This is a genomic window from Methylosinus sp. R-45379, assembly GCF_001644125.1.
Taxonomy (GTDB): Bacteria; Pseudomonadota; Alphaproteobacteria; order Rhizobiales; family Beijerinckiaceae; genus Methylosinus.
This window is the reverse complement of sequence record NZ_LUUM01000112.1, coordinates 55,295-99,208: the sequence shown is the minus strand read 5'-3', so window position 1 is coordinate 99,208 and position 43,914 is coordinate 55,295. Positions and strand designations below refer to the sequence as shown.

32 protein-coding genes, 2 tRNA genes and 1 pseudogene (1 of these 35 running past the window's edge) are annotated in these 43,914 nt (G+C 65.0%); 22 read left to right on the top strand and 13 right to left on the bottom strand.

Annotation, left to right across the window (positions count from 1 at the left end):
- Nucleotides 1-13: 13 nt before the first annotated feature.
- The 4 genes from A1351_RS05590 to A1351_RS05575 form a co-directional block, all read right to left on the bottom strand.
- Entirely contained in the window at nucleotides 14-2,722 is a 2,709-nt protein-coding gene (locus A1351_RS05590; RefSeq protein WP_245291581.1) for a TonB-dependent receptor, read from the bottom strand.
- A 127-nt stretch (nucleotides 2,723-2,849) separates the two neighbouring features.
- Entirely contained in the window at nucleotides 2,850-3,794 is a 945-nt protein-coding gene (locus tag A1351_RS05585; RefSeq protein WP_064032464.1) for a FecR domain-containing protein, read from the bottom strand.
- 85 nt (nucleotides 3,795-3,879) lie between these two features.
- Nucleotides 3,880-4,425: an RNA polymerase sigma factor gene (locus A1351_RS05580; RefSeq protein WP_064032463.1), complete on the bottom strand. Its 546-nt coding sequence runs from the start codon at nucleotides 4,423-4,425 to the stop codon at nucleotides 3,880-3,882.
- 87 nt (nucleotides 4,426-4,512) lie between these two features.
- Entirely contained in the window at nucleotides 4,513-4,884 is a 372-nt protein-coding gene (locus A1351_RS05575; RefSeq protein WP_157096126.1) for a hypothetical protein, read from the bottom strand.
- A 206-nt stretch (nucleotides 4,885-5,090) separates the two neighbouring features.
- Here A1351_RS05575 and A1351_RS05570 point away from each other — a divergent pair, with 206 nt between their 5' ends.
- Complete coding sequence (locus A1351_RS05570) at nucleotides 5,091-6,422, top strand: TldD/PmbA family protein (RefSeq protein ID WP_064032461.1); 1,332 nt, start codon at nucleotides 5,091-5,093, stop codon at nucleotides 6,420-6,422.
- A gap of 122 nt (nucleotides 6,423-6,544) precedes the next feature.
- Here A1351_RS05570 and A1351_RS05565 read toward each other — a convergent pair whose 3' ends face one another.
- Nucleotides 6,545-9,076 (bottom strand): DUF6165 family protein, encoded by a 2,532-nt coding sequence (locus A1351_RS05565; protein ID WP_024880812.1) that lies wholly within the window; start codon nucleotides 9,074-9,076, stop codon nucleotides 6,545-6,547.
- A 247-nt stretch (nucleotides 9,077-9,323) separates the two neighbouring features.
- Here A1351_RS05565 and A1351_RS05560 point away from each other — a divergent pair, with 247 nt between their 5' ends.
- The 9 genes from A1351_RS05560 (at nucleotide 9,324) to A1351_RS05520 (ending at nucleotide 22,047) form a co-directional block, all read left to right on the top strand.
- Nucleotides 9,324-10,931, top strand: a complete 1,608-nt coding sequence (locus A1351_RS05560) for a globin-coupled sensor protein (protein ID WP_024880811.1) — start codon at nucleotides 9,324-9,326, stop codon at nucleotides 10,929-10,931.
- A 323-nt stretch (nucleotides 10,932-11,254) separates the two neighbouring features.
- Nucleotides 11,255-14,032, top strand: coding sequence for a PAS domain S-box protein (locus A1351_RS05555; RefSeq protein ID WP_245275799.1), 2,778 nt, complete (start codon nucleotides 11,255-11,257; stop codon nucleotides 14,030-14,032).
- Nucleotides 14,029-14,694 (top strand): response regulator FixJ, encoded by a 666-nt coding sequence (gene fixJ, locus A1351_RS05550; protein WP_024880809.1) that lies wholly within the window; start codon nucleotides 14,029-14,031, stop codon nucleotides 14,692-14,694. Before A1351_RS05555 ends, fixJ begins: the two co-directional genes overlap by 4 nt.
- A 167-nt stretch (nucleotides 14,695-14,861) precedes the next feature.
- Nucleotides 14,862-15,341, top strand: a complete 480-nt coding sequence (locus A1351_RS05545; RefSeq protein ID WP_024880808.1) for a hypothetical protein — start codon at nucleotides 14,862-14,864, stop codon at nucleotides 15,339-15,341.
- A gap of 94 nt (nucleotides 15,342-15,435) precedes the next feature.
- Complete coding sequence (locus A1351_RS05540; RefSeq protein WP_024880807.1) at nucleotides 15,436-16,032, top strand: YIP1 family protein; 597 nt, start codon at nucleotides 15,436-15,438, stop codon at nucleotides 16,030-16,032.
- Between the two features lie 781 nt (nucleotides 16,033-16,813).
- The gene (locus A1351_RS05535; protein ID WP_064032460.1) at nucleotides 16,814-18,304 is read left to right on the top strand and encodes a gamma-glutamylcyclotransferase family protein; all 1,491 of its coding nucleotides are present in this window, start codon (nucleotides 16,814-16,816) and stop codon (nucleotides 18,302-18,304) included.
- A gap of 146 nt (nucleotides 18,305-18,450) precedes the next feature.
- Nucleotides 18,451-18,909, top strand: coding sequence for a YaiI/YqxD family protein (locus A1351_RS05530; protein WP_064032459.1), 459 nt, complete (start codon nucleotides 18,451-18,453; stop codon nucleotides 18,907-18,909).
- Nucleotides 18,910-18,987: 78 nt separating this feature from the next.
- The gene (mutL, locus tag A1351_RS05525) at nucleotides 18,988-20,832 is read left to right on the top strand and encodes a DNA mismatch repair endonuclease MutL (protein ID WP_064032458.1); all 1,845 of its coding nucleotides are present in this window, start codon (nucleotides 18,988-18,990) and stop codon (nucleotides 20,830-20,832) included.
- A 147-nt stretch (nucleotides 20,833-20,979) separates the two neighbouring features.
- Nucleotides 20,980-22,047: a hypothetical protein gene (locus A1351_RS05520; RefSeq protein ID WP_245291580.1), complete on the top strand. Its 1,068-nt coding sequence runs from the start codon at nucleotides 20,980-20,982 to the stop codon at nucleotides 22,045-22,047.
- Between the two features lie 150 nt (nucleotides 22,048-22,197).
- On the opposite strand, the pseudogene A1351_RS05515 reads toward A1351_RS05520, so the two are convergent.
- Nucleotides 22,198-22,572: pseudogene (locus A1351_RS05515) on the bottom strand (YidB family protein); the annotation flags it as partial.
- Nucleotides 22,573-22,748: 176 nt separating this feature from the next.
- On the opposite strand from A1351_RS05515, the gene A1351_RS05510 reads away from it, so the two are divergent.
- Both A1351_RS05510 and A1351_RS05505 read left to right on the top strand, forming a co-directional pair.
- Nucleotides 22,749-23,240 carry a DUF4265 domain-containing protein gene (locus tag A1351_RS05510; protein ID WP_024880791.1) on the top strand — a complete coding sequence of 164 codons (492 nt, stop codon included), beginning with the start codon at nucleotides 22,749-22,751 and terminating at the stop codon, nucleotides 23,238-23,240.
- Nucleotides 23,241-23,376: 136 nt separating this feature from the next.
- On the top strand, nucleotides 23,377-24,123 hold the full coding sequence (locus A1351_RS05505) for a YebC/PmpR family DNA-binding transcriptional regulator (RefSeq protein ID WP_024880790.1): 747 nt from the start codon (nucleotides 23,377-23,379) through the stop codon (nucleotides 24,121-24,123).
- 71 nt (nucleotides 24,124-24,194) lie between these two features.
- Here the strand turns inward: A1351_RS05505 and A1351_RS05500 are convergent, their stop codons facing one another.
- Nucleotides 24,195-24,533 (bottom strand): integration host factor subunit alpha, encoded by a 339-nt coding sequence (locus A1351_RS05500; protein ID WP_024880789.1) that lies wholly within the window; start codon nucleotides 24,531-24,533, stop codon nucleotides 24,195-24,197.
- 231 nt (nucleotides 24,534-24,764) lie between these two features.
- Entirely contained in the window at nucleotides 24,765-25,589 is an 825-nt protein-coding gene (locus A1351_RS05495; protein ID WP_024880788.1) for a carbon-nitrogen hydrolase family protein, read from the bottom strand.
- Between the two features lie 161 nt (nucleotides 25,590-25,750).
- Between A1351_RS05495 and A1351_RS05490 the strand changes: the two genes are divergently transcribed.
- A tRNA-His gene (locus A1351_RS05490) sits at nucleotides 25,751-25,827 on the top strand.
- Nucleotides 25,828-26,007: 180 nt separating this feature from the next.
- Here the strand turns inward: A1351_RS05490 and A1351_RS05485 are convergent.
- Nucleotides 26,008-27,186: a DUF5666 domain-containing protein gene (locus A1351_RS05485; RefSeq protein WP_064032455.1), complete on the bottom strand. Its 1,179-nt coding sequence runs from the start codon at nucleotides 27,184-27,186 to the stop codon at nucleotides 26,008-26,010.
- The gene (locus A1351_RS05480; protein WP_024880786.1) at nucleotides 27,183-28,046 is read right to left on the bottom strand and encodes a DUF6502 family protein; all 864 of its coding nucleotides are present in this window, start codon (nucleotides 28,044-28,046) and stop codon (nucleotides 27,183-27,185) included. The genes A1351_RS05485 and A1351_RS05480 overlap by 4 nt, the downstream gene beginning before the upstream one ends.
- 227 nt (nucleotides 28,047-28,273) lie before the next feature.
- Between A1351_RS05480 and A1351_RS05475 the strand changes: the two genes are divergently transcribed.
- The 3 genes from A1351_RS05475 to A1351_RS05470 are packed head-to-tail and all read left to right on the top strand — an operon-like array spanning nucleotide 28,274 to nucleotide 30,518.
- Nucleotides 28,274-29,755: a glycosyltransferase family 1 protein gene (locus tag A1351_RS05475; RefSeq protein WP_245267371.1), complete on the top strand. Its 1,482-nt coding sequence runs from the start codon at nucleotides 28,274-28,276 to the stop codon at nucleotides 29,753-29,755.
- 39 nt (nucleotides 29,756-29,794) lie between these two features.
- On the top strand, nucleotides 29,795-29,938 hold the full coding sequence (locus A1351_RS24470; RefSeq protein WP_157096124.1) for a hypothetical protein: 144 nt from the start codon (nucleotides 29,795-29,797) through the stop codon (nucleotides 29,936-29,938).
- Between the two features lie 40 nt (nucleotides 29,939-29,978).
- Entirely contained in the window at nucleotides 29,979-30,518 is a 540-nt protein-coding gene (locus A1351_RS05470) for an NYN domain-containing protein (protein WP_064032454.1), read from the top strand.
- Between the two features lie 27 nt (nucleotides 30,519-30,545).
- Here A1351_RS05470 and A1351_RS05465 read toward each other — a convergent pair whose 3' ends face one another.
- A complete protein-coding gene (locus tag A1351_RS05465; RefSeq protein ID WP_064032453.1) occupies nucleotides 30,546-31,760 on the bottom strand; it encodes an MFS transporter in 1,215 nt (404 codons plus the stop codon).
- A 303-nt stretch (nucleotides 31,761-32,063) separates the two neighbouring features.
- Here A1351_RS05465 and A1351_RS05460 point away from each other — a divergent pair, with 303 nt between their 5' ends.
- The 3 genes from A1351_RS05460 to A1351_RS05450 all read left to right on the top strand — a co-directional run bounded on the left by A1351_RS05460 (nucleotide 32,064) and on the right by A1351_RS05450 (nucleotide 34,941).
- Nucleotides 32,064-32,990: an MBL fold metallo-hydrolase gene (locus A1351_RS05460; protein ID WP_024880782.1), complete on the top strand. Its 927-nt coding sequence runs from the start codon at nucleotides 32,064-32,066 to the stop codon at nucleotides 32,988-32,990.
- Nucleotides 32,991-33,197: 207 nt separating this feature from the next.
- Nucleotides 33,198-34,757 (top strand): leucyl aminopeptidase, encoded by a 1,560-nt coding sequence (locus A1351_RS05455; protein ID WP_024880781.1) that lies wholly within the window; start codon nucleotides 33,198-33,200, stop codon nucleotides 34,755-34,757.
- Between the two features lie 108 nt (nucleotides 34,758-34,865).
- A tRNA-Glu gene (locus tag A1351_RS05450) sits at nucleotides 34,866-34,941 on the top strand.
- A 160-nt stretch (nucleotides 34,942-35,101) separates the two neighbouring features.
- On the opposite strand, the gene A1351_RS05445 is transcribed toward A1351_RS05450, so the two are convergent.
- Nucleotides 35,102-36,469, bottom strand: coding sequence for a HAMP domain-containing sensor histidine kinase (locus tag A1351_RS05445; protein ID WP_024880780.1), 1,368 nt, complete (start codon nucleotides 36,467-36,469; stop codon nucleotides 35,102-35,104).
- The gene (locus A1351_RS05440; RefSeq protein ID WP_024880779.1) at nucleotides 36,466-37,158 is read right to left on the bottom strand and encodes a response regulator transcription factor; all 693 of its coding nucleotides are present in this window, start codon (nucleotides 37,156-37,158) and stop codon (nucleotides 36,466-36,468) included. Before A1351_RS05440 ends, A1351_RS05445 begins: the two co-directional genes overlap by 4 nt.
- Nucleotides 37,159-37,995: 837 nt before the next feature.
- On the opposite strand from A1351_RS05440, the gene A1351_RS05425 reads away from it, so the two are divergent.
- The 3 genes from A1351_RS05425 to A1351_RS05415 form a co-directional block, all read left to right on the top strand.
- Nucleotides 37,996-40,254, top strand: a complete 2,259-nt coding sequence (locus tag A1351_RS05425) for a TonB-dependent siderophore receptor (protein ID WP_051592532.1) — start codon at nucleotides 37,996-37,998, stop codon at nucleotides 40,252-40,254.
- 461 nt (nucleotides 40,255-40,715) lie between these two features.
- The gene (gene lptG / locus A1351_RS05420) at nucleotides 40,716-41,801 is read left to right on the top strand and encodes an LPS export ABC transporter permease LptG (protein WP_024880775.1); all 1,086 of its coding nucleotides are present in this window, start codon (nucleotides 40,716-40,718) and stop codon (nucleotides 41,799-41,801) included.
- A 107-nt stretch (nucleotides 41,802-41,908) separates the two neighbouring features.
- Nucleotides 41,909-43,914, top strand: partial view of an LPS-assembly protein LptD gene (locus A1351_RS05415; protein WP_371441457.1) — the 5' portion only. It continues 523 nt past the right edge of the window; the window shows 2,006 of its 2,529 coding nt (coding positions 1-2,006); the start codon lies at nucleotides 41,909-41,911; its stop codon lies off the right edge, out of view.

Below are 43,914 nucleotides of genomic sequence, written 5' to 3'. Positions count from 1 at the left end.
TTCGGACCGACACTTAGAATTTGAACTTCACCCCTCCGATGAAAGCCCGCGGCGAGCCGGCGATGATCGATGCGCCGGTCGAATTGGCGAGCAATATCGCCGGCGTCTGCACGGCGGTTCCCGTCATCAGCGTGTTGGTCAGCACATTGGCGCCGGCCACATAGGTGCGGTCGAAGAGATTCTTCACATCGAAATAGACCTCTATGTTCTTCACATAGCTGTCCGCGATGGCGCGGCTGTAATGCACATTGAGATTGACGAGTCCATAGCCCGGGATCGACGTCAGATTGGCGTTGTCGATCGTGTAAGAGCTCTTGAACACATATTCGACGAAAGCGCCGAGCCCTTTGAGATCGCCGTCCGCAATGTCATAGCCGACGCGGCTCGTCAGCGTATGCGTCGGCACATTGGGGATGCGATTTCCGGCGCGATTATAAGAGACGGTCGATGAGAGATTGTCCCAGAAATTGGTGAAATACTGGTCATTATAGGCATAGGCCGCGATGAATCGCCAGCCATCGAAAGGCCGCCAATCGACGCTCGCCTCGACGCCGCGATGGATCGAGGAGGGCGCGTTGAGCTGATAGCTGACGAGACCATTCGATTGAGTGAGTATCTCGTTGCGGAACCATTCGTGATAGAGCGTGACGCTCGCCGTCAGATTTTTCGCCGGAGTCCAATCGACGCCGAGATCGACGCCCATATTGGTCTGCGCCTTCAGCGAGGTGTTGTTGCCTGCGCCCGTCGGCGTATTGGTGAGATACATGAAATTCGGCGTTCCATAGCCGGTCGCATAGCGCGCGCGGATTTGCCATTCGGGGCTGTAGCGATAGGTGAGCGAAGCCTCCGGCGCCGTATTCCAATACTCATTGTCGACGCCGACCTGCGTCGGGCGCGTCATGGTTCCATTGCTCGCGTAATTATAGACGCTATAGACGCCGGAGATTCTGTTCCAATTGGAGCTGAAGCCGATCGCCGCTGTGAGCTGAGGCGTCAGCGCGATCTCCTCGCGCGCGCGAAGGCCGATATTGGAATGATTGGATTCGATATTGCCGACCGCGCCGCCGGTCGCGCCATAATTCCACACATTGGGAACCTGCGAATACAGCGGATTGACGCTTTTGAGACCGTCGTAGAAGAAGCCGAGAAAATGCGTCGCCGGCAGGCCGAAGATCGCGCCATGATTGGTGATGTCGGTCGAGGCGCTGAGGCCATAGGACGGGCCGCGGATCGCGACTGGTCCGCCGAGGCCGCCGAGCGCCGCCGGGCCGACCTTCGGCGGCGGCCAGGTGCTGTTGATGTAATCGAGATAATCATAGGTGAATTGCGTGCGCCATGTGGTGGCGTTGTCGAAATCATGCTCATAGCGTAAGCCGACGATGTCGCGTATCACATGCCAATGCGTGCCGAGCTGCCAGACGCTCTGATTGGAGAGCCCCGAGGCGGCGCTGGTGAAGGAGCCGTTCGCCGGCACATTGAGATTGTTGCAGAGGGGCAGATTGGCGGGCGTCGCTATGCGGCAATCGACATTCTTGCCATAGGGATTTTTGTAGAATTGCGTCAGCGAGCTGCGGTTCATGAATTCCGCGAAGGAGCTGCTGGCGAGAAATTTGAACGTCAGCCGATCCGTCGGAACCGGCGTCCATGTCGCTAGCACCTTGCCCTGGTCGAACTCATGCGCGCCGCGCGCGAGATAGCCGTCGCCGCGCGTGTCGGAGCCGAAGATCGCAATGTCGAAATCGCCGAGGTCGCGATCCGTGATCTTTTTTCCGGCGCGCAGATAATTGTTGAAATAGCCGAAGCTGCCGAATTCCGAGCCGGTCTCGACGCCGTCGATCTCCTTGCCGGTCAGGCTGCGGAAATTGATCGCGCCGCCATAGGCGTAATTGCCGAACATCGCCGAGGAGGGGCCGCGATAGACGTCGACGCCCGAGAAGGAATGCGGGTCCAACATGTCGGTGCGGCCATTGCCGTCCGCGGTGACGATCGGAAAGCCGTCCTCATAGAGCATGATATTGCGGACGGAGAAGGGGTAGGTCATGCCGAGCCGATTGCCGGAGCCGCGGATCGACGGCAGCAGCTCGCGCGGCATCGTGCCTTGCGAGATGGAGACGCCGGGACTGTATTGCAGCATGTCCTGCACAGTCTGCATCGGCGTCGTTTCGAGGAATTTGTGATCGACGGTCGTCACCGTCTGCCCAGGCGGATCGCGGTAGATCGGCAGCTCGGCGCGTTCGGCGTCGAAGCCCGGCGCGGTGGAGACGCCGCTCGCGCGCTTTTGCTCCGCGCCTATGTCGATGGGCGGCAGCTCGGCTCCACTGGCGTCGGTCATGGTTCCGCGCGCCGCCTGCGCGAGAATGATGGAGACGGAGCGTCCATTCTCCGACAGGCGATAGGAGAGGCCGGTTCCCGAGAGCAGCCGGTCGAGCCCTTCGCGCACCGAATAGGCGCCGACGACGCCGCGCGTTCGCATCGCCTCTGTGAGGCCGACGTCGAAGACGATATGCAGGCCGCTGCGGTCGGCGAAAGCGTTGAGCGCCGTCTCCATGGCGCCGGCCGGAATGCGATAGTCGCGCAGCGCCCCGTCGCGCTCCTGCGGCGAGATAGAGGCCTGCGCGCTCGTCACCGGAGCCTCGGCCCCGAGCGTCATCGCGCTCAGCGCCAAGGCGATCGCCGTCGAACTCATATTCACGCCCTCGCCTACCGACTTCTTCCTCGCCATGGCCATTTCGTCCCGCCGTCGCAATGCCCGCCATAGAGTTCGGGCTCTCGGGAACAGGACGCAGCAGGCGGAAAAAGCGGAACCTCCCTCGCTCGAAAAAATTCGCGCGCCGATGAAGCGTTCGAATTCAATACAGAAGGATCAGATAGCTGGTGACATGGATGGCGCGCAGGCCGAGCGAGGCCTCTATCTCCGCCAAGGATTGCAGCGCGTCCTCCTGCGCGCCGAAGACGCCGGAGATGCGCCGCGCGCAGATCGCGCGATCGACGCAATAAATATAGCCGCGATGATAGCGGCCGAGCGCGGCGAGCACATCGCCGAGCGGCTGCCGATTGACGATGAGCTTGCCGCGCCGCCAGGCGGTCGCAATGTCGATATCGATCGTCTCGGGCGCGCGCGCCGGCGCGTCGCGCTCGAAGGCGGTCTGCTGGCCCTCTTCGACGATCGTGGTCTTGCCGCCGCTGGCGACGCCGACGCGGTGCTCCGTCACAGTGACGCGCGCGCCGCTTTTTTCCAGCGCGACGTCGAAGGCGGTGCCGAGCGCGGTGACGCGGCCGTCGCCCGCCTCGACGACAAAGGGGCGCGAGGCGTCCGGCGCGACTTCGAACCAGGCCTCACCCGAGAGCAGCCGGAGCCGCCGCTCGCCCGCCGAATAGCGCAAAGCGATGGCGGAGCGCGAGTCGAGCAGCGCATGCGAGCCGTCGTCCAGCGTCACCAGCCGCTTCTCGCCGACGCCGGTGAAGTGGTCGGCCTCGAGCCGCAGGACGAGTTCATCATAAGAGGCGAAGACCGCGACCGCCGCCGCCGCGGCGAAGGCGAGGGCCGCCGCCCGCATCCCGCGCGCGGCGCGCGGCGCCGGCCGCATGCGGCGGGCGGGGCTCAAGCCGGCGAGGTGGCCGTACATATGCAGCACGTCGTCGAAGGCGGCGGCATGCGTCGGCTCGGCGCGCCAGGCCTCGAAGGCGGCCGTCTCCTCGGCCGAGAGCTTCCCCTCGCGCATGCGCACGAACCATTCGATCGCGGCGTCCCCGGCTTCGTCCGGCGCGGGTTCTCTCGCCTGTTCCCCGGTCATCTCTCCATCCGTCCTCGAGGCGCCGCGCGCGACAGTATAGATGACGCGGCCCCGGCGCGAGGCGGAACCTCGAAGCGGGAAAAAATCACTCGGCCTCGCTCCGCAGCGCGGCGCGGCAGGCGCGCAGCGCGAGGCTCACATGCTTGCGCGCCATGCGGTCGGATATGTCCATCCGCCGCGCCACCTCGGCGAGCGGGACGTCATTATAGATATGCAGCTCGAAGGCCTCGCGGCAGCGCGGCGGCAATGTCTCTATGGCCGTCTTCAGCAGCGCCGAGCGCCGCTCATAGTCGAGCCGCTCCTCGATCGGCGTTTCCGGCGCCGGCGGGTCGATCACATAGTCGCCGAATTGGAGACGGCTCTCCTCGGTCTTGCGGCGGCGGGCGAAATCGCGGGCGAGATTGACCGCGATCTGTTTCAGAAAGGCCGGCGGGTCCTCGATGGTCTCGGGCCGATCATGGCGGACCATGCGCAGGAACGTCTCCTGCAGCAGATCCGGCGCATCGACGGCGCCGACCTTGCGCACGAGAAAGCCGAAGAGATCGCGCTTATGGGCGAGGAACAGCTCGCGGAACCGCCAGGGTTTGGCGTCCGCAGGCCGATCGCCGCGCGACGAGATCGATCGAGACAATGGAAACGCCCTGGCTGGCGCGCGAACGCGATTGATCCGAAAAGTCGAGACCGGCCGCTCGCCCGAGGGGCGGCGGCATTCGAATTTTCAGGCCGATGGCGGCGCGCGCGAGGACCAGGAGCTCGCCCAGCCGAGCGGCGGCGCGCGTGGCGACAGCGCCCGCGCGCCTATGCTGGCCACGCCGTCCGGCCGCAGCGACAGCGGCGCGGCGATGGGCGCGAGGGCGGGCGGCTCGGCGCCCCGATCCGAGCACAGGACGCAATGATGCTCGCCGGTGTGATGGGCGAGGGGCGCTCCGTCGCTGTCGCGGGCGGCGGCGCAGAGCGCGCCGGCCGAGAGAGCGGGGGAGAAGCCGATGGCCCCATGCGCGCGCGCTATCGAGCCGAAGAGGGCGACGGCCTGCAATAGGGCGAGAATCACCGTTGCGCAGGCGAGGAGCCGGCGCGCCGGGAGGCGCATGGAGGAGAATGTCCTCATCGGGCGCAAAAATAGGTCCGCTGGAATTCCCGGGTCAATGATCGGGCGCCGCCGTGGCCGAATATCCGAGCCGCTGTTGCGCGGCGGCCACAGTCGCGGCCGCGCCAGACGCTTTCGAACGGCGGACAACCACTTTATCATGCGACTGCCGGCCGCCGCCGGAGCAGTCGAATGAAGAAAGGCCGGCCATGTTCCTGACGCGAGACGACGCCCTCGCCCTCGCCGATCGTCTGCGGTCCCTGTCCGCGGCGGAGTCCTGCGTGATCCATATGGAGGGCGAGGAGGCGCAGAGCCTGCGCTTCGCCGGCGGCGGCGTCACCACCAATGTCGCATCGGCGCGCGTGAAGACGCGCATCGAATCGCATGTCGGCGGGCGGATCGGCTCGGTCTCGGTCGGCGGGCTCGAATGGGAGGAGCTCGCCCGCGCCATGGCGCGCTCGGAGGAGATCGCGCGTCTCCTGCCGACGGACCCAGAATTTCTGCCGCCGCTCGGCGCGCAGGCCTATCCCGAGAGCGCCCGCTATGACGAGGCGACCGGAGCGCTCGATCTTCGCTTTCTCGCCGAGGCGACCGCGCGCGTCGTCGCCGAGGGGACGGCGCGGGGCGTGAATATGTTCGGCTGCGCGGCGGCCGGCCGCCGCTTTTCGGCGCTGGCCTCGAGCGCCAGCCTCTTCGCCTATGATCGCGAGAGCTTCGTCGATCTCTCGACCACGGCGCGCCATAAGAGCGACGGCTGGTCCGGCTGGGCCGGCGCCCGCCATTTTTCGGTCGCGCAGCTCGATCCCGCCGACATCGGCCGCCGCGCCGCGCTGAAGGCCGCGCGCGACGAGGAGCCGCTCGATCTCGAGCCCGGACGCTATACGGTGATACTGGAGCCGACGGCGGTGGGCGAGCTCGCGCAATGGCTGATGTGGATGCTGCGCGCGCGCCCGGCCGACGAGGGCCGCAGCTTCTTCTCGCGCGCCGGCGGAGGAACCAAGCTCGGCGACGCTCTGTTCAGCGCCGATTTCTCGATGCGCTCCGATCCGCGCGACGCGATCGCGCCAGAGGCGCCCTTCGGCGAGGAAGGTCTCGCGCAAGAGGCGCGGCTGTGGGTGGACAAGGGCGTGCTGAAGACGCTCGCGCGCCCGCGCTATTGGGCGCAAAAGACCGGCGCCGAGGCCATTCCCGCGGCGCATAATTTCACCGTCGCCGGCGGGACGACTCCCCTCGAGGAGATGATCCGCGGCGTGCGGCGCGGCATATTGGTGACGCGCTTCTGGTACACGAATATGGTCGAGCCGCGCGGGCTGCTGCTCACCGGGCTGACGCGCGACGGCAATTTCCTCATCGAGAATGGCGAGATTGTCGCGCCCGTGCGCAACATGCGCTTCAACGAGAATCTCCACGGGGCCTTCTCCCGCATAGCGGCGATCGGCGCGAGCGAGCGCGTGAAGACCGAGATGGGCGGCGCGGCGATCTCGGCCCCGCCCATGCTGATCGAAGGTTTCGAGTTCTCGTCGAAATCGAGCGGAATTTGAGCGCGCCGCTGATGACGTTTTCCGTCGGCGGCTAACGCCCCGAGCCCCTCATCCTCACCTTCTCCCCGCATGCGGGGAGAAGGAAGGCGGCGAAGGCCGTGCGAGCCACGGTCAGCGAAAGCTCACGAGGCGCGCGGCGTCTCGTCGTAGGATTTCTCTTCCACGATCAATGAGCCGCAGGCGAGGTTGATGCACTTCTTCAGCGCCGCGCGATGGTCGTTGCGCTGATAGACGCTGCGCGCCAGCGCGATGAACTCATCGCCGAAATCGCCCCGCTTCTCGCAATTGCGAATATCGTCCTCGATATTCCACAGCGCGAGATTGGTCTCCTCCAGCTCGCGCGCCAGCGCGTCCAGCGCGCCGCCGACGAAGCCGCGCTCGTCGCGCAGTCCCTTCAGCAAGGCCAGCTCGCGCGCCACATTGGCGAGCTTTTCGGCGTCGGCGATCTTGCGCGCCTTTATCTCGAGAATCGTGATGCGGTCGATGAGATCGCCCACCGAGCCGGGAATGAGAATGGCGTCCGCCTCGGCCGGCCGCGCATGCGGCGCCGCGAGCGCTTCCAGCTCACGCGCCATGCGCGCGAAGACGTCGCTCCAATCGCCGCGCTTCTCCTGACGGAACAGGCGCGCGCTGTGATACCAGGGACTGTCCTCGCGCTCCAATTGCCAGCGCCATTCCGGCGCATGCTTGATCGCGATCCACACCGGCTTGCCGAGCGCCCCGGCGAGATGGGCGATGGATGTGTCGATCGTCACGACGAGATCGAGATTTTCGATGACCGCCGCCGTATCGACGAAAGCATCCGCGCCGGCGTCGAAATCCGCGCCGAAGGACATGACGCGCATGGGTGCGCCGCGCAATTGATCGGCGCCGAAATTCTTCTGCAGGCTATAGAGCCGCACGCCCGCAATGGCGCCGAGCGGCGCGAAGGCCGCGAGCGGCGCGGCGCGCGCATGGTCGGAGCGCGAATGCGCGCTGCCCTGCCAGGCGATTCCGACCTTCAGCCCTTCGCCGGCGAGACGCTCGCGCCACAAAGCGGCGCGTTCCGGCTCCGCATGAAGATAGGATTCGCCCGGTATCGTCTCCGCGCGCGTGCCGAAGGCGCGCGGCAGGCTGCACAGAGTGACGCAATAATCATAGGCCGCATCCTGCGCCGGAGCGGCGATGATCTCGACATTCTCGCCGAGGCCGCGCATCAGGCGCAGCAGCGCGGGGCGGCAATGATAGGTGACCTTGGCGCCCGCCTTCGCCAGCAAAGGCGCATAGCGGATGAATTGCAGCGCGTCGCCGAGGCCCGCCTCGTCGAGAATGAGGAGCGACTTGCCGGCCAGCGGCTCGCCGCGCCATTCCGGCCAACGATAGGCGACCTCGGTCTTGGGGCGATCGTCCAGCACCCAGCGATGCTCGAACAGCTCTAGGCCTTGCTCGAACTCGCCGCGCAGCAGCAGCAGAGTGCCCTTATTGGCTTTCGTCTCCGCATGGCGCGGATCGATCGCGAGCGCATGGTCGAATTGCGCGCGCGCCTCGTCGAAGCGGCCGAGCTCCTTCAGCACGATGCCGCGGCCGCAATGCACGTCCGGCTCATCATCGGCGAGGCGCAGCGCCTCGTCGAAGGAGGCGAGGGCGTCGTCGAGATCGGAGCGGCGCATCTCGACCATGCCGCGACAGCGCCAGGCGAGCGCGAAGGTCGGATCGGCGGCGATGGCGGCGAGCGCGCAAGACTGCGCCTCCTCGAGCCTGCCGAGCTCGAACAGGCACATGCCGCGATTGGTCAGCAGCTTCGGGTCCTGCGGCGCGCGCGCGAGCGCTTCGTCGAATATTGCGAGCGCGGCGGCGTAGCGCTTGGTTTCGTGCAGCGCATTGGCCTTGGTCAGCAGTGCCGGAACATGGCCGGGCGAAAGGCTCAGCACAGTGTCGCAGAAAGAGGCGGCGTCCTCGTAGAGGCGCAGGGCGACGAGCGCCGCGAGCGCGCCATCGGCGGCGTCGAGACAGGAGGGATCGAGCGCGAAGGCGCGCGCGAAGCAATCGAGCGCTTCCTCATGCCGCGCGAGACGCGCGAGCGAGACGGCCTTGTTGCGCAGCGGCACGGGATCGGCGGGGAGAAGCGCGACGGCGCGATCGTAATCTTCGATCGCGCGCGCATCCTCGCCGATCGCATGCAGCGAGAGGCCGCGATTGGCGAAGCCCTGCGCATGGTCGGGCGCGCGCGCCAGCAATTGCCCATAGGCCTCGACGGCCTCGGCGCTGCGTCCGGCCATTTGCAGAGCGACGCCGTAATTCAGCCATCCCTCGACATTGCCGGGATCGAGCCGCAGCGATCGCGCGTGGTCGGTTACGGCCGCCTCCGGCCGTCCGGATTTTTGCAACGCCACCGCGCGGCCGTAGAGCGCTTGCGCATGATCGGGATCGATGGCGATCGCTTTGCCGAAATGATCGATCGCCGCTTCGTCCTGTCCGAGCGAGACGCGGACGAGGCCGGCGAGATAGCTCGCGAACGCATGTCGGTCGACGAGCGCGCGGGATGCGTCGATTTTACGCAATGCGGTCGCGAGATCGTCCGCTCGCAGGCTCGCCATGAGATCGGCGAGCAATTCGCTCGCATCGGCGGGCTGCGGCGCGGCGGCCACATGTCGTTTCTGCTGTTTCGATTTCAACGAGCTAGCCTCGACGCAGAGGGACGAAGATTTCGACTAGCGAGGCGAGCTTGTCTCGAACTGACGTCCAATATTTTACTGATGTGATAATGTTTCAGCGCCGCAGGACTGTGCGATGCAATGACGAATTGTGACGTGTTAGTAATGCCGAAACTTCCCATATCGCTTAATCCATCATCACGGGAATGCGCGAATTTGATTCGCGGAGGCAGCGCGCCCGATGGTTAACGAATTGCGGGAGCAAAAGATGGCCGAGTCTTCGAAGAGCAGCTCGTCTCTGGACGACAGTTTGGCGTTCATGGAGATGAACGAGGCGGCCCGCGGCGCCTTGCGCCAAGTCAAGCCTGTCATCTCGAAGGCCCTCGGCCCGGCTCTCGACGCTTTTTACGAGAAGGTTCGCGGCGACGTGAAGCTGCGCGGCTTCTTCTCCGACGAGCGCCATATGGCGGCGGCGAAATCCGCGCAGATGCGCCATTGGGCGCAGATCACCGAGGCCGAGTTCGGCGCGGAATATGTGCGCATGGTGACGGCCGTCGGCCAGGCGCACGCCCGCATCGGCTTGGAGCCGAGCTTCTATATTTCCGCCTATGCCCTCATCACCGAGCGTCTGATCCAAGCCATTGTCGAGGACAATCTCTCGGGCTCCATGCTCGCCGGCAAGACGCGCGTCGATCGCACCTCCCGCGGCGTCGCAGCGCTTGTCAAGGCGGTGTTCCTCGACATGAATCTCTCCGTGTCGGTCTATCTCGACGTGCTGCGCGAAGAGCGCCGCACCGCCGAGGCGCAGCGCGCGGAGGCCGAGGCGCATCAGCGCCATGCGATCGACGTGATGGCCCATGCGCTCGAGGAGCTCGCCCGCGGCGATCTGCAGCGGCGCGTCGTCGACAAGCTCGATGGCGGCTTCGACAAGATCAAGGAAGACTTCAACAATGCGGCCGCCAAGCTCGCCACGGCCTTCGCCGATGTGGGCGATTCTGCGAGCGCCATCCGTTCATCGAGCGTCGAGATCGCCAAAGCCTCCGACAATCTCGCGCGCCGCACCGAGGCGCAGGCCGCCAATCTCGAGGAGACGGCCGCCGCGCTCGAGGAGATCACCGCGACGGTGAACAAGACCGCCGACAGCACGCGCCATGCGAGCGAGGTCTTCGAGGTGACGCGCTCCGACGCCGAGAAGGGCGGCGCCATCGTGCGCGACGCCGTGGAGGCGATGCGGCGCATCGAGAATTCGACGCGCGATATCGGCAAGATCATCGGCGTCATCGACGAGATCGCCTTCCAGACCAATCTTCTGGCGCTCAACGCCGGCGTCGAGGCGGCGCGCGCCGGCGAGGCGGGACGCGGCTTCGCCGTCGTCGCCTCGGAAGTGCGCGCGCTGGCGCAGCGCTCGGCGGAGGCGGCCAAGGAGATCAAGGCGCTGATCGCCGCCTCGACCTCGCAGGTCGAGAATGGCGTGGTGCTGGTGACGGAGACCGGCGCGGCGCTGGAGCGCATCGTCTCGCAGGTCGGCGAGGTGAGCCGCGTGGTGACGGACATCGCCGCAGGCTCGCGCGAGCAGGCGACCGGCCTCACCGAGGTCAATCGCGCGGTCGGCCAGCTCGACAGCATGACGCAGCAGAACGCCACAATGGTCGAGGAGACGACGGCGGCGAGCCACAGCCTCAGCCATGAGGCGGAAGAGCTCTCGAGCCTCATCTCCGTTTTCCGCATCGAGCGCGGCGAGAGCGCGCGTCCGGCGGCCGTTCCGCGCGCGAGCGAGCGGCGCGTCGAGGCGGCGCCGGCGAGGCGGCGCGTCGCTTCGGCCGGCGGTCGCGGCGCCTCGGCTCCGTCCGCGGATGAGAGCTGGGAAGAGTTCTGATCGTTCGAATGCGAACGAAATATAGGTCGCTTCTTTCACAATATGCGCCAGATGATTGATCTGGCGCATATTTTTTCGCGCTTCCGGCATAATAGAGCAAAGAGCGCGCTAAGTAGTTTCCACAGGAAGCCTGTCGGCCGCGCCTGCCTTACAAGCCACCGAATCCCTAAGCGAGGCGCGAACTCTCGCCTCTAAAGCGCGTCGCCGACGGCTCGAACGCGACGTCCGCAAAAAGCGCGGTCCGCGGCTGCGGTGTCGCGCGAACACCTTCCCGGTTCGGGCGTCCAACGACGCTCGCGTCTCGGAAGGGGGAGAGGAAGTCGGTGGACGAACTGGGCGATCAGCTTCAGGATATCGAGGATCTGCGGCGGCTTCTTCTCGAGGCCGGGCAGAGCCGCGAGCGTCTCGGAGCGCGAACGGCGCCGGCTGCGTCCCCATCGTCGAGCGAGGGCGCCGAGCATTTCTGCCGTCGTCTGCTTGAGCAGATGCGCGAAGGCTCGATCGAGCTTTCGCCCGAGGGCGTGATCCTGCATTGCAATCGCCAGTTTCGCGAGATGATCGGCCGCCCGGCGGCGCAGCTCATCGGCGACAACATGCTCGATCATATCGCGCCGGATCAGGCCGAGCGCTTCGCCGCTTTCTTCGCGGCGCCGGAGGCGGCGAGCCGCGAGTTCGAGATTCGCCGCGCCGACGGCTCGCTGCTGTCGGCGAGCGTCGAGCTGGGCGCGCCGGCCGAGGATGCGCGGCCGCGCCTCGCCATCGTCACAGATCTCACCCAGACGAAATGGATGGAGCGCTCCTTCGCCGCCAATGAGGCGTTGCGCGAGCGCGAGAAATGGTCGCGGCTCGCCGTGGCCGCTGGCGGCGTCGGCACTTTCGACGTCGATCTCGTCACCGGGACGAGCCGCTTCTCCGTCACCATGCATGAGATTCTGGGATTGGCGCCGGATCAGACGCTCTGCTTCGCCGAGGCGGGGGCCATGCTGCTGGAGGCCGACAAGAGCGATTTCGAGCGCAAGTTTCTCGAGGCCTGCGCGGGCGCCAAGAATGGCGAGTGGAGCCATGAGATGCGCATCAGGCGCATGGACGGCGCCTTGCGCTGGATCGCCCTCGCCGGACAATTCGAGTTCCGCCGCACCGCGCGCGGCGTCGTCGCGACGCGCGCGATCGGCGCCGCCATCGATGTGACCGACCGCCGCGAGATCGAGGATTCTCTGCGGCGCAGCAATGAGCGCCTGCGTCTCGCGCTCGCCGCCGGCGCGATCGGCAGCTGGGAATACGACATCGCAGCGGACGTCACCGAGGCCGATCAGAAATATCGCGAGATCTATGGCTTTCCCGCCGATCAGCCGCTCTCGCCGGAGGTGGTCTTCGCCATCGTGCATGAGGATGATGTCGCGTCGGTGCGCCAATCGATGCGCTCGGCGGTCGATCCGCACGGCGAGGGGCGCTATCAGGCAGAGTTCCGCATCCACAGAAAGAGCGACGGCGCTCTGCGCTGGATCGCATGTCGCGCCCAGGCCTTGGTGGAGAACGGCCGCGCCGTGCGGCTCATCGGCGTCGTCAGCGACATCACCGAGAAAAAGGCGATCGAGTCCGAATTGCGCGAGAAGGCGCGGCTCGCCGATCAGCTCGCCGGCATCGCCGCCTCCGTGCCGGGCCTCATCGCCTCTTATCGGCTCGGCCCCGACGGCAGGGCCTCGATGCCTTATACCTCGCCCAATGTGGAAGACATTTACGGCATGGACGCCGAGACATTGCGGCAGGGCGTCGACGGCAAGTTCGCGCGCGTCCATGCCGACGATCTGCCGCGCGTGCTCGCCAGCATCGCCGAATCGGCGCGCTCGATGAGCGTATGGCGCGAGAGCTATCGCTATAATCATCCGCGCAAGGGCTGGATATGGGTGGATGCGCAATCGAAGCCGACGCGCGAGCCCGATGGCGCGACTCTGTGGCACGGCTATCTGCAGGACGTCACCGAGCGCAAGCGCATAGAGCAGGCGCTGGTGGACAAGGAGGCGCGCCTCTACGCCACGGTGGAGGGGGCGCATGACGCCATCCTCACCGTCGATGAGAAAGGCGCGATCCAATCGCTCAACTGCGCCGCCGTGCGCATGTTCGGCTATGCGAAGGCGGAGGCGATCGGCGCGCATGTCGAGACTCTGGTGCCGGTGCGCCTCTTCGGCGGCCGCAAGGCCGGCGCCGGCGCCTGCTTCATGGAAGAGCGGGAGTCGCTCGGCAATGTCGTGGAGACGCAGGGTCGTCGCAAGGACGGCGGGCTCTTTCCCGTCGATCTCGCGGTCAGCGAAGCCTCCTATCATGGCCGCCGGCTCTATATCGCCTTCATCCGCGACCTCACCGAGCGGAGCAAGATCGAGGCGCGCATGCAGAAGCTGCACGCCGAGCGGCTGGACGCGGTGGGCGAGCTCGCGGCCGGCCTCGCGCATGAGCTCAATCAGCCGCTCTCTGCCACGGCCATCTATCTGAAGGCGGCGCGCCGCCTGCTGCAAATGCCGGTCGAGCAGCGCCCCGCCAATGTGGAGGACGCGCTCGACAACGCCGCGACGCAGATCGTGCGCGCCGGCCAGATCATCGCGCATCTGCGCGAGTTCATCTCGCGCGGCGAGCCGGACAAGACATTGCAGAATTTGCACGACATCCTCGACGAGGCGCAAGAGCTCGTCATCGTCGAAGCCAAGCAGTCGGGCATAAATGTCGTCTTTCGCCTCGACGCCGCCGACGATCGCATTCTCGCCGATCGCGTGCAGATCAAGCAGGTGCTGGTCAATCTCATGCGCAATGCGCGCGACGCGATGAGCGCTTCGCGCACGCGTCGGATGACGATCTCGACCGCGCTCTGCGGCCGATCGATGGTGCGGGTGGATGTGGCCGACACGGGCGCGGGGCTCTCCGCGGAAGCGCGCGCGAGCCTCTTCGAGCCCTTCGCGACGACCAAGCCGAACGGGCTCGGAGTCGGCCTCACCATCGCGCGCTCCATCGTCGAGGCGCATTACGGAAAAATCTGGGCCGGTCCCAATAGCGACGGCGGCGCGACATTCAGCTTCACGCTGCCGCTGGCCGCGATGGAGGAGGAAGAGTGAGCGAGCCGACCGTGCATGTCATCGACGACGACGCCGCCGTCCGCGACGCGCTGCGCTTGCTGTTGCGGACCGAAGGCCATGAGGTGACGACGCATGGATCGGCCGTCGATTTTCTCGCCGGAGTCGATCGCGCCGCCACAGGCTGCATCGTCACCGACGTGCGCATGCCGGAGATGACCGGCATAGAGCTGCTGCTGAAGGTGAAGAACATGGGGCTGTCGCTGCCGGTGGTGGTGATCTCCGCCCATGCCGATGTGCCGCTCGCCGTGCAGGCGATGAAGGAAGGCGCGCTCGATCTTCTGGAAAAGCCCTTCACCGATGAATCGCTCCTCTCCGCCGTGCGCCAGGCGCTCGCCTATGACAGCGGCAAGCGTGCGCGTGATTTGCAGGCGCAGGAGATTCAGCGCCGGCTCACCACGCTGACGAGCCGCGAGAACGAGGTGCTGGCCGCTCTGCTGCGGGGCCAGCCCAATAAGATCATCGCCCATGAGCTCGGCATAAGCGTGCGCACGGTGGAGGTGCATCGCGCCAATGTGATGGCCAAGATGCAGGCCGGCAGCCTGCCGGAGCTGGTGCGCATGTCGCTGGTGCAGGCGCCGCGGGCCGAGCGCGAGGCTGAGGGCCAGAGCGAGGCGAGGGACGAGGCGAGGGGCGATGGATGATGCGGCGAGGCGCAGGCTCTGCTATCCTTCACGTATAGGTAGAAAATTACGAGATTTCACGCAGGCCTCGAAAGACCGGCGACGGCGCCGGACGGCCAAGGCCGCATTTTGGAACGGATCCGACTGTGTTTCGATCGCCGATCCTCGACCCGCGACCAAGGGCCATATTGGTTTGCATCGCCGAGAGGCGCCGTCCGCGCGAGCCGCGGCCGACGCGAAAGCCTGGCGCTCTCGAAACGGCTGGCGCGAGACTGCTGCGACGATGGGAGGCGGCCGGCCTGCCGACCGTCTTCGTCGAGCGCGATCTCGCTCTGGAGCGGGCGGATTCCGTCGGCGCGGCGGCTGGCGAGCCGTCGCTGCTGCGCGCCGAGGCGCCCTCGCTGCTGCGCGACGCCGGCTTCCTGCGGCTGTTCGAGGGCCTCGGCGGCCCGCTGCTGATTCTGCTCGGCGATGCGCTCGGCGATCTCGCTCTGGAGACCGCGATCGACGGATTTCTCGCCGGCCATCCGATCATAGTGGTGAAGGACGCCTCGCCCTCTCCGCTCGACGGAGAGGAGGAGAGCGCCGCGGCGCTGCCGCTCCTCTCCTGCTTCGCGCGGCTGATGGGGGCGGAGGAGCTGGCGCGGGAGTGGACCGGCGTCGACTGATCCCCCGCCATGGCGCAAGCGCGAGCTTGTTTCGGCGCGCGCCTTGGGCCAGTCTCCCGCCGCGGCGCAACAGGGCGAGGCAGGGGAGAAAAGCATGGACATCAAGGAGCGGCTCCGGGACATTCTAGAGCGCGCCAAGCGCATCATATCGTCGCCCAAGACGGAGTGGGCGGCGATCGAGGCGGAGCAGACGACCGCTCTCGATCTCTATCGCAATTACATCCTCTATCTCGCGGCGGTGCCGGCCATCGCCAATTTCCTCGGCGGCTGGCTGTTCGGCTTTTCGCGCGGCTCCAATATCGTGCACTACTCCTTCTTCACCGGCCTCATCCGCGCGGCGCTGCAATATGGGCTCGGCCTGCTGCTGCTCTATGGCGTGGCTCTGGTGATCTCGATGCTGGCGCCCAGCTTCGAGGGCAAGCGCGACGATCTGCGCGCGCTGAAGCTCATCGCCTATTCCTACACGCCCATCTGGCTCGCCGAGATATTCGGCCTCATTCCGGGCCTGCGCTGGCTCGACGTGCTCGGCGTCTTCGCGGTCTATCTCTTCTATGTCGGCGTCTCGCGAATGATGCGCAGCAAGGAGGAATATTCGGACGTCTACACAGCGGCGGCCCTGGTGCTCGGCATAGCGACGTCCTTTCTGCACGGCATGATCGTTCATATGCTGGTGCCGACGCCGACCGTGTGAGGCGGGGCGTCTCGCTCCCTCTGAAGTCATTCCGGTTCCGATCGAACCGGCATGACTCTCATCTCTTTGCTCGGTCGTGTTTTCGTCACGCGAATCTTTTCCCTACTTCTCGAAAACATTCTCATCCGCGACGGATCGAGGATAGGATTATCGTCCGTCCACGCCGAAGCGCCCGGCGCCTCGCGGCGGCGGGGAAGGAGGGGCGGTTCGGGACGCTCCGACCCCTTTCGGCCGCAGCGCGAGGAAATATGCGTGGTTTCGGAGCGTCCCGAAACGCGGCTTCGCCTTCTCGTCGACGTCCCGAGGCGTTTTCGGATCCGCGAATCCTGGGTTTTCACATTCAGGACCCGATCGCTTCCAAATGCCTGGGCTCACGGAACGGCTCTCGCCCTCCCTATGGACGGGAGAGAAACGCCGGTCCGGCGACGCGCCGCCTGTCCAGGGACGGGGGTCGCCGTCCCGGATGGAGCCGGCCCCCGCCCGCGTTCCACGACCCGAGGAACGCGCCCTTTCGTCGACGGGAGCGAGGGGAGGATAGGAATATTTTCAGGATGCGTCAAGGGCCGACATAGAGGCGATTCGGCTCTCGAGCGGAGGTGCGCAATCCTCCCGCAAAGCGGGGTCGGACGAGGGTCAGACGGCGAAGGGAAGAGCTGCGACCCATTAGCGGACATCCCGCGGATACGCATCGGATTTTGAAAGCTCAGCAACATCGGGCTATTGTTGAGGGGTTCCGCTGATCCTTTGCGGCGGTGCGACGAGCCCATCGCGGGGAACGATCGTGTTGAAAGCTACCGAAGAAGAGATTGAAAATGTCCGGGAATACTTTGAATGGCAGGCGCCCGACCTCGAAGTGACCTTCATGCAGAAGGTCTACTCGGAGGCCGTCCTGAACACCCGCCACGACGTATGGGACATTCACACAAACAAGGATCGCTGGTGGGTCATCACGGGTGGCACAAACCTCTACTCTCAGGAGCAGTTCCCGAATATGGACCTTGCTCTGACCTTCCATATTGGCCTGATCCTCCGCATCCCGCGTACGGAAGAACAACAAGAAGACGATCTACGCATCCTTCCGTTCGGTCCCATCTTCGAGAAGATGGAAGAAGCCGGGACTGCCGTGACACAGGCGCATAACCTTGCGGGCTATCAGGCCGTCGGCGTCCGCTGCCGCGAGGTGCTACTCGAACTGATCGGCGTCGCGCAGGACGCAGCAATGTGGACCGACACACCCCCTCAGCGTGCGAACTTCCGCGCGTGGACGGAGATTATCTGTAACAATCTTTTGGCGGGCGACACCAACAAAGAGCGTCGCGGGGCCCTCAAGGGTGCGCTTGAGTCCGCATGGACGTTTTCCAACTGGCTGACGCACTCTAAGTCGGCCACCTGGATTGACGCCGACATGGCGCACGCGTTGACCCAGCATGCCAGCGGGATGGCAGCCTCATTGATTCTCCGCGAATTGCGCGGTGTGCCTGAGGAATGCCCGAAATGCGGATCGCCGCATCTCGAACCCGAACAAGGCGAAAATACCGCAGCGCCCGGCGTACTTTGGGAACGACCGCGCTGCGACGACTGCGGATGGACCGGCAGGCTCGTTCCAATCCTCGACCTTGAGAATGATCAGTCGATCATCACCCGCGAAGGCGAAAATTCTGACGAGCACGGCATCATGACAGTGCCCCTGCGCACGATCCTTAAGCCGGGCGATCCGCCGATCGAGCCGCTGAAGCAAACAGAGACCGGGCCACCGGAGCCAGTCGTCTATTTTGCCTACGGGTCTAATATGTCGACCGCCCGACTGTCTAAGCGCATGCCTAGTTGCAAGCCGCTCGGTACTGCTGCCTTGCCGGGTCATGTGCTTCGCTTCCATAAGCGCAGCATAGACAAGTCCGGGAAGTGCAACGCATTTGCCAGCGGCGACGAAAATTGCGTGATCGGAGTCCTATTTAGCTTCGACCCCGCCGAGCGTGCCAAGCTAGATGAGGCCGAGGGCGTCGGCAGCGGCTACGAGCACGCGATGGTCACGGTCATCAATGACAAAGGTCGCAGGCGGAAGGTCCTTACCTATCTGGCCGCCCTCGACTACATCGACGACAGCCTCAAACCCTATGGCTGGTACAAGGACTTTGTCCTTGCAGGTGGCAGGGAACACGGCCTGCCACCTGAATATATCGCGGAATACATCCAGTCTGTTGAGACGATCGAAGATCCCAACAAGTCAAGGGACGAGAAGCGGCGAGTCACGCTCGGAAGTCCCGGGCGCTGAGGCAACGGTGTCGGTGCGAGATGTCGGGAAGACTGCGGACCCGATGTCCCCTTCTAGCGAAATCTCCCCGTTCGTGAACGGGAAAGAGTGAACGGGAACGTCCTCCGATCGGGCGACGACCGACGCCCGATCGGCTAGAATGCGTCATGGCGATCAAAATCTACATCGACGGCGACGCGTGCCCCGTGAAGGATGAGACGTATAAGGTCGCCTCTCGCTATGGGTTGCAGACTTTCGTCGTCTCCAACAGCTTTATGCAAATTCCGCGATCGCCGATGATCTCGCGGATCATCGTCGAGGCCGGAGCCGACGCGGCCGATAATTGGATCGCCGAGCAGGTCGCCGCCGGAGATGTGGTCGTCACCGCCGATATTCCTTTGGCCGCACGTGTATTGGCGAAGGACGCGCACGCCATCGCGCCCTATGGCCGCGCCTTCACCAAGGATTCGATCGGTCTGGCGCTCGCGCAGCGCTCGCTCATGGAGCATATACGCTCGACGGGCGAGGTCACTGGCGGGCCGCCGCCGTTCTCCTCGGCCGCCCGGTCGCAGTTCCTTCAGGCCTTGGACCAGGCCATCGCCAGAGAGAGAAGACGGCGGCGATAGGCCGGCGTCCCCGCCCCATTTCACCGAATCGCGCCCCTCCTATAGATTGCCGGGCTCCATTCACCGCCGGCTCCCTTCATGCGCGTTCGCCGTCTCGATCCCATTCTCGTCGATCGCATCGCCGCCGGCGAGGTGATCGAGCGGCCGGCTTCCGCCGTCAAGGAGCTGGTCGAGAATGCGCTCGACGCCGGCGCCTCGCGCATCGACGTCGCCATAGAGGCGGGCGGGCGGCGGCTCATTCGCGTGATCGACGATGGATGCGGCATGAGCGCCGAGGATTTGGCGCTCGCCGTCGAGCGTCACGCCACGTCGAAAATCCCCGATGGCGATCTGACCGCCATAGCGACGCTCGGCTTTCGCGGCGAGGCGCTGCCCTCCATCGCCGCCGTCGCGGATCTGACGATCGACGCGCGCGCCGCCGGCGCCGAGGTCGGCGCGCAGATAAGGGTGGAAGCGGGGGAGAAGCGCGGGCTCAAGGCCAGCAATTGGCCCAAGGGCGCACGGGTGGAGGCGCGCGATCTCTTCGCGGCGACGCCGGCGCGGCTCAAATTTTTGAAAACCGAGCGGGCGGAGACGGCGGCCGTCGCCGATGTGGTCAAACGGCTGGCCATGGCCAATCCGGCCGTGCGCTTCTCCTTCGCGGCGGATATGGGCGCTTCCTTCGATTATCCCGCCTGCGGCGCCTCCGAGGAGGGGCGGGCGCGGCGCATCGCCCAGGCGCTGGGGACGGAATTCGCCGATAATGCGATCGCGCTGCATGCGGAGCGCGAGGCGTTCCGCCTCGAGGGGCTCGCCGGCCTGCCGACCTTTCATCGCGCCAATGCGCTGATGCAATATGTCTATGTGAACGGCCGCCCGGTGCGCGACAAGCTGTTCTCTGGCGCGATTCGGGCCGCCTATCTCGATTTTCTCTCGCATGACCGCCATCCGGCGCTGGCGCTGTTTCTCGAATGCGATCCGCGCGTCGTCGATGTGAATGTGCATCCGGCCAAGGCGGAGGTGCGCTTTTCCGATCCCGGCCGCGCGCGCGGCCTGGTGGTGGGCGCGCTGAAGGAGGCGCTGGCCTCGGCGCTCCATCGCAGCGCCGACACGCCGGCCCGCGCCGCGCTGGATGTGCTCGCCGAGCGGGCCAGAACGCCCGGGCGGGAATGGTCGGCCGCTTCCGGCGCGGGCTTCTCTTCCTTCGGCGGGCCGCCGCGCAGCCGGCCGCTCGACTGGAATTTGCGCAGCTCGCCCAGCGCCCCGGCCGGCTTTGCGGAGCCGCCGCAAGCGGCTTTCGATGTGGGGCCGCCTTCGGCCGACGCGCGGCCCGCCGCCGCGCCGCCCGCGGCCGCCGCTGTGGAGAACCCGCTCGGCGCGGCGCGGGCGCAGCTGCACGAGACCTATATCGTCGCGCAGACCAAGGACGGGCTCGTCATCGTCGATCAGCACGCCGCCCATGAGCGGCTCGTCTATGAGAAATTGAAGGCGCAGCGCGAGGCGGAGGGCGTCGCCCGCCAGCTGCTGCTGGTTCCGCGCGTCGTCGAGCTGGATGCGACGCGGCTCGACGCGCTGCTGTCGGCGCAGGAGGAGCTTTCCGCCCTCGGCCTGGCGCTGGAGCCTTTCGGCCCGGGCGCCGCGCTGGTGCGGGAGACGCCGGCGGCGCTCGGCGACATAGATGTCGGAAGGCTCATCGAGGATATCGCCGATCTCCTCGCCGAGGAGGGCGACGCGCGTGGGTTGACGCGGCGGCTCGATGCGCTTTTGGCGCGCGTCGCCTGTCACCATTCGGTGCGCGCCGGCCGCCGGCTTACGGCCGAGGAGATGAATGCGCTGCTGCGCGAGATGGAGAAAACGCCGGGCGCCGGCCAGTGCAATCACGGCCGGCCGACCTATGTGGAGTTGAAGCTCGCCGACATAGAAAAGCTGTTCGGCCGCGGCTGATCGGCGCGGGACGCGGAAAAACCCTTAAGTCCGGGCGCGGCCGAGCGCTTTGATTTCAAGTCGGCGACGTGGCATTGTCGCGGCGCGACATTCGGCGCCCCGAAGGGAAATGACAGCGCCCGAGCCAGAGCGAAGGAACGCCGCGTCTTGATCGAACAAGCGATGTTTTTCGCGCTCGGGTTCCTCGCGGCCGGGCTGTTCACATTGATGTTCCTGCCCGCCTTCTGGCGGCGGGCCATGCGTCTGTCGCTGCGCCGGCTGAATATGCTGACGCCCCTCTCGATCGAGAAAATGGTGGCGGAGCGCGATCTGCTGCGCGGCGAGCTGGCCGTGCGCTATCGCCGGCTCGAGCAGCAGATGGCGACGGTCCGATCGACCAGGGCGCAGGATATGGTCGAGATCGGCCGCAACGCCGCGCGCGTCGCGCAGCTCGACGGCGAGCTGACGCAGGCTCTCGCGCGCGGCGATGAGTTCGAGCGCAAGTTCAACGAGACCAGCGGCTTCCTCGAGGAGCGCACAGCGCTGCTGCAATCGACGGAAACCGCGCTGCACGACATGACCGATCGCGTCGAGACGTTGATCTACAATCTGCGCAATGTGGAGATGGACAAGGAGCAGCTCGCCCGCCTCAGCGAGGAGAGCCGCGCCGAGGTCGTGACCCATGAGTCGAGCATCGCCAGCCTGCATGTGCAGAACGCCGAGCTGCGCCAGCGGCTGGATGCGCTGCAGATGGAATTCGCAACCGCCTCCGCCGTGGCGGAGCGTCTGTCCGCCGTCGACGGCGTGCTGGCGCGCACGACGCGCGAGCTCGACGCCGCCGTGCTGGAGACTGCCGATCTGAAGAAGGATCTCGACGAGACCCGCGCGCGGTTGGCGGCGTCGGAGCACAGCTCCGCGGCCGAGATCGCGCATCTCGAGGCGGCTCTGCGCGTCGCCCGCGCGGAGGAGCGCGACCACGCCGATCGGCTGGAGACGGCGCGTTCCGACAATGCGCTGCTGCAAGGGACGATGGACGCGCTGCGCAAGGAGCATGCGAGCCTGCGCGAGACGATGGCGGCGGCCCCGGCCGCAGCGCCCGCCGAGGCGGCGGCGACGGGCGACCGCGAGGTGCTGGTGCTGCGGCAGGCGATCGTCGATCTCGGCGCCAGAATGGCGGAGATCGCCGCCGCCACGGCCGCCGATCCCGGCGAAGCGGCCCAGTCGAAGCGGGCCTGAAGCGAGCACGAGCGGAGCTTTAGCCCCGCCCGGCGTTCTTCCGAGCCTTCAGAGTGATTCCGGTTCATATTGAACCGGAATCACTTTCGATCTCCTTGTTCTGTCGTGTTTTCTTCACGCGAACCGGTTCCCACTTCGCTCGAAAACACTCTAGTGCTGCTGGGGCGGCAGCTTGCCTTCCGGCGTCGCCTTGTCGACGACCTTGGGCAGATACTCGGCTAGCGCCGCCGAGACCTTGTCCATCGGAATGCCGAATTTATTGCCGAGCTCCTTCACCCGATCGGAGCCCAGCGTCTGCTGCACCTGCTCGGCGGAGATGGGCATGTTCGGGCCGGTGCCGACCCAGGACTTGACCTTCTCGCCGTAGCCGCTCTTCTCGAAGTCTTGGAGCACGTTCTGCAAGCCGCCGCGCTTCTCGATATAGCCATTGATCAGGGAAGCGAGCTCGACGCCGATCGCGCCGCCGATGATTCCGTCCAGCAGACCCATTGTTCGTCCTCCTTGGCAGAAGCTGGGGCGCCATGATCCCGAGGGGCCATAGCGACGCTGCTCACTTAGGGCGCGGCGTGGCCGCGTCGATGCGGCGCGCCGCCGCGAAGGGGCGGGGAAGCGGCGGCGGGCGACGAATTGACGTCGAGCCCCCGGCTCGGCTAGGGTTTCTCCTTATCTTCCGAGACTTGCATTTCAGGGAAGGGGCGAGGGTGGAAAGCAAGCCGAAAGTCTTGTTTCCGCTGGACCCCGAGGACTGGCACGGCCATGCGTCGGAAACGCTCTGGGCCGAGCCGGTGGAAGGAAGCGGCTGGACGCGGTTCCGGCTGCTGAACTCCCCTTATTTCGTGACCGGGGTGTCGTTCCGCGACATTGTGATCGCCGTCCCCAGGGCCGACGGCCATGTCTTCGACTTCAAGGGCTTGGTGCGGAGCGGCGGCCATTCGACCTATATGCTGCTGATCGACGGCGAGGAGGTTCTGGCCGGCTCCGACTGGCGGCTGCTCAAGGCGATGGGCTGCTCCTATGAGAGCATGCATATCGACCTCAACGTCGGGCGCAAGCTGCTGCTGAGCGTCGATATTCCAGACAAGGTCGATATCGCCGAGGCGCATGCGATCATCGCGGAGGGCGAGTCGAAAGGCTTCTGGCTCTATCAGATCGGCTCCTCCACTTTCGAAAGGGAGACGCCGCTGCTCTCGTGAGCGGCGCCTGTGACGGCGAAAGCTCGAGGCCGCGTTTTCACGCTGCTTCGCCTTCCTTTATTTCCGCGCGGCGCCGGCGTATATGACGCGGCGACGCCCTGCGGGGCAGGAAAGCGGAATTTCAAGGGCCGGGACGATGGCGGGACATAGTCAGTTCAAGAACATAATGCATAAGAAGGGCAAGCAGGACGCGATCCGCTCCAAGCTCTTCTCCAAGCTCGCCCGCGAAATCACCGTCGCCGCCAAAATGGGCCTGCCCGACCCCAATATGAACGCCCGCCTGCGCGCCGCCGTGCTCGCGGCCCGCGCCGAGAATATGCCCAAGGACAATATCGAGCGCGCCATCAAAAAGGCCTCGGGCGCCGACGCGGAGAATTACGACGAGGTGCGCTATGAGGGCTATGCGCCGGGCGGCGTCGCCGTCATCATCGAGGCGCTGACCGACAATCGCAATCGCACCGCTGGCGAGATTCGCTCCTATTTCACCAAGGCGGGCGGCGCGCTGGCGGAGACCGGCGCCGTCTCCTTCATGTTCGATCGCGTCGGCCTCATCGAGTTTCCGCGCAAGGCGGCCTCTGAGGACGCGATGATGGAGGCGGCGATCGAGGCCGGGGCCGAGGATGTGGCCGTCGGCGAGGAGACGCATGACATCATCACCTCGGTCGAGGGCCTGCGCGACGTCGCCAAGGCGCTGGAGGCCAAATTCGGCGAGCCGAAAAAGGCCGCGCTGGTTTGGCGGCCGCAGAATTCCGTCGCCGTCGATGATGAGGCGGGCGAGAAAATCCTCAAGCTGATCGGCGCCCTCGAGGACAATGACGACGTGCAGAACGTCTACGCCAATTTCGAGGTGTCGGACGCTCTGGTCGCCAAGCTGTCGGGCTGAGAGGCGAGGGGGCCGACCGGCCCCACTCGCATATTTGCGTTCCTCCCCGATCGATCGAGTGGAAGCGGCGGTCAGTCCGCCTCTTCCAAATGCTCGATCGGCAGCCCGTTCACCTGCGCGATGAGCACGGGCGAGGCCTTGAAGGTCAACACCTTGCGCGAGCAGATCGGCGCCTCCACGCCGGTCTTGGGATTGCGGCCGACACGCTCGCGCTTGGCGCGAACGTTGAAGCTGCCGAAGGATCGCAGCTTGACCGATTCCCCTCGCACGAGGGCTTCGCTGATCTCCTCGAAGGTGGCGTCGAGGATCTGGCGGGCTTCGGCGCGCGACAGCGTTGGACAACAGCTGTACACGGCCTCGCGCAGGGACGCCCGCGTCAAAGTGCGCCCTGGCTCGATTTTCTTCGTCATGCTACGGATGCGGGCGCAAGCCTGCCCGCTTCGCGGCTTTTGGTTCGCGAGGCCATTATTTTTTGCTCCCCCCTCTGCCGGCGCCTTTTTTGCGGCGCGCCGATCCTGTTTTGCGGATTGTCGGCAGTCTAAACAATAATGTAGCCACACTTTGCCGAATCGCGCAAGAGCGCCTGGGATTTCCCCTGAAGGCTCCGCTGGTTAGATCGTAAACGCAGCGCCCCCGCCCGTTCAAACGGGCAGGCTCACCCTATGGCTCGCGACGGGAATCATGGCGCGGACCTTACGGATGCGGTCACGGTCGATTCGCGTCGAGACGAGGCCGACGCCTTCCGAAGCGCGGGCGACGACATGGCCCCAGGGGTCGGCGATCAACGAATTGCCATAGCTCGCGCGGGTCTCGTGTCCCGCCTTATGCGCGCCGGTCTGATTCGGGGCGCAGAAATAGGCCTGGATCTCGATCGCCCGGGCGCGGGCCAGCACCTCCCAATGATCCTTGCCGGTGACGAGGGTGAAGGCGGAAGGGAGGGCGACGATATCGGCGCCCTTGTCGGCGAGCGCCTGGAAAAGATAGGGAAAGCGCAGATCGTAGCAAATGGCGCAGCCGATGGTGAGGCCCTCGCAATCATAGGTGACGACCGCATCGCCGGGCTTGAAGGCGGCGCTCTCGCGATATTGCGCGCCGTCCGGGGCGGTGATGTCGAACATGTGAATCTTGCGGTAGCGGGCCACTTCCTTGCCGCTGCGGTCGAAGGCGACCGTGGTGTTGTGGAGGCGCTCCTCGCCGGGGACCTTCTCGAGAATGGAGCCGGCGTGGATGAAGACGCCATATTCGCGGGCGAGGGCGCTGCAGAGCGAATAGGCGGGGCCGCCGGGCAGCTCCTCGGCGGCGGCGGCCTTGTCGGCGCGATTGCCGCCGATGAAGTCGAAAACCTCCGGCAGACAGATCCAGTCCGGCCGCTCCTCGCGAACGGCCTGGTCGATGAGCGCCCGGGCGGCGGCGAGATTGGCGGCTTTGTCGCTGACCGAATTCATCTGGACCAGGGTGACTTTCATCGCTTCACGTCTCACGGGCTGGAGGGGGCGGCGCCGCCGCCATGGGAGGCGACATTCTAGACCGGCGCGGCGATCGCGAAACGCGGAAATTTTCGCTTCCCTTCCTGCATTTCTGCATTGCATTGGCGCGACGATGCTTCTAGTTTCCGCCCCGCCGACGTGCCGCCATAGCTCAGTTGGTTAGAGCACCAGATTGTGGATCTGGGGGTCCCCCGTTCAAGTCGGGGTGGCGGTACCATTCAAGCTGCTGAAAAATAGAGGCTCTTGGCTTCCGCGGGCGCAGCCGTGACGTGGCTGGCGCGGTCTCGAATCTCGCCGTTCGGCGCTGTCTCTCCGCGCGTGAATTTGTCAGTCGCTCGCAACGCGCTCTAGCTGCGTCGCGACCCTCCGCCGCCGCCTCCGATTTTACACGCGCAAATCACCGCCCCGGCCGTCCGACGCCGGGGCTCGGCGCGCCGCCGCCGCCGCCGAAGCCGCCCGGCCCAGACGGAAAGCCGTGACCGACCGGACCCGTCGGAATTGCAGGAGTCCCGTAGCCGCCCGGCGCGCCCGGAGAGTCTAGGCCGGATGGAAATTGGACGCCGACGCCAGGGGATGCGTCCGCGGGCCGGCGCGTCGGGCTCGGCGGCTCGAGGTTCTCGCGCTGCTCCTTGGCGGCGCCGCGCTTGCCGAGCGTCTCGCTCGTTCTGAGCGAGCGAATCGACCAGCCGCCCGCCGCTGTCGCATCTATGTCGACGACCGCGCGCGCCACGCCCTGGAAGGAAAGATCATGGCCGCCGCCGAGCGTCAGGCCGCTCGCGGTCTTCACTGTCGCGCCGCGCCGCTCGAGATAGGTCTCCACCAGAAAATTGCTCGGCCCGCGCGGGAGCCAGGCGTCGGCGGATGTCGAGGTCACATCCAGAGTTCCATCCGCAGCCGCGCCGCGCACCAATATGCGCTGGCCGAGCATGGCCTCCGCGACGCCGGACAAGGTCTGCGCGCCGATCGCGAGCCGGCGATCCGACGCGCGCGCGACGACGCCCACGAGCTGGGCGGCGCCGGGCTCCACTCTTTCCACGAGGCTCGCGACGATCGTCTGATCCGGCAGGCGAAGACCGCTCACCGCCACTTGCTGGCCGATGGCGAAGGCGCTCGGCTTCTCGATTCTGGCGCCACGTCCGAATTCGATTCTTTGCCCGAGAACGCGCAAGCCATGGTCGAAGACTTGCTCCACCGGCCCGACGACCTCGCGCAGAATCTGAATTTTATTCGTGGTCGATCGTCCGCCGTCGTTGAAGGCCACCAGCGAGACGACATGGCCGATGCGCAGATCGCCGACGCTCGCCGCGCGGCCGTCGATGCGCACCTCGGCGTCCGCAGGATAGGAGACGCGAAGCCCGTTGACGATGATGCTGCCGAAAGCGCGAATGGTTCCGACGACGCCGGTTCCGCCAATGCCATTGTCGCGGTCGGGTATGACGGAGATATAGCCGGTTCCGCCAATGCCATTGTCCTTGGGCTTGTCTCCGGCCGCCTGCACGCGCGTCACGGCGGAAGAGAGAAGCGAGACGAGCAGCGTCGCCAACTGCCGTCGGGTCGGATGGCGGAACGGGCTCACGAGCGCGCGCCCTTCTTTCCGCTCGCCGACTCGCCCGAAGGCCGCTCATCCTCGCGATACACATAGACGCCGAAGGTCCAGCGCCAGCGTCCCTCCTCGCCGCTGCGCTGGAGCGTCTGCGCTTCGCGATTTGCCGCGATCAGCCCTTCCATCGCCAGCTCGCGCGACAGCGCCTCGAGGCGCCGTGCGCCATCCTCCGAGAGGCCTTCATAATGAACGGCGCGCTCCATGAAGGGCGCCGGCTCCTGAATGATATTGGCGGCCGCCGCCGCTATGTGATCGTGGAGATTGCGGCCGAAATAGTAGAGCTGACGCTCGTCGCCCTTGTTGGGCGCGATCGCCGCCTCGCCGAGCACGACGCGTCCATCCGCATCGAGCGATGCGATTTTGCGATCGAGCCATTCGTCGAGCACGGCGCGCGGGCGCACGTCGCGCGTCACTTCCTCGACCAGCGATTCGAAGGTCGGACCGCGCCCTTGCGATCCCGCGCGCCGCAGCGGCGCCGGGGCGCCCTTCCTATCGGTGAAGCGCCGATCGCCGAGCCATAGCGCGACGATCTGCGACGTGCGCGAGACGCTGGCGGGAACGGTCCGCACCGGCGCGCCGGCCTCTCTGAGGCGCCGGACCTCCTTGCGGTGAATGCCGGTGAGCAGGCTGATGCGGCTGTCGGTCTGCTCTTTGTCCGGCAGAGCGAAGTCGTGAACCGCGACATTCACATAGAGCTCGCGCAGCAGATCGCAGAGCGCGGGAAATGTCGCGCCGTAGCGAATGAGCAGCCGCACGAGCGGACGCAGCAGCCGGGCGATCGGCTGTTGCAGACGCGCGGCGTCGGTAAGCCCATTGTCCTCGCTATCGGCCATGATCGAAGGTAACCCGGCGGCGCGTGGGATACAATCCCACGTGCTCTTGACAGGGTGGATTTTTGTTCGCAGAGTGCGTGGGATATTTTCCCACGCTGCGCGAAGGGCCGGCGAAGCGGGCGAATGTCACGCTTGAAACGCGCGTTCCCGACGAACTGCCGACGATGGCTCGGGTCGAGAGGCGCGAGACGACGGCGATCGTCGGAGCATTCGGGAAACTTCGAGCCATGAACATGCATGCAATGCCGGATTTTCTGAAAAACGCAGGCTCTGCGGGGCTCTCCGACGACATCGCGCGCCAGCAGGACGATGCGACGCGGATCGCGCTCTATCTCGCTGCGCAGATCCAGAAGGAGCATCTCGAGCTTCATCGCCAGCGCGTCGCCGGCGCCATCGATCCCGTCACCGCGCATTGCTATCTGAAGATCAAGGAATTCATCTGGACCGCGACGCGCCTCCTCGGCTTGGCGCATCTGCATGACGGCACGCGCAAGCGCATTCCCGCTCCGTCGCATCCGCGCAATCCGCTCGGCGGCGACGATCCGACTTGCGCCATTCTCGACTCCACATCGCCACGGCTCTTCATCGATGTGACGCCGACCTATCGACATGGCGGCAATCAGGGGATTCAGCGCGTCGTTCGCGAGATCGCCAAGCGTTCGATGCGCGGCGAAGGCGCGCTTCCCGTGGTGATCCAGAATGGACGGCTCGCGCCTTATTTCGAGCGCCGCGCGCCGCTGCCGCCGATAGAGTTTCGCAAGGGCGACAAATTCCTGATCTTGGACGCGAGCTGGCTGGTGACGGACGAATATGTTCCGATCATCGAAAAGCTGACGGCCGCCGGCGGACAGCTCGTCACTTTGGTCTATGATCTCATCCCGCTGACGCAGCCGCTCAGCGTCGCCGCGCCGATGACGGATCAATTCAAGACATGGTTCGAATCCATCGTGCTGAAGAGCGATCGCATCCTCTGCATATCGCGAAGCGTGGCCGATGACGTCGTCGCCTATATCTCGCGTGAGGGCGCGCGGACGAAGCCGGATCTGCGCGTCGGCTGGTGGCGGCTCGGCGCGGATTTCGACGAGCAGGCCGAAAAATCCGTCTCCGCCGAGGCGCGTGAGATAACAGCGGACGACACGCCCATCTTCTTGAGCGTCGGCACGCTCGAGCCCAGAAAAGCCTATCCGATCGCGCTCGAGGCCTTCGATATTCTTTGGCGCTCCAATGTCCTCGACGCGCGCTATGTCATCATCGGCCGTCCCGGCTGGCAGAGCGAGGCGCTTCAGCGCGACATAAAAGATCATCCCGAGCTCGGCCGCCGTCTCTTCTGGCTGAACGATGCGAGCGACGCCGATCTTCGACATTGCTATGAGCATGCCCGCGGCTTGATCTTTCCGTCCATGGTCGAAGGATTCGGCCTGCCGCTCGTCGAGGCCGGCCGGCGTGGTATTCCCGTCATCGCCTCGGATATTCCGGTCTTTCATGAAATCGCCGGACCCGATGTCCGCTACTTCGATCTTCTCGATCCGGTCGATCTCGCCCACGAAATTCTGCGCCTCTCGCGCGAGGCGCCGATGCGCGGCGAAGCCTCTTACCTCACATGGGACGACGCCGCGGACGCGCTGCTGGAGCTGGTGACGAGAGACGCCTATCAGGCGCGAATCGTCGGCGCGGCGAGCGCGCCCGGCTTCGCCGCGCATGGCCGATGAGCCGAGCGCTTTTTGAAACATCCTGCAAGAGGAGCTTGCATGAATCTATCGATCATCATGATGATCCAGCCGCTGGTCGAGAAAGCCGACGGCATTCTCCAGCTCTTGGCCAATGGGCTCGTCGTCGTCGATCTCGCCGGCTTTCTGCTGATTCTCGGAGCTCTCGTCTTTGAGCTTTTTTGACGTCGCCGTCCGAGCGGCGCATGCGAATACGAGACAGAAAATGCGATATTTCGATCGAAGCGCAATATTCATCGACGGCGCGAATCTTCATCTGACGGTCAGCTGTCTCGGCATAGAGCTCGACTACGCCCGGCTTCTGCGCGCGCTTCGCGGAAAGGCGTCCTCCGCCCAGGCTTTCTATTATGTGGCGTTGAGCGACACACAATCCAATGGAGCCATAAATCGGCTGACGGACTGGCTCGCCTATAATGGATATATCGTCGTCGCGAAGCCGATCGCGGAAACGGTCGATGGCTTCGGCCGCCGTCGATTCAAAGGCAGCATAGACGTCGATCTCGCCGTCGCCGCTATGGCGATGGCCGAGCATGTCGATGCGATGACATTGGTGTCGGGCAATGGCGCCTACCGATCGCTCATCGGCGCGGTCCAGCGCAAGGGCGTGCGCGTCTCCGTCGCTTCCACGATCAAGACGCATCCGCCGATCATCGCCGAGGAATTGCGACGCCAGGCGGATGATTTCATCGATATCGGCGCCATAGCGGACAAGATTCGACGCGCCTCGATCGAAACCATCGGCTGATCGAGAGGCCGAGGAGAGCGCGAGCGATCACGCTCGATCATTGCGCGGCTTTGCGTCGCCTGCCGGAAGGAAGATCGCGAGCAGTCCGATCAGCGGCAGGAAGGAGCAGATCTGATAGACGAATTCTATGCTCGTCCGATCCGCGAGCGCGCCGAGCGCCGCTGCGCCGAGGCCGCTCATGCCGAATGCGAAGCCGAAGAAGAGGCCCGAGACCGCGCCGATGCGATTGGGCGTCAGCTCCTGCGCATAGACGAGAATCGCCGGAAACGCCGAGGACAGCATGAAGCCGATCACCGCGCTGAGGCCGACCGTCGCCGGCAGGCCGACATAGGGCAGGGCGAGAGTGAAGGGCAGGACGCCGAGAATGGAGCCCCAGATCACGCGCTTGCGGCCGAGCCGATCGCCCATGGCGCCGCCGATGACCGTGCCTCCCGCCGATGTGGCGAGAAAGACGAACAGATAGATTTGCGAGTCCTGCGGCGACGTGTCGAAGCGGCTCATCAGATAGAAGACATAATAATTGCTGAGCCCGGCGAGATAGACGAATTTCGAGAACATCAGCGCGATGAGAACAGCGAGCGTGCGGCGGCGCTGCGCCGGTGAGAGCCCCACGCCGGCGCGCGTCGCCGCGCCGGACCGGTTGCGCGCATGGCCATTGTTGCGAATCCAATGTCCGAGCGGCGTCACCACGCAAATGCCGCCGAGCGCGACGAGCGCGAACCAGGCGAGGCTGCTCTGTCCGCGCGGAAGAATGAAGAAAGCCGCGAGCAATGGTCCGAGCGAGGAGCCGAAATTGCCGCCGACCTGAAACAGCGATTGCGCGAGGCCATGCGCGCCGCCCGAGGCGATGCGGGCGATGCGCGAGGATTCGGGATGGAAGATGGAGGAGCCGACGCCGAGCAGCATCGCCGCTGCGAGCAGCGCCGGATAGCTCGGCGCGAAGGCGAGGCCGAGCAGGCCGCACAGGGTCGAGCCCATGCCGACGACAAGCGAAAAAGGCTGCGGGCGGCGATCGGTGTAGAGGCCGACCAGCGGCTGCAGCAGCGAGGCGGTGATCTGATAGGCGAGGCTGAGCAGGCCGATCTGTCCGAAGTCGAGATCGAACCCGCCTTTCAGCAGCGGATAGATCGCCGGCAGCAGCGATTGCATCATATCGTTCAGAAAATGGGAGAAGCTGATCGCGCCCAGCACGGGAAATGCGGGCGCGCCGGCCTCCGGCCGATCGGCGACGGATCTGCTCAAGGGTGACGCCTTTCTCCCTCTGAGCGCGCGAGGACGCGGCTGAACGGAGGGAATTCCGACTCGGGGCTGCACGCCGTCCGAGGCGGCGATTCATAAAAGGCAAAGCCTTCGTCGTCCACCCGAAGACGCGCGCGTCGTCGCCGAGGGGAGGAAAATCGCCGCGCCGCGCGCGCGTCGTCGCTCGATTATTCTCTCCTGCTTTTGTCGGCGAGAATAAACGGCCTCGCCAAAAAATCGCTTGTCGGCGTGGATCGCATATGTCTATTTCCTAGTATATTAGTCAGCTAATGGAGCCTCCAGACGATGCATAAGATCGCCCGCGCCTCCCTCGTTCTCGCCGCGAGCGTTTTCGCTCTCGCGGCCGTGGCGCAGCAGCGCCCCGACTTCAGCAAGGTCGAAATCAAGACGACGCAGCTCGCGCCGAATTTCCACGTTCTGGAAGGGCAGGGCGGCGCGATCAGCGTTTTGAGCGGTCCCGAGGGCGTGCTGCTCGTCGACTCGCAATTCGCGCCGCTGACCGACAAGATCGTCGAGGCGATCAAGAAGATCTCCGACAAGCCGATCCGCTTCCTCGTCAACACGCATGTGCATGGCGATCATGTGGGCGGCAATGAGAATCTGGCCAAGCTCGGCGCGGTGATCTTCGCGCGCGATCAGCTGCGCGCTCGCCTCCAGAACCCCAATCCGGCGCCGGATGGAACGCCCGGCAAGCCCGCGGTCGCCGAGGCGCTGCCGGTTGTCACCTATGACAATCAGGTCACGATTCATATCGACGGCGAGCATGTGCGGCTCATTCCCATCCGCAACGCGCATACGGATGGCGACACGCTGGTCTTCTTCCCCGAGCACGACATTCTCGCCGTCGGCGATTATTTCCGCAGCACGGGCTATCCGGTCGTCGATCTCAACAATGGCGGCACGCTCGCCGGCATCATAGACGGGCTCGGCGCCACCATCGGCCGCGCCGGTCCCAACACCAAGGTCGTGCCGGGCCATGGCGCGATCGTCGGTCGCGATGCGCTCATCGCCCAGCGCGATCTCATCATCGCCGTTCGCGACAAGGTCGCCGCGCTCATCGATCAGGGCAAGACGCTCGAGGAGACCATCGTGGCAAAGCCGACGGCCGAGTTCGACTCCAAGGTTCCCAATGCGGAGCAGACATCCGAGCGCTTCGTCAAATGGCTCTATGCCGAGGTCAAGGCGGCCAAGACCAAGACGGCGGCGCGCTGAACCGAGACGATTTCCCCTCGACGCGAAGGCGGCCGGCGACGGCCGCCTTCGACTTATTTACGGCCCCGCTCTGGACGAGGGCGTCGCCGGCGGAGACCGCGGTCGAATTCTGACGAGCGTTGACCCTCGGCGCCGTCGGGACGATAGTGCGGCAACGACTCCGCGTAACCGCGGCAAGCGCCTGTTTTCCCTATGAGAGGTTAGAAGATGTCCGCCTATGTGAAAATCGAGACTGTGTCTTTCGGCGAGGTGGAGCGACGCCTTGCGGCGGCTCCGGAGGACGGCGGCAAACCTCTCGTCCTCGTCGCTCTCGCCGGCGCCAAGCTTCGCTTCGGCTCGGAATCCGAGACCATTCTCAAAGAGGCGCTTCCGCAGCTGAGCCGCGCCGCCGCCGCGGCGAAATTCACCGGCAAGCGCGGAACCTCGCTCGATCTCTACGCGCCGCAGGGGCTTCCCTCTGTCGGCCGTCTGCTCGTCATCGGGGTCGGCGCCGCCACTGAGGGCGATTCGGCCGACAAGGCCGAGGTTTTCGACGATTTCCTCGGCCTCGGCGGCCAGCTGGCCGCCAAGCTCGGCCAGGGCCAGAATGCGCTCGTCGTCTTCGATCCGCCGGAGGCCCCGGCCGATCCCGCCGCGGCGGCCGGCCAATTCGCGCTCGGCGCGGAGCTGCGCGCCTATAAGTTCGACCTCTACCGCACCAAGAAGAAGAAAGACGATACGGAGCGCGACGGCGCGAGCGACATAGCGCTCGCCATCGCCGATCCTGACGCCGCGCGCGCCGCGGTCGGGCAATCGCTCGGCCTCGCCGAGGGCGTCGTCATCGCCCGCGATCTCGTCAATGAGCCGGCCAACGTCCTCTTCCCGGAAGAGTTCGCGCGCCGCGCCGCCAAGCTCGCCGCTCTCGGCGTCGAGGTGGAGATTCTGGACGTTCCGGCGCTGCAGGCGCTGGGCTTCCGCGCGCTGCTGGGCGTCGGCCAGGGCTCCGTCCATCCGAGCCGCGTGGTGGTGCTGCGCTGGAACGGCGGCGCCCCCGGCGCGCAGCCCATCGCCTTCGTCGGCAAGGGCGTCTGCTTCGACACCGGCGGCATCTCCATCAAGCCCGCCGCCAGCATGGAGGATATGAAGGGCGACATGGCCGGCGCCGCGGCCGTGACCGGCCTTCTCCACGCGCTCGCCACGCGCAAGGCCAAGGCCAATGTCATCGGCGTGCTCGGCCTCGTCGAGAACATGCCCTCGGGCGAGGCGCAGCGGCCGGGCGACATCGTCACCTCGCTCTCCGGCCAGACGATCGAGATCATCAACACCGATGCGGAAGGCCGCCTCGTGCTCGCCGACGCGCTCTGGCACGTGAAGGACAAATACAAGCCCGCCTTCATCATCGATCTGGCGACGCTGACGGGCGCCATTCTGGTGGCGCTGGGCCAGGAGCACGCCGGCCTCTTCTCCAACAATGACGAGCTCGCCGGCCGCATCCTCGACGCGGGGAAGGCGACCGGCGAGAAGCTCTGGCGGCTGCCGATGGGGCCGGCCTATGACAAGCTCGTCGATTCGAAATTCGCCGATATGAAAAACACGGGCGGCCGCCACGCCGGCTCGATCACGGCGGCGCAATTTCTGGAGCGCTTCGTCGACAAGACCCCTTGGGCGCATCTCGACATCGCCGGCACGGGCATGGGCTCCCCGGCCTCCGACATCAACCAGAGCTGGGCTTCTGGCTGGGGCGTGCGGCTGCTGGACCGCCTGGTGAAGGATTATTACGAGGCCTGACGAGACCGGCCGCCCCGCCGGGCTTCGGCGGGGCGGTGAATGACGAGCAATTTGGTTCGGATAACCTCTTGCTCGACCGACCGGAGCAGTCTATAGACCCCCTCGTCCGCTCCCTTCGTCTAGTGGCCCAGGACGTCGCCCTCTCACGGCGAAAACACCGGTTCGAGTCCGGTAGGGAGCGCCAATAAAATCAAGCGGTTGGAATTTAGTCTCGCGCCCGAGGCCGTGGCGCGTCCGTGGACCGGCGTCCAAATTCGGCGTCTGTGCCGCCACGCCCGCGGCCTGCCGCGATCGCGCTATTCCCCATCATTCGTCAGATGGCGCTGAGCCGATCAGAATTTCTGTCACTGCGATAGCGTCAGCGCGATTTTGAACGTCGCGCCGCCGCCGGGAGTGTCTTCGACCCAGATGCGGCCGCCATGAGCGTCCATAATTTCTTTGGCGATCGCGAGGCCGAGGCCCGTGCCGGACGTCGTTTCGGTTTTTCGCCAGAAGGCTTCGAAGACCATTTCGCGAAGGGCGGGCGCGACGCCTTCTCCATGATCGATGATCGCGACGATTCCGTCATCATCGACTCGAACCACAATCGTTCCGTCTTTCGGCTCGGCGCGAAGCGCATTGTCGATGAGATTTGTCACGACGCAGTCGATCGCACGCTGATTTCCACGCACGAGCATCGACGCCCCGCTGCTCTCGAAATCGATGAATCGATTGCAATCCATCGCGAGCGGCAGAAAGTTGGACACTATTTGCCGAACCGATCGCTCGAGATCGATGCTTTGATCGAGCGTCGTCTGGCCTTCCGTCAGCCGCGCGGCGACCAGCATTTGTTCGACGATCGACCGAAGCTGGCTCGCCTCGCCCAGCAATTCGCTCTTGAGCGTGGACGCTTTCGCATTCTCCAAGCGCGCGCGCATTATGGCGAGCGGCGTGCGCAATTCATGCGCCGCATTGGCGGTGAAGCGCCGCTGTCGCTCCACCCCCGCATCGAGGCGCATCAAAGCCTCGTTCATTCCCTCCACCAAAGGCGCGATTTCGACGGGAACGCCGCTCGTCGGCAATCGCTGGCGCAATGAGTTCATGTCGATTCGCGCGACTTCGCCGACGATCGCTCGCAAGGGCGTCAGGCCGCGCCGCACGACGATCCAAGCGACTCCGACTGTCGTCAGCATGCCGACGATCAGATAGGCGCTGACCCAGGCGAGATCGTTCTTAAGGGAGAAAAATATGTCTTCGGGCCGAAATTTTTGTCCATAGAGCGCAACTTGCATCAGGCCTATGGGCGTCTTGCGAAACATCATATGACCGGAGCTGCCCGGCCATTGGTCGTCGCCCATGGTGAAATGGAGATGATCGGCGCGGATCTCGGCCAAGCTCGCCAATTTGGAGACGAGCTTCGGGGACGAGCCCGCCAAAGGCCGCATCCGCACCGGATCGAACACGGCGAAGAGCAGGCCGGGAACGCGCTGCATTTCGAGTTGCAGGCCGCGCGTCGGCTCGATTTTTCCGAGGCCGTCCTCTCCGCGCGCTAATGAGTTGTCCACGAGAGCGGTTACGCGAACAGACGCCATTTCATCGAATGACGCATTGAATCCGCCGACATTGGCCAGTCCTAGAACGAACATCACGATCCAGGCGAACACGAATGCGGGAATTTGCGCGGCCGTCAGCAGTACGGTAACGCGCAATGCGAGCGACGGGGCGTTGGTCACGCCTCGTCCTCATTCGATTTCGATTCCCGAATGATGTAGCCGAGGGAGCGAGCCGAATGAATTTCGACGCCGGCTTTCAATTGGGTCAGGCGAACGCGCAGGCGCGACACCTGCGACGTCAGCGCGTGGTCCTGCGCCTCGATCTCGTTTCCGTAGAGCTGGGCGTTGAGCGCTTCTCGCGAAACGACGCAATTGGCGCGACGCAGCAAAGTCTCCAATAGGATCAGCTCGCTGCGTGGGAACAGAGCGGGTCGACCGGCGATCGACACTGTGCGCTCGTCCAAATCGAGGGACAGCGTCCCGAGCTCGATCGGCGGGCTCGGCTGATCCCTGCGCCTTCGAAGATGCGCGCGAATGCGGGCGATCATTTCGTCGAGGTTGAACGGCTTGGTGAGATAATCGTCGGCTCCGGCCTCCAGTCCGTCGATTTTATCGTCGATCGCATCGAGCGCGGTCAGCATCAGAATGCGGATCGCCGGCTGCTTCTTTCGCAGCAGGGCGATCAGAGAGATGCCGTCTCCGTCGGGTAGTCGCCTATCCAGCAAGGCGAGCGAATAAGCATGATCCTCGAGCGCGATGGCGGCATCCTCTTTCGTGCCGACTCGATCGACGCCATAGCCGGCGCGCTCGATCCTGGCCGTCACTTCGGACGCCAAGGCCGCATGATCTTCCACCAAAAGAATTCGCATGGGCGCCGCTCCCAGCTGTCATCGATGCGCGGCTCGAGCGACGAGCGTCCGAAATACGCATCCTCCGTTTTCATATCGAAGGAGAGCCGCCGGGAAAAGCGCTCGGCGAGATGCGTTATGGAGCGAGTCTCATACACGTCGGCCTCGAGACTGTGGCGCCGGCGCCACAGCTTCCGCCTTTTTGATGTATTTTTAGGGCCGCGAGGTTCCCGAGACACTTCGCTCTTAATGCTCGAGCTCACGACCCGAGGCGTCGCCCTGGCCAAAGCCGGAGGCAAACATGCTATGGCATTGGCCGAACGGGTCTTTTGAGACATGGGCAGTCATGATGATCGCGCGAGAGGGCCAGCAAGCGGAAAGGCGCCGACGACCGGCGTTTTCTGCGTTCCTCTTCGGCATTTTGGCTCTGTCCTTCGTATTCCTCAGCCTCGCCGCGGGGCCGTCTTCGATCCCGTCTCTCGCGCGGGTCGGCGATGGCGGTTTCGCCATCTCCTTTCGCGGCGCTCCTTGCCTGGCCGACCGGCATAGGAGTGATGCGCCTCCCGCAAAAACTGGCGATCATTCCCAGTGCTGCGTCCTCTGCGGCGCGCGCGATTTCGACGGCGCGACGCTCGCTGGCGCGACGCAGAAGAGCGAGGCGTTCGCGCCTCGGCCGGCGCTCGTCGTCGCTGCGGTTCGGCAGCGTGAGACAAGGGTTCGCCCGCCCACGGGTTGGGCCAGCTCCTGGTCGTCACAGGCGCCGCCGATTTTCTCCTGACCGGCTGAACGAAGACCCTCGGGTCCAACCATCTCGTCACCGTTCATGCGGGCGTCGATCGCCGCGCAAGGAGATATTCTATGCTTCGTTCCATCCTGTTGCGCGGCGCATCCGCCGGCGCGCTCATGGCCTTGTCCTCGATCCATCCCGCTCTGGCGCAGGAGTCGTTGCCGGCGATCGACATTGGCGCTGCGGCGGGGCCAGTGCGGCCCACAGCGCAGTCTGCGCGCGCCGAGGCGGAAAAGACCAGCTACCACCCCAAAAGCGCAACAACGGCGCTCAAGACCAATACGTCCATCATGGAGACGCCGGTCTCGGTGCAAGTCGTGCCGCAGCAGGTGCTGCTGGATCAACAGGCGACGACGCTGGCGCGCGCGGTGGACAATGTCAGCGGCGTTCGCTCATTCGATTCCGGCTATATCGGCGGCAATGATCAATTTCAGATCCGCGGCTTCACGACCCCCTATGTCTATACCGATGGGCTGCGGTTGCAGAGCGGCCTGCCCGGAACGTCGTCACTGATCAATGTCGAGAAGGTCGAGGTTCTCAAGGGGCCGGCCTCCATCCTCTATGGCCGCGCGGACCCCGGCGGCATCGTCAACGTCGTCACCAAGCAGCCCGAGGCGGTTCCGCATTACGTCATCCAGCAGCAAATCGGTTCGTATGATTCCTACCGAACGACGCTGGACGCCACCGGTCCTCTGACGAAAGACGATACGCTGCTCTATCGGCTGACGGCGGAGGCGGATCTAGAGCATTCTTTTCACGAGACGAACTATTCACGAAATTACTTCGTCTCGCCGGTCGTGCGATGGAATATCGACGCCGCGACACAAATAACATTCAATCTGCAATATGGCCGTCAAGCCATTCCCTTCGATGTCGGCACGTTCGGATTCACCAAATACGATCCGCTCTCATTGGTGTTCGGCGTGGGTCCGGCGGCCTTTCTGCCGCGCGAGCGCGCATTCAACGATCCGAACTCCTCGATGAATGTCGAGACCGTGAAATACGGTTATAATTTCTCGCATAAATTCTCGGAGGATTGGACGCTGACCAATCGCTTCGAAGGCATTGTCTATCACTCGGACAATTACTTGGTGGTTCCGGTCGGATTCGCAGCCAATTCGCCGACGCAACTGAGCCGCGTCGCGATCGCCAATAGCGGCGTGCGAGACAGCGTGAATTTAAATCTCGATCTCACGGGAAGATTCGAAACCTATGGCGTCGAGCATTCGGTGCTGGTCGGCGGCGATTACTTCTCCAATCGGGCGTTCAATCCATTTTTCGGCGCATCGAAAATTCGGCAGTCGAACATCGACTATCTGTTTCCGATCCATAGCGTCACGCCGACCACTCTCAGCCAATACAATAGCTTCCTTCCCGGCTCGACCTCGATCAACCGAGAAGACTGGTACGGATTCTATGTTCAAGATCAGCTGAAGCTTCCCTACAATCTGTTCGTGTTGGCCGGAGCTCGCTACGACCGCGCCATCACGCATTCGAACGCCTATGACGGAAACGGCGAGCAGCTCGGCAATAATTCTCAACGCGTCACGCCGCGCTTCGGCCTGCTGTGGCGGCCGATCGAGGAAGTGAGCCTCTATGGCAGCTATCTCGAGAACTTCGGCTCCGCCGGCGGCGTCTCCGGCCCCGCCGGGCCGACACAGCAAATTCTGCCTTCCGAGACTGCGCAGCAATGGGAGGTCGGCGTCAAAACCGAGCTGTTCGACAAGCGCCTCACTGCGACTTTGGCCTATTACAATCTCATCAAGCAGCATGTCGGCGTGTCGGACCCCGATCCGACCAGAGCCGCTCTCGGCTACCGCGTCGCGACGGGCGAGATTCGCAACAGAGGCGTGGAGCTGGATGTCGCAGGCGAGATTCTGCCCGGTTGGAAGGTGATCGGCGGCTATTCCTATATCGACTCGATCGTCGCCAAGGACGAGGGCGTCGTCAGCGATCCGCTCGGCAATACGGTCAGCTTCAAGGGCTTCACCGGCTTCATCCCGGCGGATGTGTCCCGTCACATGGGCAATCTGTTCACGACCTACGAATTGCAGGACGGCGATTGGAAGGGCCTGAAATTCGGCGGCGGCGTCAACGCCCGTAGCAAATCCTACGGCGACAGCCTGAACAGCTATCATGTTCCCGGCTACGCCATCTTCAATCTGCTCGCGTCCTATAGCTGGAACCTCTACGGGACCAAGCTGACCGCGCAGCTCAATGTCGAAAATCTGGCCGACACGCGCTATTACCCCACCGGCAACCGAGGTCAGTTCCAGATTGGCGTCGGAACGCCGCGAACGTTCAAGGGCTCCATCCGCATGGAGTTCTGATGGCCTCTCGCGCCCTCCGGGCGCGGGCGCATCGCTGGATGGGCTCGGCGATGGCGGGATTTCTCGTCATTGTCGAGCTGACCGGCGGCATGCTCGCATGCGGCGAGATATTGGCGTCCGCAAGCGGAATCGACGCGGCAGGAGGGCGCCGAACAGCTCATCGAGCCGGGGAGTACGACGCCCGGCCGAAGCGATGGGGAGGGGCGCGGCGATATTCCTGAGGGTAGCGGCGGCGGGCGGGCGCTTTGCCCAGGAAAAGCCTCGAGCGGGGGGCAGCTTGCCTTGGCCGCCGATCGACCCTGGCGCCGGCCTCGGCTTGCGCCGCGACGGCGGAGCGTCTAGCCAAGCGGCTCGGAACAGGCGCGCCGACGGCGGGGCGCATCGGGGGGAGGGCGGCGACAGGCGATGGCGATCGATTCTGCGCGACATGTGCCGGCGCCGTCGCGCCGCGCGAGGGCCGCATGATCGGCGTCACCATCACGCGCTATCTCGCCGCGCGCTTCACCAAGACGATCATGGCGATCTTCGTCACCATGTTCTGCCTGATGTTCGTCGTCTATTTCGTGGAGCTGCTGCGGCGCGCCGGCGACGTTCCGCAGGCGGGGGCCGGCACGGTGGCGCTGATGACGCTGCTGCGCGTCCCGGCCACGGCGGAGATGATTCTCCCCTTCGCTGTCCTGTTCGGCTCCATGGCGACCTTCGTCGACCTCACCCGCAAGCTCGAGCTGGTGGTGGCCCGCGCCTCCGGCATGTCGGTCTGGCAGTTCCTGCTGCCGCCGGCGCTGGTGGCGGCGACGATCGGGATCGTCTCGGTCACACTCTATAATCCTGTCTCCGCCATGATGAAGATGCGCTCCGACCAGATGGAGCTGGATCTTTTCGGCGTCGAGGGCAGCGTGCGCATCGATCACGGCAAATGGTTCCGCCTCAATGGCGTCGACGGCCAGGCGATCATGCATGCGGTCGATGTGCGGGCAGGGGGGCTCGCGCTCGATGGCGTCAGCGTCAATGTCTATCAGAAGGACGGAGTCTTCCTGGAGCGCGTCGAGGCGCATCGGGCGCGGCTGCAGGCCGGGGTCTTCGTGCTCGAGGACGCCCGCGTCAGCGCGCCGGGGGAGGAATCGCGCGCCGTCGGCTCCTATCTGCTGGCCACCGATCTGACGCCCGAGCAGCTCGCCTCCGCCGCCACGCCGCCGCAGGGGGCGCCCTTCTGGGATCTGCCGCGACTCGGCGACAGCAGCCGCGACGCCGGTCTCGATCCGACCGGCTATGCGCTGCAGTTTCAGACACTTCTCGCGCGACCGCTGCTGCTCGTCGCCATGGTTCTCGTGGCCGCTTCCTTTTCATTAAGATTCTTTCGATTCGGCGGAATCGCGCGGACCATTTCGGGTGGCGTCGCGTCGGGCTTCGTGCTTTATATCGGCACGAAAATCTTTTCCGATCTGGGTGGCGCAGGCGTCATAAGCCCGCTCGTCGCTGCTTGGTCGCCTGCTCTCGTCGGAAGCATGTTGGGTGCGCTCGCTCTCTTGCATTCGGAGGACGGCTGATGGGCCTTCGCCGTCGTCGCCGCACTCGCGAACATAGGCCGAGCGCGGAGCGCATCCGCTCCGCGCAAGCCTCGTCGCGTCGCGTCTCAAACATCATCCCCATTCTTTTGCCGGCCCTGGCCGCGCTCCTCGCCGCCGCGCCCATCGCCGCGCGCGCGCAGCCTTTGGCCGCGCCGCCGCCGCAGAGCGCGCAGCGCATGGTGGTGGAGGCCAAGGAGCTCGCCTATGACGAGCGCCGCAATGTCGTCACCGCGCGCGGCTCCGTGCAGATCTACTACAAGGGCCGGGTGCTGGAGGCGGATCGCGTCATCTATGACCGCAATACGCAGCGCGTCTTCGCCGAGGGCCACGCCAAGCTGACGGAGAAGGACGGAACGGTCGCCTATGCCGAGCGCTTCGACTTCACCGACGACTTCAAGAACGGCTTCATCGAAAGCCTGCAGGTCGAGAGCGCCGAAAGCACCCATTTCACCGCGCCCCACGCCGAGCGCACGGGCGATGTCACGACCTTCGACCAGGGCGCCTACACGGCCTGCGACGCCTGTCAGGACGATCCGACCAAGCCGCGGCTGTGGACGGTGCACGCTAAGCGCATCATCCACGACAATGACGAGAAGGTGATCTATTACGAGGACGCCTCGCTCGAATTGTTCGGGACGCCGATCGCCTATCTCCCCTATTTCTGGTCGGCCGATCCCTCGGTCAAGCGCAAGTCCGGCTTTCTCAACCCGCAGCTGACCTATCGCCAGCAGCTCGGCTTCGGCGTCGGCGTGCCCTATTATTGGGCGATCGCGCCCGATTACGACCTCACCATCACGCCGACCGGCTTCACCCGGCAGGGGGCCTTCCTCTCGGCCGAGTTCCGCCAGCGGCTGGAGAACGGCTCCTATATTATCCGCGCCGAGGGCACGCATGTCAGCGACCCCAGCGCCTTCACCATCGCGCCCTATGGCGCGCGCAACGAACGTTGGCGCGGCTCGATCTATTCGAATGGCGAATTCGCGCTCAATGACAATTGGCGCTTCGGCTGGGACGTCACCGCGCTCAGCGATCGCTATTTCCTGCAGGACTACAAGCAGTACAACAGCTTCCTGCAGAACTACTTCTTCCGCGAGGCGTCCTCCACCGTCTATCTGACGGGGCAGGGGCCGCGCAGCTATTTCGACCTGCGCGGCTATTACTTCCAGGGACTGTCCGCGACCGACGTGCAGGCGCAGCAGCCGGTCGTGCATCCGCTGCTCGACTATAATCGCGCTTTCGACGTCGATCCGGCCAAGACATTCGGCATTGGCGGGCAGATCACGCTGGACGCCAATTTCACCAGCACCTCGGCCAGCATCGCCAATTACGAGTCGATTCAGCCGCGCACGCTCGATTCGGCCTATGGCCTCTACAATGTCTGCCAGCTCTACTCGCCCTCGGCCGACCCCTATAAGAGTGGCTGTCTGCTGCGCGGCGTTGGCGGCAATTACGAGCACGCCACGGCGATGGCCTCCTGGCAGCGCCGAATCATCGATCCGCTCGGCGGCTCCTGGACGCCTTTCGCCTTCACGCGCGTGACGGGCTCCTATCTCAACTACGACACCAGTAATTCCTACGCCGCCTACAACAGCTATTGGCAGCCGATTCCCAATTCGGCGCAGTCGCTGTTCGTCAATGGCTCGGACAGCGTGTTTCGCGGTCAGGCGACGCCGGGCGGCGGCGTCGAATGGCGCTATCCCATTCTCGCGCGCAGCAGTCTCGGCGATCTCGTCGTCGAGCCGATCGCCCAGGTGGTGGCGCGGCCGAATCAGTCGTCGATCCCCTCGCTCGTCAACATGGACGCGCAGAGCCTCGTCTTCGACGATTCCAACCTGTTCGAATGGAGCAAATATTCCGGCTACGACCGTTTCGAGACCGGCACGCGCATCAATTACGGCGGCCAGGCGACCATGACTTTCGCCAATGGCGGCTTCGTCAACGCGCTCGCCGGCCAGTCGCGGCAGCTCGCCGGCAAGAACGGCTATTCCACCGCGGATGCGGCCAATGTGGGCCTCGCCTCCGGCCTCGACACGCGCACATCGGACTGGGTCGGCCGCCTCGCCATCGCGCCCACCTCATTCTTCAGCATCGT

Excerpts from the sequence above, each read along its gene's own strand:
- A1351_RS05495 (WP_024880788.1), bottom strand. The coding sequence starts at position 25,589 with ATGAAAGTCACCCTGGTCCAGATGAATTCGGTCAGCGACAAAGCCGCC.
- A1351_RS05540 (WP_024880807.1), top strand. The coding sequence starts at position 15,436 with ATGGACATCAAGGAGCGGCTCCGGGACATTCTAGAGCGCGCCAAGCGC.
- A1351_RS05505 (WP_024880790.1), top strand. The coding sequence starts at position 23,377 with ATGGCGGGACATAGTCAGTTCAAGAACATAATGCATAAGAAGGGCAAG.
- A1351_RS05560 (WP_024880811.1), top strand. The coding sequence starts at position 9,324 with ATGGCCGAGTCTTCGAAGAGCAGCTCGTCTCTGGACGACAGTTTGGCG.
- A1351_RS05500 (WP_024880789.1), bottom strand. The coding sequence starts at position 24,533 with ATGACGAAGAAAATCGAGCCAGGGCGCACTTTGACGCGGGCGTCCCTG.
- A1351_RS05570 (WP_064032461.1), top strand. The coding sequence starts at position 5,091 with ATGTTCCTGACGCGAGACGACGCCCTCGCCCTCGCCGATCGTCTGCGG.
- A1351_RS05575 (WP_157096126.1), bottom strand. The coding sequence starts at position 4,884 with ATGCGCCTCCCGGCGCGCCGGCTCCTCGCCTGCGCAACGGTGATTCTC.
- A1351_RS05590 (WP_245291581.1), bottom strand. The coding sequence starts at position 2,722 with ATGGCGAGGAAGAAGTCGGTAGGCGAGGGCGTGAATATGAGTTCGACG.
- A1351_RS05440 (WP_024880779.1), bottom strand. The coding sequence starts at position 37,158 with ATGCGAATTCTTTTGGTGGAAGATCATGCGGCCTTGGCGTCCGAAGTG.
- A1351_RS24470 (WP_157096124.1), top strand. The coding sequence starts at position 29,795 with ATGAATCTATCGATCATCATGATGATCCAGCCGCTGGTCGAGAAAGCC.
- A1351_RS05425 (WP_051592532.1), top strand. The coding sequence starts at position 37,996 with ATGCTTCGTTCCATCCTGTTGCGCGGCGCATCCGCCGGCGCGCTCATG.
- A1351_RS05480 (WP_024880786.1), bottom strand. The coding sequence starts at position 28,046 with ATGGCCGATAGCGAGGACAATGGGCTTACCGACGCCGCGCGTCTGCAA.
- A1351_RS05455 (WP_024880781.1), top strand. The coding sequence starts at position 33,198 with ATGTCCGCCTATGTGAAAATCGAGACTGTGTCTTTCGGCGAGGTGGAG.
- A1351_RS05470 (WP_064032454.1), top strand. The coding sequence starts at position 29,979 with ATGCGATATTTCGATCGAAGCGCAATATTCATCGACGGCGCGAATCTT.
- A1351_RS05585 (WP_064032464.1), bottom strand. The coding sequence starts at position 3,794 with ATGACCGGGGAACAGGCGAGAGAACCCGCGCCGGACGAAGCCGGGGAC.
- A1351_RS05530 (WP_064032459.1), top strand. The coding sequence starts at position 18,451 with ATGGCGATCAAAATCTACATCGACGGCGACGCGTGCCCCGTGAAGGAT.
- A1351_RS05460 (WP_024880782.1), top strand. The coding sequence starts at position 32,064 with ATGCATAAGATCGCCCGCGCCTCCCTCGTTCTCGCCGCGAGCGTTTTC.
- A1351_RS05475 (WP_245267371.1), top strand. The coding sequence starts at position 28,274 with ATGAACATGCATGCAATGCCGGATTTTCTGAAAAACGCAGGCTCTGCG.
- lptG (WP_024880775.1), top strand. The coding sequence starts at position 40,716 with ATGATCGGCGTCACCATCACGCGCTATCTCGCCGCGCGCTTCACCAAG.
- mutL (WP_064032458.1), top strand. The coding sequence starts at position 18,988 with ATGCGCGTTCGCCGTCTCGATCCCATTCTCGTCGATCGCATCGCCGCC.